The organism is Hyphomicrobium sp., from assembly GCF_047600905.1.
In the GTDB taxonomy this organism is placed as follows: Bacteria; Pseudomonadota; Alphaproteobacteria; order Rhizobiales; family Hyphomicrobiaceae; genus Hyphomicrobium_B.
Map to the genome: position 1 here is coordinate 1,356,677 of NZ_JASGKD010000001.1, position 57,671 is coordinate 1,414,347.

Below are 57,671 nucleotides of genomic sequence, written 5' to 3' on the forward strand. Positions count from 1 at the left end.
CAGAGCCGCAGATTATGGCGCCGCTCCTCGGCGACAGCCTCTAATGCATCGACGATATTCGCAAGCAGACTCTTCAGCTCCACCTCGACGAATTTCGTCCTACGCGCTCCTGCCTCGATTTCGGAAATGCGCAGCAGTGCTTCGAACGTATCCGCAATATTATCGATCTCGTCGAGGGACGCATCGACCGCTTCCTTGTAGACGGCGATGCTGTCGGGACCTGACCGAACGATTTCGAGCTTCTGGCGCATCCGGCTGATCGGGGTTCTGAGATCGTGCGCGATGTCGACCGAAACCTGTTTGAGATTGCCGATCAATTTCTGCAACCTGTCGAGCATGGCGTTGATGAGCGCGGCAACATGATCGATGTCGTCGGAGATGGCGTTCCTCGGGACGCGTCGGTGAAAATCCCCAGACGCCACGGCGTCGAGTACGTGTTCCATCTCTTCCACGCGCCTCTGCGCTTTAAGCCCGAGCAGATAGCCGCCGAGAAGCGCGCAGACGATTGATAGACAAATTCCCAATAAGAGACCGCTCAGAAGCAGCCTTTGTGCATCCTTGATGTCGCCGTTTCCATCTCCGACAAAGAGATAGCCGCCTTTCACCGGCGTCCAGGTTCCGATGACGGCATCGCTCGCCCGAGGGGACGCCCAATGCCCGACAAGGTTCAAGTCCTTCCACGGTATCGTTCTGAAGCCATCAAACCTCTCCATGGAGCGAACGTTCCCGGAAATGTACTTTCCGGCTTCATCGGTCAGCAGATAGATGTCCTCATCCGACTCGGCAATGAGCGCGCGACGCGCGACCATCGCCGCGAGCTCCTGAAAGCCATCGCTTTCCTCACCTTGAACATCGACGAGGGTTTTGCGGACTTCGTCGATGTGGGCTTTGAGATGGGAGCTGAGCTGCTGGCTGATGACGAAATAGAGAATCGCAAAGATCAGCACATTGATTGCCGTAATAATCCCGGCAACGAAGTTCCGGCCAGACGAAAGGCCGTCTGTCGCGTTATCCTAGACGGAGGGATCAATGATGTAACCTAAACCTCTGACCGTACGAATGAGAGGCGTATCGCCTGGCCGATCGATTTTCAATCGCAGCCGGCTGACATTGGTCTGAACGATCGACGATTTCGTGTCCGGTTCAAGGCCCCACATTTGTTCGAGGATCATCGATCGTGTGACGACCCGTCCAAGGTTTTGAAGAAGGATCTCCAGCATTCTGAATTCCCTCGGCTGCAGATGGATGAGACGACCTCCGCGCCGGACCTCATGTTTCACAAGGTTTACTTCCATATCGTCAACCCTGTAGAGGAAGTCCTGTTTGGGGCTGGGCGGTCGGCGGCCGAGCGCAGCCACTCTGGCAACGAGTTCGCCGAGTGCGAAGGGCTTCACAAGGTAATCGTCGGCACCACTTTCGAAGCCCTCGATACGATCCTCAATGCCACCGACAGCGGTGAGAAACAGGATGGCTGAGCTAACCTCGGCGCGCCTCAGGCTTCGAACCAGGCTCAATCCGTCAAGTTCGGGAAGCATCCGGTCGATGACCAGCACATCAAAGGCGCCGATAGTGGCTTTCTTCAAGCCATCCATGCCGTTAGCCGCGACCTCGACTTGATGCTTTTGCTTTGTCAGGCTGTCGCCGACCAGCCTCGCGGTCTCAGCATCGTCTTCTATCAGCAAAATACGCATGGCGCTTAGTGTTCAAGGTTGAAGCAAAGGATCGTCCCGAAAAGGGCTCGCCCCCGAAGTTTTAGTTTCGTGTGACAGAATTGCGGCCGGATCGTCACCAATCTGCATAGTTTTGATCAATGCCAACCTTTGGGCCCATAACGTCGAACGAGCGATGTCAGCTTTCGATGGCGTTTCGGGCATCGCACGGACAGCTCTCTTTCGTCGCAAACGGCTATCGCCCCGATGTCTGCGAACTCGGCAAAACTGACTTAGGAGTTGGCTCGCAAGTTTCGTACAAATTTCACACGGGCCGTTTTGCCGTCGGCCTCTAAGTCGAGCCGCTTTGCCGAGAAAGCGGTCATCGCCGCAACCGCCAAGCAATGACGCCAGAAGTGCTGGCGCGCGTCTGTTCCTCTTCCGAGAGCAGACTCCGCGAGTCGGTCTAATCCGAGCAGGAATACTCAATTGCCAAATTTTTTTGAATGGTTGGCGCTTACGCCTGTTGCGATGTTGCTCAACCCACGGCCCAAAGTCCCTCAATATTTTCCGCTCTCAGACAATCCATCTGGCACGAACGACTACGGCACCGAGCGCCTTTGCGCAGTTGACCCGTCGCTCAAATGGTGTAGGCGAGACGTTCTTTCTGATGGACGCACGAGCATGCAGACGGCGCCGAATCCTCTTTCCATCCTGGTTATCGACGAAAACCGCCTGCGCGCTTCTGTGATCGAAGCCGGGCTGCGGGACGCTGGTTACGTTAACCTGACCGTGGTTCATGACGTTGTCGGTATCGCGCGGCGCATTGCCGAGGTCGAGCCTGATGTCATCGTCATCGATCTTGAAAATCCCAATCGCGATATGCTCGAAAACATGTTTCAGCTTTCGCGGGCTGTGAAGCGGCCAATTGCGATGTTCGTAGACCACTCCGACAGCGCGTCGATCGAAGCAGCTGTCGAGGCCGGGGTCTCGGCCTATGTCGTTGATGGCTTGAAGAAAGAACGGGTCAGGCCGCTCCTCGATATGGCGGTTTGCCGTTTCAACGCGTTTTCGCGAATGATCCGAGAACTCGAAGAAGCGCGCTCCGAACTCGAAAACCGCAAGCTTGTTGATCGGGCTAAAGGTATCCTCATGACAACGCGAGGCCTTTCGGAGCCGGAAGCCTACGCGCTTTTGCGCAAAACCGCGATGAACCAGAATCGAAAGATCGGGGAGATTGCCGAAGGTTTAATAACCGCGGCTGGACTTCTTTCGCCGCCCGAGGGAGAGCGATGATGGCAGGCGGCGCAAACCAAATAACGGCCGGCTTCTTGCCGCTTTTAGATAGCGCGGTGCTCATCGTCGCGAAGGAACTGAATTTCGCGGAGGCTGAGGGCATCGATCTCGCATTGGTGCGCGAGACCTCGTGGGCGAACATTCGCGATCGATTGGCCGTTGGACATTTCCAGGTCGCTCACGTTCTCGCGCCCATGCCTATCGCCTGCAATCTCGGGCTGACGCCGCTCGTTGTGCCGACGATTGTGCCAATGGCGCTTGGCCTCGGTGGAAATGCGGTTACGGTCTCGAATTCATTGTGGGCCGACATGGCGGACAAGGGAGCGAGGGCCGACTTCGACCCTGCTATGGCCGGCCGGGCATTGAAAGCTGTCCTGGCAGACCGCGCTTCGAAATCGAAGCCTATGTTGCGGTTCGCAGTTGTCCATCCTTACTCCGGGCACAACTACGAATTTCGATATTGGCTGGCAACTTGCGGGATTGATTCGTCGCGCGATGTCGAAATCGTCATCGTCCCGCCTCCGCTTATGTTAGACGCATTGGCGGGCGGTACGATCGACGGCTATTGCGTAGGTGAACCTTGGAATACGGCAGCGGCTCTCGCCGGAAAGGGTCACATCGCAACGGTCAAGGCGGCGATTTGGCGGTCGAGCCCGGAAAAGGTTCTTGGCGCGCGCGCGCGATGGGCCGAAGAAAATATCGATGTGCTTTCCGCGCTTTTACGCGCGCTTTGCGGAGCTGCGGAGTGGTGCGGCGATGCGCGAAATCGTGACGATCTGGCGCGCATCCTGGCCGAAAAGGCTTATGTCGGGCGTCCTTCCGAGTGGCTGCTCCCGGCGCTTGAGGGAGAATTGCCGGACGGAAGCGGTGGCGCGAAAGCGGTGACCGATTTCTTTGTCCCGTTCGCAAAGGCCGCGACATTTCCGTGGAAGAGCCACGCCCTCTGGTTCTATTCGCAGATGGTACGCTGGGGGCAGATCAAACACACCGCAGAAAATTCGCTCGTCGCACGCGAAACCTATCGGCCGGATATCTATCGCGCGGCGTTGAAACCGCTCGGTATCGCGCTTCCGGTGGCGAACGCAAAGGTCGAGGGTGCGCTCACCTCTGCTACGCCTGTCGGTTCGTCTGGCGCCAGTTTGGTGCTCGGGCCGGACGGCTTCTTCGACGGCGGTTTGTTCGACCCAGACAAGCTCGATGCCTACATTGCCAGCCAGGCTCAATAAACCTGCGCTGCACAAATTTTGCGCCCAGGCAGCGTTAAGTTGCTGAATGTTTGGACTTGCGATGCCTTCGCAAGTGCCGCAACTTTCCCGTTGACTCGGGTTTAGGGTCTTGTGCCCAGCTCGCCTAAGCCATGCGATCTTTGTGCTTAGGGTTACATTCGCGTCCAATGGCGGGCGCTCCTCTGGCAAAGCTGCCGATCAAGCCTTCTCGCCCTTTCACGGGGGCGCGAGCGCTTGGCCGGCGGCTTTTTTGTTTCTGCGCAATGACCGGGAGCATTTCATGCGCACACAAGAAAGTTCCGTTTTAACAGTATCGACTCCAGAAGGGCGTGCCCTTTGGATTTCGACGATCGCTTTCACTGCCTGCTTTGCAGTCTGGACGATCTTCGCGATCATCGGAATCCGCATCAAAGATCAGCTTGGCCTCAGTGAAGCCGAGTTCGGGTTGCTTGCGGGGACGCCGATTTTGACAGGCTCGCTCGCCCGCATTTTCCTTGGTGTCTGGACGGATCGTTACGGCGGGCGGCTGATCTTCACGTTGAACATGCTCGCGGCCGCAATTGCGACCGTCCTCCTCACTTTTGCTCAAACCTATCCGCAGATGCTCGTGGCTGCACTCGGAGTGGGCTTGGCGGGAGGCTCATTCGCGGTCGGAATCGCCTACGTCTCGCGCTTTTACAATTCCGCGCAGCAGGGGACCGTACTCGGCATTTTCGGGGCGGGAAACGTCGGTGCCGCGGTGACGAAATTTCTCGCTCCTTTCGTGCTTGTCGCCTGGGGCTGGCACGCGGTTGCGCTGATCTGGGCTGCAGTTCTCGCCGTGATGGCCGTCGTCTTTTGGTTCTCGACTACGGACGATCCCGTCATCATTGAGCGACGGCAGACTGGAGTGACGCCTCAGTCGTACGGGATGGAATTTGCGCCTTTAAAGGATATTCGCGTCTGGCGTTTCGCGCTCTACTACTTCTTCGCGTTCGGAGCGTTTGTAGCACTTGCTCTATGGCTGCCTCGATATCTGATCGGAGTTTACGGCTTCGATATCGAAACGGCCGGCATGATTGCGGCGGCGTATTCCATCCCGGCGAGCATCTTCCGCGCTTACGGTGGCGTCCTTTCGGACCGCATCGGCGCGCGTGCCGTCATGTACTGGTGCTTCGGCGTTTCCGCGTTGGCGACTTTAGCATTGTCGGTGCCTTCCGCAGACTACGTGGTGCATGGCACGCACGGACCGATTACCGCTCATTTCGAACTCAGTCCCGTGATGTTCGTTGGCATAGCATTCGTGCTCGGCTTCTTTATGAGCATCGGAAAAGCGGCGGTCTACAAGCACGTCGCTTCGTATTACCCCGATAACGTCGGCTCTGTCGGCGGACTTGTCGGGATGATCGGCGGCCTCGGAGGCTTCGTCCTGCCGATTGCCTTCGGCTACCTCAATCAGCTCACGGGTCTTTGGACGAGCTGCTTCATGTTGCTCTTCGTCATCGTCGTGGCTCTTCTCATCTGGATGCATCTTTCGATCCGCAGCACGGAGAAGCGTTCGCGGCAGCCGTCCGTCTCTAGCAAAACCCTTGCGCAGGCGGGAGGGCAGGTATGACACCTCGGGATAGAGCGCCGATTGACGAAGGAAGCCACGCAACCATGAACGAAAAACTCGTCGTCGTCGGCAATGGCATGGCGCCGGGGCGGATGCTCGAGCATCTCCTCGAGGCCGCCCCCGGCCGTTACGACGTGACAATCTTCAACGCTGAGCCTCGCGTGAATTACGATCGCATCATGCTTTCGCCGGTTCTCTCTGGCGAGAAGAGCTACGATCAGATCATCATTCACGGCGACGGCTGGTACATTAAGAACGGCATAACTCTCTACAAGGGTCACAAGATCGTTGCCATCGATCGCGACGCCAAGACCGTGACGTCCGATCATGGCGTCGTCGAGCCTTACGACAAGCTTGTCATCGCAACAGGATCGGTGCCGTTCATTCTCCCGGTGCCAGGAAATAATCTCGCGGGTGTCCTAAGCTACCGAGATCTCGATGATGTCAACGCCATGTTGCTCGCGGCGCAATCTCGGGCAAAAGCGGTGGTCATCGGCGGAGGTCTCCTTGGTCTCGAAGCCGCAGCCGGTCTAGAAGCGCAAGGCATGGACGTCACTGTTCTGCACCTCATGCCGACGCTGATGGAGCGTCAGCTCGATCCTGCGGCAGGATACCTTCTGCAACGTGCCATCGAAGACAGGGGCATCAAGGTCATCTGCAAGGCCAATACGAAGGCAATCCTCGGGGACAAAAAAGTCGAGGGCGTCGAACTTGCCGACGGCCGCATCATCCCCGCGACGCTCGTTGTCATGGCGGCGGGTATCAAACCGAGCATCGGATTGGCTAAAGATGCGGGCCTCGCAACCAATCGCGGCATCATGGTCGATGCCGGAATGCAGACGTCCGACCCGAGCATTTTCGCCGTTGGAGAATGTGCCGAAGTTGGCGGTCACGTTTATGGTCTTGTTGCCCCGCTCTATGAAATGGCGCGCGTTGCTGCCGCCCATCTTACTGACGAAGCGAGCACCGCCGGATTCGTTCACAACGATACGCCGACGAAGTTGAAAGTCACGGGCATCGAGCTTTTCTCTCTTGGAGATTTTGCCGACGGCGAAGATCGCCACGAGATCGTGCTGCGCGACGCCTCGGCCGGCGTCTACAAGCGGCTTGTTTTGAAGGACAATCGCATCATCGGCACGGTGCTTTACGGCGAAACGGCCGATGGCGCCTGGTTCAACGACCTGAAGAAAAAGCAGGTCGACATCTCCGACATGCGCGACACCTTGATCTTTGGCCAATCCTATCAGGGAGGATCGCCCCTCGACCCTATGGCGGCCGTTGCAGCCTTGCCCGATGACGCGGAGATCTGCGGCTGCAACGGCGTTTGCAAGGGCAAGATCGTCGGGGTCATTCGAGACAAGGGCCTAACGACCCTCGATGATGTACGTGCGCACACCAAGGCCTCAGCGTCGTGCGGATCGTGCACCGGCCTCGTCGAGCAGCTAATGCATCTGACGCTCGGCGATTCCTATAATCCGGCAGCGGTCCAGCCCATGTGCGGGTGCACGACGCTCGGCCATGACGACGTGCGCCGCCTGATCAAAGCCAAAAGCCTCAAGAGCGTCTACGCCGTCATGCAGGAGCTTGAGTGGACGACGTCATGCGGCTGCGCCAAATGCCGCCCGGCCTTGAATTATTATCTCGTCTGCGACTGGCCTGGCGAATACGCCGACGATTATCAATCCCGCTTCATAAACGAACGCGTTCACGCCAACATTCAAAAAGACGGAACATACTCCGTAGTGCCGCGCATGTGGGGTGGCGTGACAAGTTCGAAAGAGCTGCGCGCCATCGCCGATGTGGTGGACAAATTCGACATTCCGACAGTGAAGGTCACCGGCGGACAGCGCATCGACATGTTGGGCGTTAAGAAGGAAGACCTCCCCGCCGTTTGGGCAGATCTCGGCAAGGCGGGGTTCGTCTCTGGCCACGCCTATGCCAAGGGATTGCGTACCGTAAAGACCTGCGTGGGCACCGACTGGTGCCGCTTTGGAACGCAAGACTCCACTGGGTTCGGCATCCGGATTGAGAAATTCATGTGGGGCTCGTGGACACCGGCCAAGGTCAAGATGGCTGTTTCCGGATGCCCGCGAAACTGCGCCGAGGCGACGTGCAAGGATGTCGGCGTCATCTGCGTCGATTCCGGCTACGAGATTCATTTCGCCGGCGCGGCGGGCCTCGATATCAAGGGCACCGAAGTTCTTGGTACGGTGAAATCCGAAGACGAAGCGCTCGAAGTCATCGTCGCCCTCGTCCAGATGTATCGCGAGCAGGCTCGCTATCTCGAACGCATCTACAAATGGGCAAAGCGTGTCACAGTTGCTGAAGTTCGTCGTCAGGTTCTCGATGATGTCGAGAAGCGCAAGGCCTACTTCGAGCACTTCGTCTATTCGCAGAAATTCGCGCAGGTCGATCCCTGGTCGGAGCGTGTTTCCGGCCTGCACAAGCACGAGTTCAAGCCGATGGCGACAATCGGCATGGCGCAAGCGGCGGAGTGACATCATGAGCTGGGCCCTGATCGGCAGCATTACTGACATTCCGCGGCGTGGCGCACGCTGTGTCGAGACCCCTAAAGGCAAGATTGCGGTATTCCGGACGATGGAGGATCGCATTTTCGCGATTGAGGATCACTGTCCACATAGGGGCGGACCGCTGAGCCAGGGCATCGTTCACGGCGCCGCCGTCACGTGTCCGCTTCACAACTGGGTCATCTCGCTTGAAACCGGCAAAGCGGTTGGCGCCGATGAAGGGAGCGTGCGGACGATTGGCGTCAAAGTCGAAGGCCAGCAGATTTTTATAGCTCTTCCCACCGAAACCGAGCGCGCGGCCTGAGGCACAGATTAAGATGACCGCTCCGCAAGCCACCAAAACAACCTGCCCGTACTGTGGTGTTGGCTGCGGTGTTCTTGCCGACGTATCGCCGGATGGAAAAGTCGGCATTCGCGGGGACACCGAACACCCCGCCAATTTTGGACGGCTCTGTTCCAAAGGCTCTGCCCTCGGTGAAACGGTCGATCTCGACGACCGGCTTCTCCATCCCGAAGCCAACGGCCAAAGAACAAGTTGGGAAGCGGCGCTCGATCTCGTCGCCGCGCGGTTCTCCGATACGATGAAAGAGCACGGGCCCGACTCCGTCGCGTTTTATGTCTCCGGGCAACTGCTGACTGAAGACTATTATGTCGCCAACAAACTGATGAAAGGCTTCATCGGCTCGGCAAATATCGACACCAATTCGCGACTTTGCATGGCGTCCTCAGTTGCGGGCCATAAGCGCGCGTTTGGCTCGGATACCGTGCCGGGCTGTTATGAGGATCTCGAACTTGCCGACCTCATTGTCCTTGTCGGCTCGAACCTCGCTTGGTGTCATCCGGTCATCTATCAGCGCATCGCCGCGGCGAAAGAAAAGCGGCCGCGGACGAAAATCGTGCTGATCGATCCGCGACGGACCATGACGGCCGACATAGCCGATCTGCACCTTCCGATCAGGCCCGACGGCGACGTCGCACTTTTTATCGGATTGCTGAAGCATTTGTTCGAAAGTGGATCGATCGACAGGGATTTCATCGCTGCCCATACGTCGGGGTTTTCCGATGCGCTTCGCGCGGCCGATTCGATCTCGATTCTGGAGATCATCGAGAGGACGGGACTAGATCGCACGCAGCTTCGCGCCTTCTTCGACTTGTTTTCAGAGACCGACAAGACCGTCACTGTCTTCAGCCAGGGCGTAAACCAGTCGGAGTGTGGAACCGATAAGGTCAACGCCATTATCAATTGCCATCTGGTAACGGGCCGCATCGGGAAGCCCGGGGCGTCGCCGTTTTCCATCACGGGCCAGCCGAATGCAATGGGCGGCCGCGAGGTTGGCGGCCTTGCGAATACGCTCGCTGCCCACATGGATATCGAGAAGCCCGCGGATCGGGACCGCGTCCAGCGGTTCTGGCGGGCACCTGTTATTGCCTCGAAGCAGGGCCTCAAAGCTGTCGATATGTTTCGAGCGGTCGCGGATGGGCGCATCAAGGCGCTCTGGATCATGGCAACGAACCCTGTCGTATCAATGCCGGATGCCGGCGACGTCGAAGCGGCCATTCGGAACTGCCCGTTCGTCGTCGTATCGGACGTGCTCGCGAAGACGGATACGGTTCGTCACGCGCACGTCCGCCTTCCCGCGGCGGCATGGGGCGAAAAGAGCGGGACCGTCACCAATTCCGAACGGCGTATCTCTCGCCAAAGGCGTTTTCTGCCTCTTCCGGGCGAAGCTCAGGCCGATTGGTGGATCATCTGCGAAGTAGCCAAGCGAATGGGCTTCCACGCCGCCTTCGATTTCAATTCTCCGTCCGAGATTTTTGCTGAGCATGCGGCGCTTTCTGCATTCGAGAACAGCGCCGCCCGCGATTTCGACATCGGCGCCCAAGCGAATATTTCGGCGGAAGAGTTCGATCGAACTCGAACCATTTCAATGGCCGCAGCCTTCAGGCCGAGATCCAAGGGTTCGTCTTTTCGACGACGGCAAGTTCTTCACGCCCGATCACAAGGCCCGCTTCATATCGATAGGAATGCGTGAATTGCGGAGCGGATCCGCAGCCTATCCGATGACGCTCAACACCGGGCGCATTCGCGATCAATGGCATACGATGACGCGAACCGCGAAAAGCTCGCGGCTGTCGCAGCACTATGGCGAACCTTTCGTTGAAATCCATCCCGAGGATGCGAACTCGATACAACATCAAGGATGCCGATATCGTTCGGGTCTCGAACGGCAGCGGCGCCATCTTGGTGCGAGCGCTGATTTCGCAGAGGCAACGACTAGGATCAATCTTCGTTCCGATGCATTGGACGGACCAGTATGCATCGAAGGCGCGTGTCGATACCTTGGTGCCGCCGGTTGTCGATGCGATATCGGGTCAGCCGGCTTCGAAAAATGTCGCAGTCCGTGTCGAACGCTTCGTTGCCTCTGCATACGGGTTCGCGATCCTGGCCCGCAAGCCGGAGAAGGTCGATGCTGCGTACTGGGCTCTCGCAAAATGCGAGGGAGGTTGGCGTCTCGAGCTCGGTTTCGCCGAAGGTAACGCGGATTGGTCGACATTTGCAGACAGCCTTTTTGGCGCGTGCGAGGACGCGGAAACCATTGCCTTCCGCGATCACCACAATTCCCGCTATCGGTTTGCATGCTATTCGGGTGAGCGTCTGCTCGGCGCACTGTTTCTTGCCTCGGAACCGGTGGCTGTTTCGCGCGATTGGGCCGTCACACAACTCGCGGCGCTTCATCCGAAAGCAGCACGCTTCAAAATCATCGCCGGTCGCCCAGGCGCTGGCGGTGCCGACAGGGGAGCGACAGTCTGCTCCTGCTTTGGAGTTGGCGCCAACCAAATCGCAGCCGCAGCTCGCGGCGGATGCGGCACTGTCGCTGCGATCGGCGAAGCGCTTCAGGCTGGAACGAATTGCGGTTCATGCCGTGCGGAAATCAGAAGCATCATCGAAGCGCAAAATCTGCAAGCAGCGGAGTGAAATCTTGAAACAAACTGCCAAACTCATCCGCGTAGCAATCGGGGTTGTCGGTCTCGCGTGTTTGTCCGGCACATCGCAAGCTGCTGACCTCGGCGGCGATTGTTGCGGTGATCTTGAAGAGCGCGTTGCGGAGCTCGAAGCAACAACGGCGCGCAAGGGCAATCGCAAGGTGTCGCTGACAATCTCGGGCTATGTCGCCCAGGAATTAACGTGGTGGGATGACGGCGGCGAGAGCAACGTCTATTTGCACGGCCTTGGCCCGACGCAAGCGACGCATGTGAAGTTCACAGGCGAAGCGCAGTTCAGTCCCGGCTGGAAAGCCGGCTATACGCTGCGCATACAAAATCTTGCCGACAATCCTTTCGGGCGCAACGCCACAACCGGAGCCGCAATCAACCAGTCATCGCCCGATTTTGATCAGGGACTTAATGTCCAGATGTCCTACTGGTATCTGCAGAGCAAGGACCTCGGCAAGGTGAGCGTCGGGCGGCAAGCGGATGCTTCCAAGAGCGTCGCTATGTTCACCGATCAATCCGGCACGCAGATCATTGACAACTATACATTCCTGGCTGGTTTTCCGCAGTTCGGAATTCGCAGAAACGGAGTGCTTGTACCGGGTCTCACGTGGGGGCAGCTCGGTTATTGCTACTCGCAGAATGTGCCGCTCGGTGGCGATTGTGATGGTCTCGTCATGAACTCGGTGCGTTACGATTCTCCGGTCTTCGGCGGGTTCTCGGTATCGGCAAGCTGGGGAGAAGACGACGATTGGGAGATTGCGGCCCGCTACGCCGGTCAATGGAATGACTTCAAAGTTCAACTCGGTGCCGGATACTCCGAGAACAGCGACGAACGCATTAGCGGCACGGCCGTCATGATCTCGAAGGACTCACAGTTCTTCCAGGCTGGGGGTTACGTCGAGCACTTGCCGACTGGCCTCTTCGTGCATGCTGCCTACGGCCATGAAGACAACAATGATGCTCTTCTCACGAATGGCCACGTCGCTCCGGACAGTCATCATTGGTACGTCAAATCCGGTATTCGGCAGAGATGGCTGCCGCTCGGAGCGACCGTCGTCTACGGCGATTACGCCGAATACGACGACCAGCTAGGCCCGAACGCGCTGGCATTGGGCGCGACGGGAAGCACATTCTCGCGGTATGGCGGCGGCATTGCGCAGGAGATCGATGCTGCTGCGATGACCGTCTACCTGAAAGTTCAACATTATGATGCCGACGTTTCTGGCGCTGCGGATTTGACCAATCTCGAGGCGCTCGATCTCGTGAGCGCCGGCGGATTGATCAACTTCTGAAGAACGCATCAGGGACCGGCGATGGCTGAGGATCTCCAAATGCAGGCAGACGTAACGTCGTGGCATCGTGCTCTGGGTGCGGTTTATCCGGTGTTCAAGATCTTCGAGATTGTCTTGCGAACCGCATCGGCACCGTTAGTCCGCTTGATCGAGATGGCCTCGGGATTAGCCTCGCAATGGGACCACGAAGCCGATCGTAGAGCACCACACGGCCGCGTGGTGCTCGTCGGTGCCGGTCCGGGGGATCCGGAGCTGTTGACGATCAAAGCCATGCGCGCAATCGAAAGTGCCGATGTCATTCTCTTCGACGCGCTTGTTTCGGAGGAAATTCTCGATCTGGCACCGTCGCATGCCGAACTCATTTGTGTCGGCAAGAGGGGCGGACGACCGAGCTGTCGCCAAGACGACATCAATGAGTTGATGGTCAGATATGCGCGCGCCGGCAAGCACGTCGTTCGGCTGAAGGCTGGAGATCCTGCGATCTTCGGCCGGGCCGGCGAAGAAATATCGCACCTTGAGTTGGAGGGTCTCGAAGCAGAAATCATACCGGGGATCACCGCGGCATCAGCGATGGCTGCGGCGTTCGGAATTTCTCTTACCCATCGCAGTCACGCGAAGTCCGTGCGATTTGTCACCGGCCATTCGAAAAATGGCGGCCTTCCCGAGGATCTCGACTGGCAGGCAATAGCGGACCCGTCGGCTACAACGATCTTCTATATGGGTGCCCCCTTCGCCGGAGAAATAGCGGCGCGGCTGATCGCACTCGGGATGCCTGACAATACGCCGGTCGGAATCGCGTCGTCCCTTTCCCGCGACAACCAGAAGGTGGTCCACTGCGTGCTCGGGCAGTTGGAAAAACTTGTTGCTTCCTTCGATCGCACCGAACCGCTTATACTTGGAATTGGCTCGGTATACGCTCGCGCCAATGCTCTCGCCACGCCGGTCCAGCCTCACGGAAAATGTGCCGTCACTTGATAGGAGAATAGTTATCTCCTCAGGGTTGAGGCAACGCCGGAAATCCACAATCCGGTTCGAAGTCAGCTTATGCAATGACAGCGGACGATGATCTTTGCTCGAGAGCCAAACGTTACGAATGTTGGGCGAAGTCCACAAATGGGACTAAAGGGACTTCGTAGGCCCTCGTGAATCGATGATTGGGCAAAGTGACGGTTGAGTTCCGAGCACAGAGGTCATCGTTGCTGGTAATTCTCCAGTTTCCGTCGAATGCCGATGACGAAATCGTGACCTCGCAACAGCTACGCCTATCGACGTCCTTCAGCGCTCATCACTCTCGGTTGGATTTCAGGATTTGCGCCGTCCTAACTTCTCAAGCACAGCATGTCCAGTCAATTGTTGCTCGCCGCGCGGAAACTCCGGGCGCCGCTAATGATCTCCTCAAGAAGCTCAGGATATTGCTCCACTTCGCTATCGATAATGGCTGGCGTAAGGATGACCCAACCATCCGCATCAAAAAGTTTGCCGGTGGCGAGTTCCACACTTGGACGGACGACGAGATCGCCGTCTATGAAAAGAGGTGGGCGGTGGGCACCCGGGAGCGAACTGCGTTTGGGCTCCTGCTGTTCACAGGTCAGCGGGCCTCCGATGTTGCCAAGATGATGTGGTCTGAAATCGGCGCCGCTGGCATCTGGGTGGTACAGAGAAAGACGAAAGCCAAATTGCTGGTTCCGATCCATCCGCAGCTTCGCGAAATCCTGTCGGCCTGCGAGATAGGCACTGGAGCCATTCTTCAGACGTCCTTCGGCGCTCCCTTCACTGCGAAAGGCTTCAGCAATTTCATGGCCGAGCGTATTAGCCAAGCGGGGCTTGCCGAGCGCTGCGTTACCCATGGATTACGCAAGGCAGCCGCGCGCCGTCTCGCTGAGGCCGGATGTTCCGCGAACGAAATCGCGTCTGTTACTGGCCACGCGACGCTCGAAGAGGTCGCACGCTACACGAAAGCTGCCGAGCAAAAGAAGCTGGCCCACGCAGCAATGAACCGTCTGACGAACAGTTCAACCGGTAAATTCCCAAACCTTCGGGAGGGTTTGGGAAATTCCGAAAAAGATACTAATGAAATCAGGATGATAGTCCGAAGATGGCGCTCCCTACGGGAGTCGAACCCGTCTTTTCAGATTGAAAATCGGTTCATCCAGTAAGCCGATCAAGACAAGTTCTGACACTTCTCCGTTCGTTCACGGGTCCAAGATTCAAGGGCTTAAGTCGTCTGTCAGAAGGAGTTGCATAGGCGCTCGCGGTGTCGTTGCGTTGGCCAACCGGTTGGCGCGCTTGTTGTGAAGGGAAGAAAGCCCCCCGTAGCGAAACCTATTTCGCCGGCCGCGACGTATGATAGCTGCGCCGAGGTATTGGCCCATCTCGAGGCCGAATGCCGCCGGACAGGTCACAGATTATCCCCCGGCCAGACCACAATTTTCCACGATCTTCACAACTCGCCCAATGAATGGGCAATCTCACGTCTGCATGCTTGGTGGTGTTACGATGTCGAGAAGCTCCTGGCGCAGATTCCGGGCGTACGACATCCAAAACCTCGCATCTATTTGACTATAGAGATGAACCAAAGGGGTGCTCTGGTTGTGTCGTGGGGACCGACGCCCGCCCCCGGTGACAGTTTTGCCAACTCAGACTTTCGTTCCAATCCCTGCCTTTCCTACACCAAGGAAGATCGGCTTATCGTTATCCGAGATTTCCGGTACGCAACGTTGTTTCACGAGCCGGCAAATCACCATGTTCAGACCGCGCGGGCTGTGGTTTGGCCCGACAACCACGACAATCGAGTGTCCTCGAATGCCTTGCTTCTGCACGCCGCCACGGCCCTTATCGGAGAACTCAAGAAGCGCTTATCCTATTGCTTCACGGTCACGATGGTTGAAGATGTCTACCTCACGTGGGGGCCCGTCGGGGAGAGCAAATGGGACTTTCGCGCGCCCGTAGCATCGTGGGAGATCAAGAATGTCGCAGAGCAGCAGAAACTGAAGGCATTGAAGCTCCTAGACGGATTTGAACAGACCTACGGCTGTTCGCTTGCCAGTTTCGTCGAAGTCGCCTTCAGTCCCGACAAAAAACGCCGAACCGGCCCACTCCCCTCGCCTCATACCAAGGTCGAGCGGACCGCCCGCCAATTCAAGGCACTCGGATACCCAAAACTGACGCCGGCGGTCATAAGGCAGTACCTAAGCCTCCTGACAGACTACCGAGCCGATCTTCTGCCGCCGACCGATCCGGGAGAAGACAACATTGTGCCGTTCAAGCCCAAGACATGATCGGTGGGAAAAGCTATCGATGCCCTCAGGCTATGAACAATCGCCAGACTATGGAGGCCGGCCGCCGACCAGTCCGCGCCGGATTCTTCTCCTTCTCGCTTGCTTGGCTGTGGGCGCCCTCGCGGCTTTGATCTCGCATTACGTGATCAGTTGAGCTGTTGCTTCCCGAAGTATGAGACGGGGTGATCACGATGCCTGAGAACTTGGCATGATGAGTTGACCAGGATTCTGTGTTTCGTCCTTGTCGGCGCCGAGCGCCTCTTGAATCGCCTTTTGAAACGCAACTGGGTCATTGATGGCCGGTAGTTTCAGGTCGGCGACCCCTGTTCCATAAAACTCGACGTGCCCGAAGTTAAGGAGACGGCCCCACAGGTCCTGTTTCAGGCGAACTTCTTCGATAGCGCGGAGTTGAAGATCATTCGTCCGCCGCTGGAGAAACCCGCGTTTGTAGATTAAGCGAAGGTTGGTCACCGCAATTTCGCTGGTCCAGGGCCGATACAAGATCCAGGCGAAGCAAATCAACCCTGCCAACGCACTCAGACCGGCGAACACCGTATGGCCAAAGCCAGCGAACAGCACGGCGCCCATAACTCCTGCGATAAGCAAGATCCATGCAGCGACATAACGGCCGGTCGGATAGCGCGCGTTGTAGTGCACTGCCTCGTTGGCACCCAGACTTTGCTCGACGTAACTCACGGGGATGACTCCGAAGAACCGTTACGATTCCCGCGCTTTGGAGTCTGAAATCGCGACTAGGCAGTAAAGGTTCCCTAGCTCGTGCCGGAATTCCTGACCGCGGATCAGTCGGTGATCTGGTTCGCAATCATCGCCGCTCGCGTGCGATTGGGGAGCTTCAGTTTCTGCAAAACAGCGGTCACATGGCGCTTGACCGTATTGAGTGCGCAGGAAAGATCTTCGGCGATTTCAACGTTGGTCTTGCCTTCTCCGATGAGCTTTAGGACTTCCAGCTGCCGCTTGGTCAGACTTGCCAGCCCATCAGATGATACTCGCCGCATCTCCCCGTTGGCCTCGGCGGACTTCGTTCCAACAAAGGTTGAGGCCATCGCCCTTTGGAGGAGACCGATGCTAATCTCCGTCGGAATATCCGAGGGAGCGCCGTGGTTCGCAACCCAGGGCGAAATATCCATGTGCACGAAGAGCGCTCCGCTCTCGGGCGACGCGCCTAAGGGAACGCCGACTACAGCGAACCAGGCATCGATGCCAAGCGTCGGTGGCGGCATGACACCGGACAGCAACGGCTGTTCGTGGCTCAGTAACCCCTTTATGGCAGCTCGGTAACGGCTATGACACTGTTCGATATAGGGCCGGCCCTTGAGTTTGCCGGTTGCCGCTCCACCATTGAGGTAATGCGTGCGGATATCGAGAATTTCTCCCGATCCGCTGACAAGCACCGCGTAGGTCGGCAATTCGATTGATCTTGGACGGGAGTGCTTCATCAGCCGGGAAACTCGAATCTGAGGTACTAATGGGTTAGTACCTGCCCCCCGGGATGCCGTCTAGTGCGCACACTCGACGGCCTGTTTTTCGTTATTTCCGACCGACCGCTTCGCCTTCAACTCCAACGCCGCCGCATTTGAGCGGCCACATCGAGCCGCGGTGTATTCTCCTTGTGCGCCCTAGAGGCCTCGTTTTTGTCCTGAGGCCACGCAGCGCTCTCAAACCTGTCGATGATGGAATTCGGGATGACGCGAGACCGAGACGCATAGACGTGGCGATCGCCCTTTGCGCTTTGACCGTGGGTGAAAAACCGCTGGGGCACAATAAGATGCAGTTCGTCTTTGGCCCTCGTCATGGCGACATAGAGGAGCCGACGTTCTTCCTCAAGCTCGGCGGTCGGGCCGGCGCCGAGGTCTGAGGGAATGCACCCGTCAACGACGTTCATGACGAACACCGACTTTCATTCCTTCCGAGATCTCGGTCGGCCCGAGTAGACCTTTCAGTCTTCTTGCCGAGTGGACCTGAACGACAGTAAACGCTTTTCACGCAAACAGGCGGACCGATCGAAGGTCACAGCGAGCCGGTCTACATAATGCTGAGAAAGCTCCTTTCGGTCGGCGGATTCACCCTGTTGTCGCGCATGACGGGGTTCGTGCGCGATGTGCTCATGGCCTGGATCTTGGGCAAGGGAATCCTATCGGATGCCTTCCTATTCGCGTTTCTCTTTCCGAACTACTTTCGCGCCATTTTTGGAGAAGGAACGCTAAATCCGGCATTTCTTCCACGCTATGCATCGCTGCACGCAAAAGGCGAACTGGCAGCAGCTGCGCGCTTCGCCAATCAAGTATTCACGTGGCAGATTGTTGCACAGGCAGTCCTGCTCGTTGGGACGTTTGTCGCAATGCCTCTGCTCGTGCATGTCTTTGTCCCCGGCTACACAACCGAGCAGCTCGCACTGACTGCAAGCCTCGCGCGCATCACGTTTCCTTACCTAATTCTCACGGTCGTCGCAATTCAGCTCTCCGCGATGCTCAACGCCATCGGAAAGTTTTGGGCGGCGGCCGCTTGGTCGAACTTTCTGAACCTTGCAATGATCGCAACGCTGCTCGCATCGAGCTGGTTTTTCAACGCTGCGTATGCGGCGGCCTGGGGCGTTCTGATCGGCGGCTTTTGTCAGCTCGCGTTTATCTCGTGGGCTGCGAAGCGTGACGGACTGTCGGTCGGATTATCAATACCGCGATGGACGCCGGACATAGCCGAGTTCTTCAAAGCTCTGGGCATCGTCACAATCGGCGCCGCCAGCGTCGTCGTCGCACCACTGATCGACTTCTTCATAGCCAGCTATCTGGCAACAGGAAGCCGGACCGCCCTCTACTACGCCGATCGCATCAATCAGCTGCCGCTCGGCGTTCTCGGGATTGCTCTGGGGACTGTTCTATTGCCCGAAATGTCGGTGCGATTGGCTCGAGACGATCGCGCCGGCTCGGACAACGCACAGAATCGCTCGGCGGCTCTCACGTTACTCCTGACCCTACCGTTTGCCTTCGTCTTCATCGCAATCCCCGACACGATCATGCGAGCCGTGTTCGCACACGGGGCATTCGACACGCGCTCGGCAGAACTTGCAGGATCTGCGCTTGCCGCCTATGGCGCCGGACTTCCCGCGATGGCCCTCGTACGTATTGTAGCGTCGACGTTCTATGCACGACACGACACCAGTACCCCTGCGCGCGCGACGGTGACATCGATCGTGCTCAATATCATTCTGAAGGTCATCTTCGTATGGGGCTGCAATCTCGAAGTTGAAGGCGTCGCGCTCGGAACGGCGATGGGCGCGTGGATGAACGTCGCGATACTCACATGGCTCGGCCGAAGCCGCGCGCTCTTAGCCATCGAAGAGATCTTCATCAGAGCGCTAGGACCAGCCCTTTTGGCGGCTGCCGCGGCCGGAGGGGGTGCGTGGTTCGGCGCCAAAATGGGCGAGACCCTCGTGCCCGGACATTTTGCAGACATCGCCGCATTGGCAACCGCCATTGGGTCTTCAGGCGCCGCGTATGTCGTCGCGGTGATGATGTTTCGAACGCGTCTTCCGCTTGGGAAATTTGCCAGATAGTTCTTCCCTCGCTCCCAAAACGTCTTGCACGTTAACTAAACAAAATCTGCAACCCACACCTCCCCGCCGATGTTTAGCCGGTAGCGAAGGTGAGCGCTATGCGAGCGATTTGGATTGCGGTCTTAGGAGTTGTGATTTTTCCTGGAGCTCTCTCCGCCGGCCAAGTCGGCATTGCATCGCGCTACTGCGATCTTCAGCAGACAGCCAGCGGCCGCAAGGTGACATGCCAAGATCTCGTGGCGGCGCACCGCTCGTTGCCATTCGGCAAACGAGTTGTCGTCCGAAATCTTGCCAATGGAAAATCGGTCACTGTGACGATCGTCGACCGCGGACCATTCGTCAAAGGGCGGATCATCGACCTGTCGGAAGGCGCGGCGAACGTCATTGGTTCTGCTGATCTAATGCGGGTTGAACTTTTTCCGGAGTAGATCGATCAACGCCGATCGCCCGTTCGGACGCTACGCTTGGACATCTCGAAGGGCTAGTCCGGATAGAATTGAACTGGGGGCGTCGCGCCAGATCGTTTGGGAACTTTGCGTGACCACGCCTTCAGAAAATCATCGATTTGATCTTCGGCCAAGGGCCGACTGATGAGGTATCCCTGTATGGACGTACACCCCGCGGACGTGACGCGATGAAGCTGGTCGAGCGTTTCTACACCCTCGGCAATTGTAGACATTCGAAGCGCGTGTCCTAACGAGGCAATGGCTCTGAGGATCGCAGCGGCTTCTTCATCGTCAGGGTCGCATCGGACAAAGGCCTGATCGATTTTGATCTTCTCGAATGGGAAGCTGCGCAGATAAGACAGGGAAGAATAGCCGGTTCCAAAATCATCCATCGAGACGTGCACCCCGCGTCGCCGGAGGCTATGCAGGACGGTCAACACTTCCTGGTGGTCCCCCAAGAGCGCACTTTCGGTGATCTCCAACTCGAGGCGCTCAGGATCGAGCCCGCTCGCCTTCAATGCGGAATTGACTGAGTTCAGAAGCGTGTCTCCGCGGAATTGAACAGCCGAGACATTGACCGCAACGTGCACGTTATTCGGCCAATTTGTTGCTTCGCGGCAGGCTCGATGCATGACCCAATCACCGATCGGCAAGATCAGCCCCAATTCTTCTGCCAGCGGAATAAAGGAGGCCGGCGAAATGTAGCCGCACAGTGGACTGTTCCAACGCAACAGCGCTTCGAAGCCGGTGATCTGATTTGTGGCGAGTTTCAATTGAGGTTGATAGACAAGCGCAAACTCCTGCATTGCGAGTGCGCGTCGCAATGCGAGCTCGAGAAAGCGCCTTTTTTCCTTTTCCTCTTCCTGTTCAAACTTGAAAATGCGATGCGTGGCCCGGCCTTCGCATTTGGCTCGATAGAGCGCGATATCGGCTCGACGCATGATCTCAGGATATTGCGTTCCGTGGTCCGGAATGAGCGCAATTCCTATGCTGGCACCGAGATGCAGCAACTGCCCTTGGACTGCAAAAGGTTTGCTTAGCGACGCGACGAGGCGTTGTGCAAGCTCTTCCGCTCCGCGAGGTTGAGGGAGGTCGAGTTGAAGGACTACGAACTCATCGCCGCCCAATCGCGCGGCAATCGAGTTGCCGTCCAACGCCGACTTTATTCGGTCGGCGACCAAGCGGAGAACGTCATCCCCTAGAGCGTGCCCAAAGCTATCGTTTATATTTTTGAACCCGTCGATGTCGATCATCAATACAGCGCCGTGCCCGCCGTTCGACTCGATTTTGGAGAAAAACTCGGCGACCTGCTCTTGAAAAAACAAACGATTTCCAAGCAGCGTCAGGGGGTCAGTCCGCGCCTCGTGCTCGGCCCGCAGCTGGTCTCGCACCGCTTTGGTGACGTCGTCTGCGGTAACGAGAACGTTTCGCCCAAGCCACGCCCGGCGGACCCGAAGCACGCGATCGTCCAGCCTGATATCGCGAAAGGAGCTTCCTAGGGTCTCGCCCGGCTCTTGGGCGTCAATCTCGGTGCCGAGACGATCGTGCCACTTCTCGCCGAAAAGCTCCTCGAAGCGAGAATTGCTGTAAAGAAGCCGTCGATCCGGACCAATGACAGCGACGGCCTTGATCAGGTTGTCCAGGACGACGAGCGCCAGCTCTGAGACATCCTCCGAGCAGCGCTGATTCGTAAATACCTTTACGCGTTCATCGATCGACATAACTGGTGTAGCCGCGGTGATAACCGCTCGTAGAATGTCGAAGAGGTGTTGTTCGTTCGTTTTCGCGACACGCTCTCAAAGAAATTGGTGAAGAAATTCCCTCGAACGGCTCCGTTGTGGGACATGTCGCGACGGTAGATCGTGCCCTCGCCAGCGAGCCTCTCGCACATCTGAGGAGCGCCGAAACAGCCGAGCCGAGGTTATTTTTTCCTGGTTTACTTTCTCGCCTTGTTGCAGCGCGCTTTCATACATCGTCGGGTTGAGCTTCGGCGACGCGAATGGCAAGCTGTTGTCGTTCAAGTCGACGATGACCGCCGCAGGTCTCTCGCCGTCGATGATAAATCGGCGGGCGCGGGTCTATTACCGAATCTCGGAAGTCGGCGATGACGTCGGCATCCAGACGCGCCCACATGGTGTGCGGCACGCGAGTATTACGGCCGCGCTCGACAGCACTAACGGCGATGTGAGAGCGGTGCAGAAACACGCCCGGCACTCGAAGCCGGAAACGACAATCCGGTACGACGATAACCGCCGCGACCTCGCCGGAAAGATTGCGAACGAGCTAGCCGAAGTGCTTTAGCTCGTCGGCTTTCTTGAGCTCGCGATCACTTGCTCTTTCGCTTGTGAGAACCGCTGAAGGCAACCCCAGGGCCGTGCATATCGGTTTCCTCTAGGAAGACAACACCGGCTTTAGCCAACGCTCCCCGAAGTGCGATCAGGGTCGAGCGTTTGGGGTCCGATGCACCGCCTTCGAATTCCTTGATAGCGATAGCCGAAATCCCGGAAGCATCTGCGAGTTGATCGCGAGACCATTTCAAAAGTGCGCGCGCCGCGCGGAGCTGTTCGCCGGTGAACATGCGCCACTGGCTAACGCCGTCTTCTGGAATGGCCAACGCGGACCGCCTTTTCTAATTGCGTGACATCCAAAAGAGATGCTACACCATTAATGTGGTGAAACGGTAGTCAGTGTTCAGGAGTAATCATCATGTCGCGTCCCGATTCGAACTCTCCTTCCCCCGCTCTGCCCCGACGCTCCGTGCTCAAAGGCCTCGCCGCCGCCCCCGCAGCGCTTGCCGCAACGTCGGGGGAGGCTTTTTCTTCGACTCCGCCAGTCCTCAAGAATGACGCCCGCTTTGTAAAAGCCGACGGGCTCATTACCTCAATCAATGCTGCCTACAGTGCGTTTATCGAAGCCGGTGATAACTACGAGTTTGGGGACGACGCAGGAGAGACTATCTACGAAGCGGCAGCAGAGCGGTATGAGCAAGCAAGAGACGTGCTTGAATCTTACGCCGCAGAACTTGCCGAAAAAACCCCGAAGGACATAGGCGACGCTCTGGTGTTGGCAAAGCTTGCCGACTTTCACCTCTTGGACGAGAGGGTAAACCTGTACAATCTGAAAGATATCGCGCCAAACGCGCTCCGTGCCATTCTTGAAGCGCACGGTCTCGCTGCGACAGAAGAAACAGTGAAGTCGATCGAATGTAAGATGTTGGCTGAGAAGGCCGCGCGCGATGCAACTTCCAACCTACCGACGAACTTCAAGCCAGATAGCGTCACCGCTGGTGAGGACATCGCCGAGCTGAGGCGGCTATCTGAGCGTAATGTACACACGTTGCTGCACTCGGCCAAACTTGGGGGAGTTTGGGGCACGTCGCCGGAGTGCAAGGCGGCCAATGACGAGAGCGATCGCGCCATCAAAGAGCTGTTCGATTTCGGCGAAGTCGTAAACCGCAAAATCGGAAATAGTTACACGCAGCGCGATGATTTCGTTGTGCTCGGCAATCTCATCCTCGCGATCGACGATATTTATCTCGAGGAGCTTGAGGATGAGATCGAGTTCTTCGGCTCGGAAGCGACGGTTGACGGTCATCGCAACAGAGCACTGTCCAAGATGATTGAGCTCGCACGAACAGCCGGCGACAGCCTGGTTCGAGAGGCAGCTCGTTGGAACGCCGAGAACGGAGGCGCAAATGTCTAAGTGCTTTCGTGTACGCATAGAAGACGAGACGATGATGCCCGACCTGATCCCTTTCGACATATGCGTTATAGATCCGGACTTGCGCCCCAATAAGGGCGACTTTGTATTTGTGCAAAACAAGCGGGGTGGTTCCTGCATCCGCCAGTACAGGCCTGTTAGAGGTCCGGAGCTAAGGTTCGAGCTTATCCCGTCGAACAAGGATTACCCGGCTTACGAGAAGCGAAAGAGAGACGGAGTGCGGATTGCCGGCGTCGTTGTCGAATTCAGGCGAACGGTCAGAGAGCGTGACGTCGGGACGACATCAAGGACAAGGAGCGACATCCAATGACGCCTCGGGTTTTTGTTCCAGAAAGTCGACAATGATCTCGTGATTCAATCGTCACTTTCAGCAATAAAATATAAGTTTTTGGCGCTCCGCGCATTCGTTCGGAGCGCTTCTTCATGGTAGTTTTTGAGGATCTGATTTGTGCTGCGTTCCGTGCTCTGTGAAGGACGCTGCAGATGTCTTACTACGTTCCGTTGCCCGCCTATAATCCTGGTCCCGGCATCAATTTTGATCCCCTGAACCAAGCTCTGGACGGTGTCCTTCGGCAGAACAACGCCAATCGCCAGTTCGGACTGGATCAACGCACGGCCGACCGCGCAGATCAGCAACTTGCTATCGAAAAGCGAAATTCGGATATCGCTTCTCACGACGCAATGGTTCGCCAATCAGCTGGTATCGCGCAGGCGGCATTGAATGAACGAGATCCTGCGAAGAAGGCGGCGATGATGACGCAGCTCTACGGGCTGCATCCGGAATACAAGGACCGGCTCGTGTCCGCCGGGATCGATCCGGCCAACTATGATGGCACCGCGAATTTCATCGTGTCGGAAGCGCGCGGCTATCTCGATCCGCAAGCGGTCCAACTGCGCAACCTGCAGATGGACGAAGCGAAAGCCAATATCGCGAAGACCAACACCGAGATCGCGGCAGCGCGGCGACAAGCTGATATGTTCAACGCGCTGTTCACGTCCGAGTTAAGCGGGGGCGGTGGGCCGACGGCGCCATCTTCGAATGCACTTGCCCCAGCACCTACTGCCGCTCAGGAACCAGTCAATAACGCCCTGATGATGCTACCCGGCGGTCGCTCACAAGCACTTGCTGCCGCCAGCGGGCCGCAGAATTCCCTGGCGCCTCGCTTTCCTTCGGCGCCCATGTCAACTGATGTCCCGGCCTCAGTACCCCAAGCTCCACTCCCCACACCGATCGGCAACGGAACGCAGGGTATCGCCGCGAACTCGGGAAGTTCCGTGAACAATTCCCCGTCGGCGGCTTTGCCTCAACCGGGAGATCCGACTTCGTTCACCGGCGACAGCGCATCGGGTTTGAGTACCCCATCGCGGATCTCAGCTGATACCCGGCGCGCAATGGCCTACGATCTCGCGCTCAACGGCGGCAAAGGGATGCCGACCATCCTCAATAACGATCCGGGCTCGAAGTATGCCACGGCCTATGCGGTGAAGACTGCCGAGGATAACGCGGGCCTCAATCTGAAGCAGAAGATGACAAAGCCGCTGCTCGCGCAGATCGCACATATGCGACAGATCGCGACAGATGCCGGCTCGGACGTTCTGTCGAAGGCAACGGGTCCCGACTATAGCGAAGGCATGGAAGGCAGTTGGTTACCGGGCTTCATGCATCCAGACACGTCCGGCCAGAACTATCAAAACACGCGCGCTCTGCTGCAGCATGCGAACCCGTTCAGTAATCAGGCGAGCTACACCGAGGCGGCAAACGTCAATCTCCAGATGCAGCACATCAAGAAGATGCTCGGGGCCGCGGTTAAAGCACTTCCCGGCACCAAGGGTGGTGGCGCTTCCACCGATCAAGACCAAGCCCTCGTGCTCGATGCCGTCGGTGAAGCGTTGCACGCACAGGATCCTGAAACATTCTTCAAGATCCTGCACGATGCCGAGAATGGATTGCGCGCACGCGCCGGCATGCCTCCGATTGCCGAGCCGAAATCTTATCTTCCGGAAAGTTGGCCCGACTCCAAAGCAGCGTCCAACGCTGGCAAGCAGGGATCGTCCGCACCGCAAGCTATCTCTGATGCTCTCGCTGGTGCTCGCGACGCAATCTCCAAAGGTGCAAACCCTGCCGCTGTTAGACAGCGTCTCATCCAAAACGGCATTAACCCGGACGGTCTTTGATGGCTGGCATCTCGTTCGATGATCTTATTCCCGGCTCAGACACGATCTCGGCGCCGGGGATATCGGTAAGCCCACCAACGATGGCGGCCGATCCACACCCGATGTTCGCCGACCTCATCCCGAGTTCAGTCAGCAACGGCAATCCACATCTCCCGTCGTCGCAGACTGCCGGCATCCCACCCCCCGATGCCACGCCCGCTCTGGGCGACGACGGGAGATCGTTTGAATTGCGCCGCTCGTCCAACGCAACGCCCGATGCCCCCACATGGCTCGGGCGTCGCGTTCAGGACATCGAAGGCAAGCACGATACCCTCTACGCCGACGTACCGTCGGTCTTTTCCCAAAACCGCGATCTCTTGCAGGCGCCTATGGGAACCGCCTCGATGCTTGGCGCCGACGATGATCAAATGGCCGACGTCGTCAAAAAGCAGCTTGGCAGTCGCTTCGTGTCGACGTTCAGGGACGCCAACGGCTACCCGATCGTTCGTTTTAAAGACGATCAAGGTCAAGAGCGCCTTGGCTACGTCAACAAGCCGGGCCTCGACAGCGAGGATGTGGTCCGCGGTGTGAAAAGCGCGCTCCCGTATGCTGCCGCTGCGGAGATCTTAGGTCCGGTTATCGGAGGCTATTCTCTGCTAGCTCGAGCATTGTTTGCAGGTGGCTCTGCGGCCGGCGTTTCGGCCGGCGGTGATGTCGCTATGAAGCCACTCGGCAGCGAACAGGGCGTGCAGGGTGCTAAAGCCGGCACGATGGCCATCCTCGGTCCCGTGGGGGAACTTGCCGGAACCGGAGCAAGCGCTCTCTGGCAGCGGTTTGTTCAAATTCCGAAATATTTCGACGCATCGACAAACCAGCTGACGCCTCTTGGCAAGCAGGCTGCCCGGGCCATGGGCCTTGATCCCGATCAGATGGCCTCCGACGCCATGTCGGTATTCGGCAAGACATATGCGATGAACCCCGCCGATGCGAAGGCGGCAGTCGATGCCGGCACTTTTGATTTCAACATTCCGGCGACGCGAGGACAGATCGCAAAAGATCCGCAGCAGTTGCTGCAGGAAAAGGCGATGCGTTCTGGCCTCTACGGCCTAGATGCAAAAAACCAGATTGAGGATCTCGATCGGCGCCAGGCTGAAGCGATCGCGACCGCTGTCGCGGATACCATTCCGAGTCGCCTCGCGGGACAGAAATGGCAGGGTGGCCAAGCTCCTGAGGTCTACGGAAGCAACATCGGCCTCAACTTCGCTGATGCCCGAAAGAATGCGAAGTCGCTCGAGCGCGCAGCTTGGGATAGCACCGGACCGATTACGCCGAAAACAACCACCACGACTGCAGCCGATGCAATGACGCCAATGACCGGGGTACAGCGGTCGATGAGCGCGATGCAGGGCACCCAACTTCTGAAAGATACGTTGAGTGCTAATCTGAGCGACTTCTCCAGCGTTTTGAGCCCAGAGAATACGCCCACGACTTTCAAGATGTGGTCCTATCTCAACGACTTCATGTCGGGCCGTAAGCCGACCTCGGCGTTACATCACTCGCTCGGGCTCGAGGGCGCCGGCGACATCGATTCAGTCCGGCGCGCGCTTGGCATGATGCAAAAAGATGCTCAAACGCCAACAGACCAAGAGACGGCCAAAGCCATCTATCGTGGATTCAATGATTGGATTGACAAAGCCGCAGCGCAAAACATGCTCGCCGGCGATCCGGTCGGGGCCGCCAATCTTAAGGCAGCACGAGACGTCTCAGCCGAGATGAACGCGGTCTTCAAGCCCAGAGGCTCCGACGGCAATCTTACGCCGGGTGGCAAGTTGCTGGAACGCATTGCAACCAGCGCTGACACGCCGGAACGGATCGTCCATGCGCTCATCCCCTCGCCAAACGCTCAGATCCCGGCCGGCACCATCGAAGCTTTGAACCTCATTCGCAAGGGCATGCACAAATACGGTGCGCCGGGCGCGGATGGTCAGGTCTGGAACAGCATCAAGATGGCCTATCTCTCGAAGCTTACGCAGGGCAAGAACGGACAGTTCCTCTCGCCGCAAGTGATGTCGCAGAACTTGCGAAAGGCAATCAGCAGTCAAGCCACTCTTTTCAACACCATCTATTCACCCGCCGACAAAGCCGTCATCAGCCGCTTTCTCACCCAACTCGATCGCGTGAATTGGAAAGATCCGAACCCATCCGGCACGGCGACGAGCCTCGCCGGTCTTGCCAGTCAGCTGTTTGGAAAATTGCTGGATGCCTTTGGTCCACTTGGACGAGCGACATGGGAATATTCCGGTATCCAGCACGCATGGGGTTCGTCCATCGCGCGGCAAGCTGTCAAACAGGCGCCCCAGGGCTACCCGCTTGTCAAACCGAATGCGGTGTTTCGGCATTTGAATGCACTGGCAGCGCCGGCCGTCACGCAGAGCGACGTGCAGCTCAACGCGCTCGCACCACCGGCACGATAGATACAGTGAGGATGTCAATGGAGATGGTGATATGGTCGGGGTATCATTTCAGGCGCTGATGTCTGTGGCACCTAGTGCCGTTCCTGCCTTCGTCGGCAGCGGTGATGTCAAATCCGGCGCCTATGCGTATTGGAGCGTGTCTCGTGCCTATTCTGCTGCTTACGCTGCTGCGGGCAGTCCAGCGATGGACCTCGTTGACCAAGCTGGCAGCAACCAGATCACGATCAATGTTCTCTCCAACGGCAACGTTGATAGCTCTGCGATCAGCGCGTGGGTTTCGGCGCACTCGGTCACCACGATCAAAGTCAAAAAACTTTACGATCAGAGCGGCAATGGACGGGACGTTTCGCAGGCCACGCTTGCCAACATGCCGCTCCTCCGGTTGACGCATCAGGGCCTCGGAAACGCCGCTATTCCTGTCATGGATTTCAGTGGCGTCGAGTTGCTTGTGAGCGGTGCAACTACGCTCTCGCAGCTGACCGGCACATTCTCATATGTCGGACGAACAGTGTCCCCGATTGCCGATCACAGCGGGGTGATACAGGCGGGAACGAAGTCAGGTGTTTCATTCAATGTAGGCAACACAGTCTCGCTATATCTTGGCGGGTCTACTCCCAACACGCCTTGCCTCGCCGACAACTTTCATAGCGTCCAGACGGTCATCAATGGCTCATCGACGTTCACCGTCGTTGACGGCCTCGTTGGCGCAAACGTATCTCCAACGGGATCAACGAACTTCGGGAGCCCCTTTACGATCGGCAAGCTGAATGGCGCCCTTCCGATGATCGGGTCGATCGCGGAAATTAGGTTTGACACTTCCGTTTGGACATCGACGGACTGCACAAACGAATGGAACAGTCATAAAGCATTCTTCTTCTCCACGTCAGCTTATGAGGGGCTGGTGGCGACGCGTTGCCGTTTTCGCGAAACGAGCGACACTACGAACAAATATGCGAACTCAAGGTCCGCGCATTTTGCCAATGAAAATCTTACGCAGATCAAAGTCGGGTTCAGGAACGACGGTATATCCGGATCCGCGGCCACAATATCAGCCAGCGTTGAATATCCAGCGGGCACCTTTACCCAGCTCACGTTCAGGGGCTCAACCACGATAGCGCTGACGAACGGCCAAGAGACATTTTCCGATTACATCACCCTGTCGATCCCGAAAGGTGACTTGTTCTGGGTGCGGGAATTTTGGAACGGCCCATCCGCCGGCCGCATCTACTACAACACCTGGCAGAATTCGTTCTTGGGTGAAGCGACAGAAATGTCAGCTTCTTCGCTCACCGACAAAACCATGTCGGGGACGATATCGAACTCTGGATCGCCTTCCGGCGTGTCCCGGCCGCCAGTTTGCATTGTCGGCGTGACGACAAACAAGAGCATAGTTCTGTATGGCGACAGCATAGCCAACGGTGTTGCCGAAACAGAAGACACTTCGGCGAGCGCGACCGGTTACAACAATGTTTATGGCTTCCTCAAACGGGCGTTCGATGCCCAGGGGTTTGCATTCTACACCAAGACGATATCAGGTTCTCAGGCGACAGGCCTTGTTGCAAGCTTGGTTGCTGGAAAATGCTCTCATTTGATAACGCAATACGGAATTAATGACTTCGATACTGGCGGCAAATCGCCCGCTACGCTGGTTTCAGATTTATCGGGACTGACCAAGTACGCGCACGGCCGAACGAAAGTGCTTCACGTCACGGTTCTTCCGCATACGACATCGACGGACAGTTGGGCGACGGTCGGAAATCAGTCCACTAACAATGCGACGACGGACACGAGCCGTGACACGTTCAATGACAGTTTGCGTAATGGAACGAGCGGCATCACCCGTATCACCGGCTATATTGACAGTGTCTCCATTATTGAGAGTGGCTTGAACAGCAACAAATGGATCGCTTCGCCGTCGCCACCTTATACGGGTGATGGTCTGCACCCGAACTCAGCGGGGCACACGTTGCTCTTGAATTCTGGGATAGTCCCGACCGCCGTTTCCTAGCGCTACGGCGGATAGCGCTCACCAGATGGAGCGTTCGTATTTTCAATAACGTCGAGTACCCAATACTCTCCACGCAATCTATTGGCGACACAGACCTACGTGGCCGGCTAATAGCGCTGCATGTTCTGGCGCGACAATGTTCAGGTTTAAGGTTAGCTGGACGAAGCGAAACGCCTTTTAGTGATGAGATTTATCCGGAGTGGCTGCGCTTGCGAGAACGGCAAACATTTCCTTCCAAACCTCGCTCGGCGCGCTGAACTGCATCGGCACGTCGCCAATCGAAATCTCGAGTACCGCGTGGCCAACAGGTGCGTTAGCGCCTTCGGGTGGAAGAACCCGCAAGCCATCGGCTGGAATAGTCCTCGATATGATCGTGGGAAGCGCCTCAGAAGTATGATTTATGGGTTTTTGAGAAAGGCCGATGGCGCCAAAGGCGGCGGTCGCGAATTCGCTAAGAAATTCCTTTCTAAGCCGGACAAGGGCCGTTTTTCCGTCTTGCGATGTTAGGCCAAGAGCCGCGCGACATTCGCTGTCCTTCACGCCCGTCAGGATTGCTGCCTGCGGCTCAATTACGAAAAGCGGTGGCGGCTTGTAGCGTGCTTGTTTGAGCTTCTTGGATTTTGACATTTGGAACTCCGACATTTGGTGTCAAAGAATAGACACGACCAAACAGCGTGCCACCGTCAGTGTGGTGTCTTTCTGCTAGTCGCCCCACATATTGCCGGGCGGTCGTTTGATGAAAATCTTATTTGAGATGACAGACGCTGTGATGGCGCTTCGATGAGCTTGTGCATCAAATACCCGCCCGCGAGGGTGCCACTTGCGGCAAGAAACAATCCTATCTCTTCGCGTCCAACACCGGGACCGAGCACTCTTTGCGGTACGTAAAGCAGGAAGAGAAACGGCACGTGGACGAGATAAACAGGGTATGAAATTCGCGAAAGCGGCAAGAACAGCGCACTACGTAAGCGAGCGAACAAGGTGCAAAGTACCGCGCCGCTCACCGATATGAACGCTAGTGGTTCGAATTGATAGAGCAGCGCGGCAAGATTCACCAAAATTAGAGCCCAGAAGGTCGGCCAAGACACCATATTGTTGCGCAGCCAAAAGACCAGGATGCCCGCACTAAATAGGGGCAAGAAGGGGATCACGAAGTGCGCGCTCGTGGCGGGACTAGGGACCGGGGAAGAAATTGAAAGCAGCAGGATCGCAGAAATTACTGCGACCCGAATAATGAGATTCGGCGAGACCACGAGCGGGAATACCAGTCCCAGCAGAACATAGAATTGGAATTCAAGAGCGAGGGTCCAAAAGACGATATTCGCCCAAGGCAATCCAAGTATCCCATTCATATAAACGAGGTGGCTCGTGATTGCTTCAGCTGACGGTATCCTTTCGTGATGGCCGAGCGCGAACGGAACGGCGATCGCCAACGCAACGGCGGCCACGTACGGCGGATGTAGCCGAATGAGCCGCTTCAAAATGAAATCGATGGAAATTGCCGAGCGAGTAGTCGGCCGCAAGAAGCGACTGCGGCAGCACATAGCCGGAGATAAAAAAGAACACATAAATTCCAAGCGAGCCGTAGTGAAAGAAAGCTTCTCCTAACTCTGGCTTGCCGATTGTGAAGTGGAACATCATCACTGAGAGCGCAGCAAACGCTCTCATCGCATCTATCGTATAGTCACGTTGTTCCCCCATCCAAAACTGCGTGCACGTATCCCATGACCGGTCAACTGGCAGAGGAGTTTGATCAACAGACAATTGGTGACTGGGACGCTTTCCCGCGAAAGAAGTCGGGGTTCGATAACCTCTCTCGGACTGTTTAACGAAATCGACCGGCCGACTTTAGTAGGTCATCGTTCAGGAGAAGCCCGAACTCATTGAACGCTTTTCACGAAAGCTATTGATCTCCTATTCGTCCGCACAAAGACTCTTTTAAACAGTTTCCGCGATGATCCCCCTATTGGGATTTCACACATGCGTACTTTTTGGCTCTTGCCGGCCGTTTTCTCCGGCATCATTTTCGGTGCAATCGTTACGATCATCGCTTTGCCGACCACGCAGAGCGGTGCCATTTCTGCTGCGGGCGCCGATCCTAAACTTCTCTTTTTGCTCTCTGCAGTCATCATCATTCCATCGACGCTCTACGCGTTGATGCGCTTTGAGGACGGCAAATCGAGGTCAAAATCTTCGGATGCGCTGCCCCAAAACGTCATGGCGGCCCGCGGCGAACTCGAAAAGCAATTCGCCCAATTCCTAGCTTTGGTCGGCGAGCAAATTAAATCTTCCGAACGACACACGAACGATCTAGACGCGCTGAGTGGTCGTCTGAAAGCTGTCAATTCGGAGCCGGAACTTCGCTCCGCCATTCAGGCGCTTATTGTCTCAAACGAAGCTTATAGGCGCGAAACCGCGGAACTTGAGCGTCGGCTGGAACGCGCGCAAACGCAGGCGAAAGAGCTGCGTCGAAGAGCGAAGAATGCTGAAAAGCTGGCATCCGTTGATCCTCTCACGAACATCGCTAATCGGCGCAAATTCGACGAAGAACTTGAAAAGCAAGTCGCGCTTTCTCACCAGGAAGAAACGCCACTTTGCCTGATGATGGTCGACATCGATCACTTCAAACTGATCAATGACGAATTCGGGCATCGCGCCGGCGATGCGGTGCTTCGCCAATTCGCCGAGCTGCTTAGCGGAATGGTACGCGCCACGGATCTCATCGCGAGATACGGCGGAGAGGAGTTTGCGATCATATTGCCGAGAGCTCCGTTGGGGAATGCCTATGAGATCGCAGAGCGAATCCAACTCGCAATCCAATCTCACCCCTGGAACGATTCGAGCACGGTCGTAATGAAGCTGACGTCTTCGTTTGGCATTGCCGATATCCGGGACGGCGAAAACGCTGTCGATCTCGTCAATCGCGCCGACAGCATGCTCTACGAAGCCAAAAAGCACGGTCGCAACCGGACGATGATCTGGCATTCCGCTGCCTGACGCTTAGCTGGTCATGCTGCAGCCTGCGAGACTCTTAAACTCCGCGCGGGTGGGAACACCTTTGATCAGTCCTGTAACGTCTATTTAACTATGGCGGTTCGGCTTTTTATTAAGGAAGCCCCTTTAATCTTTACGTAATTTGAGCGGGCTGAAAGCGAAGCGGCGTGAAAATCATTCGAGAATCATTGTCAGCGCAGGGCGATGGCGATGCCGCCGTTCTGAAGCGCATGCATCGATTGACGCTCGCCGCCGCCCTCACGACCTTGGCTGCCGCCGCACTTCTTATGACGTCGGTCGAATGGTCGGCGCACCGAAGCGATGACATCTCCAAATCGCGACAGATGCGAATGGCCGCGAGTGCACTTGATCGTGAAATTCAGAAGATCCCTTACGATCAAGAAAGCGTGGCAATCTGGGATGACTCCGTCAACAATGTGCGCAACGTCTTCAACGCCAACTGGGTGGACGTCAATCTTGGCGTCTGGATGTCGACATACTTCAAACACGACCGCGCATATGTTTTAGATTCTGGCGATCGTCTACTCTACGAAATGTCAGATGGTAAATCGGCCAAGGCCAATGCGAAGGATCTCACTCCGGAGATTATGAAGCTCGTTCGCGATCTTCGACAGCAGATCAGTGATGGAGCGCTCGATCGCTTTCAAAAGGGTGACACACGAATTCCACGCTCGGTGGACATCGCATATGTTGACACCCATCCTTCAATAGTCAGCGTCATGCCGCTCGTGCCGCATTCAGATGCCGTTTCGCAAGCTCGAGGGAGCGAAGCACTCCTCATTAGCGTTCGCTATCTCGATACGAGTTTTCCCACTAATCTTGAAGCAAAATACCTCCTCTCCGGTGCGCGGTTCTCGAATGCAAACGAATTAAAACCGGGTGAGACCGCTTATCCGGTTGTTTCACGCGACAAAATTCGAATCGGCAATCTGGTTTGGAAGTCCGAATTGCCCGGACGATCGATTCTCCACGAGATCATGCCCTTTCTTGCCCTAGGTCTCGGCGCGATTTCAGTCGCGATGTTTTTTGTTATACGTCGGCTACGTAATACCTGCGCCGATCTTGTCGCCGGCGAGGAGCATGCGCGCCATCTCGCCCTGCACGATGCATTGACGGGATTGCCCAATCGCGCCTTTTTCATCGAGAAGCTCAACGCCGCGCTTTCTGACCAGTCAGCCAATAATGGCACTCTGGCTGTGTTATTCCTTGATCTCGATCGCTTCAAACAAGTGAACGACACACTCGGACATGCCGTCGGAGACGAACTGATCGTGTACTTTGCCGAGAAATTTGGCGAAGCCATATCGAACAACGGCTTCATCGCACGCATGGGCGGCGACGAATTCGCAATATTGAAGACGAACCTCTCGTCAGCCGACGATCTTGTCGATATCTGCGAGCGTCTTTTGCGTTCCGCCTCCGAGTCCTTCGAAACTCTCGATAAGAGAGCTATGGTCGGCTTGAGTATCGGCGTCACAATGGCCCCTCAAGATGGCCGCGATCCGAGCGAACTTCTTCGAAAAGCAGATATTGCGCTTTATCAGGCCAAGCTAAGAGGCGGTCAGAAATATCAGATCTTTTCCGAAGATATGAGCAAACAACTTGTCGAGCGGCAGAAGTTGGAAGCCGAACTTCGCTGCGCGCTCGACAAGGGAAATGAGCTCGAGCTCTACTTCCAACCGGTCTACGCATCGAGCGATCTTCGCATAGCGAGCGTTGAATCTCTGATACGATGGAACCACCCGTCTCGTGGTCTGGTGTCTCCCTTCGACTTTATAGCAATCGCGGAAGAAGCCGGACTGATTGGAAGATTGGGCGAATGGGTTTTGCGGGAGGCCTGCCGAGCTGCAAAAGACTGGCGCTTGGATACTGTCGCAGTGAACGTCTCTCCACTTCAACTTTCTCAGCCCGGTTTTCCGGAGATGGTCTTCGACATTCTCCTCGAAGTCGGCATGTCGCCGCGGAAGCTCGAACTTGAAATCACGGAGACTGCTCTTCTCGACAGCTCCAACGCGACGAGCAAGAAGGCGCTCAATGTTCTCCGCAAGGCCGGAGTTCGGATCGCTCTCGATGATTTCGGCACGGGCTATTCTTCATTGAATAATCTGATCGCTTTGCAAGTGGATTGTGTGAAAATTGACCGCTCATTCTTGCAGCCGTCGTCATCGCGATCGGTTATTTGGGCGATCATCAATATGGCTCATGCGATCGGACTGACTGTGACCGCCGAGGGCGTCGAGACAGAAGACCAAAAGGAATTTCTCATTGCCGTCGGTTGTGATCACATGCAGGGTTACTTTCTATCGAAGCCGATAACCGAAGCGAGTTTCGGCGCGCTACTCGGAGATCAATGCTCCAAAGCCGGCGATGCAGCCGCAGCGTAGCAGCGCGCGTACTAGGCGACTACGCAAAGTCCGTCATTCGGCGACTCTGTCGTAAGAAGCGTCCTATCAAGAGAACCGCGGCAAACAGGACACCTGCGCCGAACCCACTCCAAGCCCCGATTGGCCCCATGTTAAAAGCGAACCCGAGTAGGACGCTCATCGGGATTGCTATGATCCAATGGGCCGTGAGGGCGATCGTAGTCGGCCATCGATTGTCTAACAACCCTCTGAGAGCACCTAGGGCGACCGACTGCAGTCCATCAAATATTTGAACTGCCCCGATCGTGGCCAGCAGACCGACCAGAAGCGTTTTGACCGCCATTTCATGAACGAAGAACTCGGCGATCGCCGCGCCACCGAAGATCATCATGGCACTCAACGGGACGGTCACCAGTAGGACAAGAACAAAGCTCGCGATTCCAATGGCGCGAACCCTAGCATCAGCTTTTTCGCCTAGTGCTTGCGCAATTACTATTCCGACCGCACCGGCGAGGCCGAGGGGAACCATGTAAATCAACTCACCCAGAGAAAGGGCGACTTGATTTGCAGCCAACGCCGCCGAGCCGAAAAGCCCGACAAGTATTCCGATCACACCGACTGCACTGCTCTCGGCGAGATATTGAAGTGACATAGGCAGACCGTGCCGAGCGAATTCTACCACGCCGGCTCGGTTGCCTAAGTCTAAGATGCGAATATCGAGTCTTTGGCGCCAAATGATATAGAGGCGCATCGCGAGAAATCCCACTGACTGTGCGACGAGGGTTGCAGCGCCCGCACCGGCGAGTCCTAAAGCCGGAAATCCCCAGTGGCCGTAAATGAGAAGCCAGTTGAGCGGGATGACGACCGCAACTGGTACAAACGAAAGAAGGGCCGCGATCCATGGCCGGCCGATCGCGTCGAGCAAAAGCTTTATCACCATCGATAGAGAAAACGGAATCAGCGACAGAGCCATCAATATCCAATATGTGGGAAGAGCCGCGATCACCTCTGGCGGCTGACCGGCTAGCGCCATCGCTGGCAATAACGCGAGCATGATGACCGCCCCCAATATCCCACCAATCAGAGCTACGCGGAGCCCATCGCTGCACGCGATCGCGATGAGTTCGTCGGCACGGGCGCCAAATGCCTTTCCCGCTAAAATGCTGACCGGACTTGCAAGTCCGAACAGTGCTGAAAAAAAAATGATGAGCACGCTGTTGGTAAGGGACGCACAGGCGAGCGCGAGTTCGCCAATCGGACTCAGCATGTAGGAATCGATCACGCTGAAAGCGGTTCCACCAATGAGGCCGAGGATAATCGGAGCCGCCAAGGCCGCCAATATTACTATTTCACTAACGATCGAATTGAAGGAGCGATGAAGCCGCCTACTTCTGTCCAATCCCATGCGGCGCCAATATTCTCTCAGAATTCTCTATGAGCGACGCTTATTAGCAAGGACACCGACGTTAGTCTCGTCCCGGACGCAACGAATTCTTAAGCATGATGCACGGCACCGCCGGTGTTTCTGCTTCACAACAACTTTTGTTCACCATGAGAAAACGCTTTTTCATCACGATACCCTCCGACCAGATCCGGAGAGTAACGTGCGCATCGCCTCCAAATTGAACGCCGCACTCGTGGCCGTGCTTGCGTGTGGAACGCTGGCCGCGTTTATCGTGCTGGAAACGACGATCAAACCCCGCTTTGATGAGATCGAACAATCCAACGCCCGTCTCAATCATGCCCGCGTGCTCGACGCGCTCGATGCGGCGACCGAAAAACTTCAGACCGCGACCCAAGATTACGCTTTCTGGGACGAGAGTTATGGCTTCGTTCAAGGCCAGAACACCGACGAGTTCATCAAATCGAATCTCGAACCAGAATTCAAAGCGGTCGAAAACCTCGGAGTAAACGTTCTTATCTTCCTTGACGCTGCAGACAAGGTGCGATGGGGCGCGGCTTATAACCTGGAAACACAAGAAGCTCTGCCTGGCGTATTGGACGAACTTGCGAACTTCAGCAAGGCCCATCCAAATATCAATGGCCAAGCCCCCTTCGCGAAGAAAGGCCTTGTCAGATCTTCGCAAGGCTTGCTGCTGGTCGCGATCTCTCCGGTTCTCAAAAGCGATCGCTCGGGCATTCCGATGGGACGCGTCATTTCGGCCAAGAAATTGGACGTCGACGCTCTGAAGCAGCTGACCGGCGTCAATTTTACGATCGAGAATTTGGCCTCTAGTACAGATAAGGCAGACACCACAGTCAGTCTCGACGTGCTTCCTAATAAGCTTCAGACGTCCTCGGTGATCGAAGATGCCGGCGGAAATCCGCTGGTAAAACTGAATGTCTCCTCACCTAGGGATGTCAGCCACGCGGGCGCTTCGGCAATCCGATCGGCACTCGTTTTGATGGCGATTGCGTTTCTATTGGGCAATGTCGTGCTGTGGGCTTTCCTACGTCACAGCGTCGTCAGCCGGATCGAAGCGCTGAAACAGCATATGGCAGTCGCCGGCGCGAGCGGAACCATCCAAAGAACGTCGCTAACGGACAACAATGACGAAATCGCCGAGCTCGCCACCTCATTCAACTTGATGGCGGAGCAGGTCAATCATCTGCGAGACGCGTTGGCAGATAGCGCATATCTGGCGGGTCTTTCCGAGTGGGCGACCGGGACATTGCACAACGTCAGAAACGGACTGACCCCCATTACCGCGGCGGCATGGAAGATCGAGAAGATCTATTCGACCTCCTGGCTCGATAAGATCGCGACGGCGACATCGGAGTATGGAAATCCCACGACATCGCCAGAACGCCGCGCAAAACTCGAGACTTATTTGGTTGGAAACGCAAGCAAGCTCGAGCATTCAGCGAGGGAAACGCGCTCGTTGCTGTCGGAGTTGAATGCGGCCAGCCGCAATGTGATCGATATGGTCTCGGAGTTCGAGCGCTACGCGACGAGAAGTGTCAACGTTGAGCCGACAGATCTTCTGCCCTTGATAAAGTCGAGCGTCTCGGCAACGACTTTGCTTGCGGAGCGCGACGTCGAGGTTGTCGTTCCGTCCTCCTCAACTTCGGTATTGGCAAACGGCATCGTCCTTCGCCAGATTCTGACGAATGTTCTCCTCAATGCCGCTGAGGCGGTTCAAAATCAATCGCAACGCGGGCGTGTGGAGATAGCCGTCGATGATGCAACGAGCGATGGCGTCCGCATCGCAATTTCCGACAATGGCGAAGGCATATCCGGCGATCGGTTGGCTACGATCTTTCAGAAGGGGGATAGCACCAGATCAGCACGATCCGGTGGTCTTGGTCTTCACTGGTGTGCCAACGCCACCAAATTGCTTGGTGGTACGATTTCTGCCGCCAGCGATGGAATCGGACATGGAACAACGATCATAATCGAACTTCGCAAGCCTTCGGAAATCGAACGGAAGGCAGCGTGATGCGCAAGACCGACACGCCCAGACTGTTGGTCGTCGACGACGATCCGTCTGTAGCGGCCGCCTATAGACTTGTCCTGGAACCGCCCCCATCAGAAGGCGATGGCGATCAGGGTCTCGACGATCTTGAAGCCGAATTGTTCGGTGAAAGCGGCGCGAAAGACCCAGAGCACGGGTGGCGGATTCAGTTTCTCGATCAGGGTCTCGACGCTGTGTCGGAAGTACGGCGTTCCCTTGAAGCCAACGATCCCGTCACTGCGATTTTTCTCGATGTTCGTATGCCGCCTGGCATTGACGGCTATGAAACGGCGCGAAGAATTCGGCAGCTCGACAAGAACGTTCATATCGTCATCGTGACGGCGTTCTCGGACTATAGCTATGAGGATTTCCTACTCGTGGCCGGTCCAGCCGATCGATTGAATTATCTTCCCAAGCCAATCTGGCCGCATGAACTGCGCCAAGTTGCTCAGGTGCTGACCGAAACCAAAACAGATTCTGCACCGGAGAAGCACGAACACGCGGCATGATGCAAGCGATCTTGGCGGTGCAATAGATCTCTTCTCAGACGGCGTGCCACACCCAGACGTTGGGCTCGATGTACGATCCGATCCCTTTGCCGGGATCGACAAAAAGAGGTGCCAAGCCACCTTTCAGTGTGATCATTCCCCGCCGATCAAGGCTTTCGCCAGCCGCCCAGTCTTTCCAAAATTCGATCGGCTGCTCGACAACCATCGAGCGGTCGCAAACACTTCTCAAGACGCCGCCGGCGGCCACGTGGCTTCGCAGCCACGGATCGAAGATCCGGCCACGATCATCGCGCCACGAGACATACTGTTTCATGTCGACGAAGGGATGGTTCTTTTTTTCACTTGGTCTAACTGGCGCGACTACTCCCGTACAGCCATGCAGCCCGGCAACGACACGCATGGCCTTGACGAGATCTCGCGCGAGCCCGCGATGTCGATGAGCCTCGGGCACCGAAATTGAAAGAGCTCCGATGAAGTTTGCAAAATGCCCTTTCTGAACGCTTGCGGTATCGACGATCCAATCCCAGCCTTCGCGGGGAAGCGCGATGTCGTTCGCCAAATTGATCGGAACGCACATTCCCGTTGCGACGAGTTCACCGGTCTCTGCGTCGGTCATGCAGAGGTGGCATTCAGGATGACGCTCCAGAAGTTCCTCGTAATGATCGTGATGGGCCGCCGTATAGTCGAGAAATTCCAATTCGCCCCAGACTTCATTTTCCATCGCGACGCAAGCCTCGGACAATTCCGGGCGGCTTTCGCAGGTATCAACGATGAAACGCTCGATGACCTCTGCGCCAAGTTTTGTCGGACGGATTTCCGCGGAGCGTCTTTCAACCAATTGCAGCACAACACCACCCGTTCTGTCCCAATGTAGGACAGTGTTAAACGAAGTGGTCAGGAGCGGCAACGACGGGAACATGCCGGATGGCTAATTTGGATCACCGCAACGCAATATTGAGCAGCTGCGACGGCGTAAGCCTCGAAATGATCTGAAGCTAAGCAAACGTTTGGATCGTAGGAATTCCGTCCGCCGGCGATCTATCCCTCGCTCTGACGTGGCCCGCGCTGACGTTTTTCGACTGCCCACGCCGGCAGACAGGTCGCTAACGGAAATTTTTGGAGAAGCTCGTCGAGGCGTGCCGCCTCCCGCATCATGTCCTCGACTTCCGTCGCACTTTCAGATTGCGCTGGATGATGCATCAGATCCCACCCTTAAACCTGTCGATCACTTGTCCATACCACTTGGCGGCATTGCTCCGTATACATTATTTTGGAGAGGTATAGCGGAGAGCGTACTGCTTTATAATTGCGGGTTCGGATCGACCTCTGGCCCACACCAGAGGCCGATCCGCTCCACGCTTAGATTGCTATTGTGGCCTTGCAACGTCCCCCGACCGTCGCCTTGAACCGCCCGGTGCGGATCGGCGGCGGAATAATTCCAATCCGGCGCCATTCCTTGAGCCAGTCCGAGACCGTCTGCTTTGGGCGTCCCCAGTCCGAGGCGAGCGTATCCTGGCTCGGGATTGTCAGGCCTTGCCCCAGCCGATCGAGCAGATCGGCGAGAGCCTGCTCCTTGCTCAGTCCGGTCGGTCCGATGGGTCCGGGCTTCGGACTCGGACTGAAACCGGATCCGCCGTTCCCGTTGTCCTGGTCCGGACGAAAGAACCGGATCAAGTGATGCAGGTTTTCCGGATTGAAGTCGGTTTGCGCTCGATCTGTGCTCCCCTTCTCCTCGTCCGATGCGGCCCCGAAGGCGATGAGGACACCGGCGAGACCGTTCGATCCGAAGGACAGCAGCGCCGCCATGAACAAATCGAGCGCCCATGGTGCCCATCCGATCCGGTCGGCGAGCGGTGTTGCTGAGGCCGGCAGTGGATTGGCCTCGACGGCGTCCCTTGCTGCCTCGACGCCGGCTTGGTGCATTTGCTCTGCTTCGGCGACAGCCGCCACGAGCTCGGCCTGCGCCTTGTCGGCGAGACCCTGCTTACGGCGACATTCCGATTTGCAGCCGTCGGATGCTTCCTTCGTCACCGCGTCATCCGCGTCGGCTTTCGCCTGGCGGGCGATGTTCAAACGGGCCGAGGTCGGCTCGGCCTGTTCGAGCGCGGCAAGTTTAACGACCGCCGCGGTGTGCTTGGCCAGAGCATCCCGCAGTGGGGCTGCTCCCGCCTCGCGTTCGACGACCGTCCGCTCCCCGGTCGCGAAGAAGTTGTAGGTCTCACCCGCAGCCAGCGCGGCAATGATCACAAGCGCCATTTGACCGGCGCCCTGACCAATGACGCGCGCCCCGGCGAAAACGCCGAGACTGAGCGAAGCCACGAGTATCGCATGCGACGTTTGCCAGCCACCCGTTTGCAGGATGTTGGCGTTTGTGGCAGCGAAGAGGATGCCGGCACCGGTCAAGGTAGCCAGGCCTTTCGCCGACGTGATATGGAAGGTCATGTTGAAATCCTTGATCTAGCAAGGGTTGAGACAAAGGCCCGGCGCGGTGTTCAAGCACCGTGTCGGGCCACTTCATTTTCCTGCATGGCGCAGGGCGCGAACCTACCGGGTAGAGGGCCCGATAGGTCCGAACGCAACACCATGAGAAACGTGGATTATTGGTCTCCGAACCAGATCGCGAAGGTCGCGAACACGCCGAGCACGAGGCACGGCGCGATGATTGTGAGAAGTCCGAGCACCGGGTAGTCTGTCATCGTCTTTGATCCTTCCTGTGAGGATTGAGACAAAGGCCTCGGTCGACGTGTCCGCGCCGATCGGGGCCGCTAAATTCTGACGGTCATCATCAGGTGGCGCCTGACGCCACGAGACCGAGGCAAAGCTTCGCCATCCGGCCTTTCGACCTGTGATCCGGCTGCCGGAAATCCCCTTTTTGTCGTCTTTGAACCCTGCCGCTTCGCGGTGCCCGTTTTGGCATCTCTTGCGTGGCGTCTCGGCTCGGGAGGGGGCCTGTTCAGCTTGTAACTGAGTCTATTATAATTTAATCGGCTACATAAATCGATGAGCCAATATTCGGAATCCACACATGTCGAATCAATTTTTTGTGATTTGAGAGACTTTATCCGGCTACTACGCTAAGGTGAAAGTCATGGAAATGGATCTGATGCCCAAAAAGCCTGCTCGTGGCCGGCCTCCGCTCGAAAACGAAGCTTTGATGACCGCGCGCACTGTGCGATTTTCTCAAGCCATCATGCGTGAGATCGACGCCATCCGCGCGGAACGCGAATACGAGCAGCCCGACTTCGGTCAGATCGTGCGTGAGCTCGTCGCGGAAGGCCTAAAGAGCCGCAAAAAGCGTTCCTAAGCGCTGCACTCAGGCCCTCGCCAGAGACGGGCAAACAAGTCATAGTTGTATGAGTAGCGTTGCGTTGATTCCGAACCCCCTCCGAGATCGGACAAGCGATGACGCTCAAAGAGCCCGATACTGCCGACAACAGCGCGATCGCTGAATTCATCCGCGAGTGCGGAGAAACCGCCGCGAAAGGCGCTCCCACAAAGCGCTATCCCAAACGCCGCGCGGCGCTGAAAGAGATCCAGACCGAATTCGATCTCTTCCCCTCACCCCACGAAAGCGCGGCCGCGCAGCGCTACCTCGAGCGCCGCGCTGATCCCGACGCGAAAAGCCAGATGACATTCCGTCAAGACGAGGAGTCCGGCGCGGTTCGGATGATTAGCGCCGATCATGACAAGGATCACGTGGCGGCCCGTCTTGTCGCGATGGATAGCTTCTCGACCGGTTACTACGAATTTTCGAACGCCATGCTCGACCAGCTGAGATCAATCGCAACCGACCGCTTCGGCATCTTCGACGCCGGAAAGCTGAGTCAAGCCATGGCCATGATCCAGGGCATCAGCCCGCAGAATGAACTCGAAGCCATGCTGGCAGTTCAGATGGTCGCCGTGCAGCTGGGAACGATGAAGGCCGGCGAAGCCGCTGCCACTGCTCAAATGCGGGAGCACCAGCATTGGGCCAACAGCAGCCTTGCCAAGTTAGCCCGGACCTTTGCGGCGCAGGTTGACAGCCTCAGAAACCTCCGGCTCAACGGCGCTCAGCATCATCATGTGTATCATCATCGAGTGAACGAAGTTGCCCCGGAGGCAGACCCAGAGAGACGATCTCATGAATCAAGCTCCGCAAAGCAAAGAAATCAGACTCGCCAATCTCCGCAGAGCGCCGCGCTGCAGCGCGAAATCAAAAAGATCTCAAAAGGCCTGCCTCGCCCCCGCGATGCGCGGTCGTAAGGTCTGCTATTACCATGGCGGCAAGGCGGGTGCTCCGAAAGGCGAGCGCAACGGAAATTACAAATCGGGGCTGCATACAAACGAGGTCGTCGGATTGAAACGTGAAATTGCTGCAATCCTCCGAGTCGCACGGCGTCAACTCGATGAACTTTAGCGCTCTGGGCGGGTCTCAGAAATTTCGGAGACGATCGGTGAAAACCGCAATTCTGTGGACTTTTACCCCGACGTTTGCCGCGCTCGCGACAAACGATGCCAGCGGCACAGAGCTGTACGTGCTTTCGCGCTGCGCTCCAATATCGGTCCTAACCGGCTTCATGACAGATTGGACGAACTCGTCGAGTCCGATCTTCGTAAACGGAAAGAAGATCGGAGACTTAAAGATCTGCGACGCAGTGCATACATCGGTTGCGCCAGGCAAGCAGAACGTTCGGGTAAAACTTTCTGGTCGAAGCGACTACGGCATTTCGAGCGACGCGGGTATAGACGTGAACGTCGGGACTGCTACAGCGTATGTCGTGATGTACGACAATAGCTTCACAGGAGCCGATCTCGTCGATGCGAGCGAAGGTCAGCAGTTGCTCGCCAACGTGCGAACCGCTCACAGCAAGTGATCGGTAGCTGGAATTTACATTCAACGCGCCAGCACGATGTGGGTAGCAAGCTCTGTGGGAACGACCTCGCTCACCCGATAACCGAGGCCTGGCAGGTCCACGCCCGTGAACAGGTTTTCGCCTCGGCCCAGGATGACGGGCGACATCGCGAGGTGAAATTCGTCGATAGCTCTTGCCATCAGATACTGACGGACCGTCGAAACCCCGCCGCCGATCTTCACATTCAGATCGCCAGCTGCAGCCTTGGCCTGAGCGAGCGCGGACTCGATCCCCTCGGTGACGAAATAAAACGTCGTGCCACCCTCCATCTCAATGGGCGGCCTGGCATGGTGGGTGAGGATGAATGTCGGCGCGTGGTACGGTGGATTTTCGCCCCACCAGCCTCTCCAGTTGGGGCCGCCCCAATCGTCTCCTGCCGGCCCAAACATATTGCGACCCAGGATGAAAGCGCCGAAACCTTCCATCGCAGCACTGGCGAAGCGATCATCCGTCCCGCCGTCTTTTCCGACCATCGATCGAAACGCCCGCGTCGGATAGAACCATTGATGCAGTTCCCCGCCGCCCTTGCCCATCGGGTGCTCCAGGCTTTGGTCGGGACCTGCTCCGAAGCCATCGATGGAGACTGCAAAACCCGCTACCCGCACCCTGCCCATGAGGCCTCCCTAAAGACGATGGCCTTCGCCGTCTTGGCCACCTCAATATCAAGACGAACGGACAATCGGGAAGCCGACAACCAGGCAAAAAACTTTTGGACCTCGGGAGTGTCTTGTTCTCTGATCGTTAGTCTGCGTTAGGCGGCTGCCTTCTTTGCCGCCTTTGCCATCTGCTCGGGATACATCTCGATGGCCTGCAATAAGGTTCGGCGGACTCCGTCGAGCTTTGGGTTTCGTTGCTCCCAATCGCGTAAAGTGCCCAATGGAATACCGAAGCGCTCCGCGAACTCGACCTGCGATAGACCAAGCTTCCACCGCACCTGTTTGAACGGCGACACCTTTTTGAGTTTTCCCAGTTCCGCTTTGGTCATGGGCGCGTCGTCGTCATCGTCTTCGATAGGTCGCTTTTTCATCCTTCGTGGCCCTTCTAGCCGATATGATCCGAATTTTCTTCCCGCGCTCGGTATAAACGACGACCAGCAGATTGTTCGGGCTTGCACCGATCATCACATACCGATCCTCGCCGCCGCGCGGTCGATAGAATTCGAGACGATTGGGGTCGCCGAACGCTTCCTGCGCCTCCTCGAACGAGATGCCGTGCTTCACGACATTGCTCGCCGCCTTGGCCGGATCGCTCTCGAATTCCATCAAGCCACCATATACTGAAATCCAGTACCACACAAACCTCCCTTGATGGTGTGGGGCAGCGGATTTCCACAGATCCGGGGAAAACGGGGAAAGCGGGCGGTCCAGCGCACTCTCCATGCTGACAGGACTCCGCAAAGCAGTCAGGATTCGACCGCGCGGCTAGGACGGCCATCCGAAAGGAGCAGCACTCCACTGCTCTGAAGCCGCGCTTCCACCTTTGGAGGCGCGAGGAGAGCGCTAGTGCAGCTTGTCAAAAAAGCCAGCCGTTCGGCAATTGAGCAGCGCCTTCGGGATTGCCGTCACGAAAAACGCAGATCTCGGTCAAAAGTCGTCTTCGCTAGCGAGGACTCGACTAATCCTTCGATAACTTTGGCTGCGTATCGGGAATTGCCGCCAGTGGACATGGCGGCAACTGCGCTCGAGGGAGCTGCCTCGCCGTTTCTGGATGACCAACGCGCTGCAATCAGCCTCGCTTTGCAATCACTCATCGCAAGAGCGACCGATGCGGGCTTTCCCGAACTTCATCTTTGTCTTCAGGGAGTTTCGTTGCTCGACCAGGTTTTCGAAGGCAATCAATCCAGTCCCCTGATTCCACCGAAAAGCGCCGGTTACCCCTATGCGTCCCAGTGGTACGAAGCGCGGGCAAGAGCGATGTTCTGTGCAATATGGCGCCAGAAAATGACGGGCGACGATATTTCTGTCTGTTGCTTGCAAGTCGCTAGAGATGTGGACAGGGGAATGCAGCCCTACTCGCGCATATGGGATGTTTTTAAACTTCAGGCTCCGCCCCTACCCGCCGATGAAAAGTCCGTAGAAGAAGCTCTGCAAGCTGAAGCTAGTAAGATCCAGCGCTGGATCAAAGCTGAGGACCGCAAGCAACCGGACAGCGACGCAATCCCTCTTGATCGGACGGCAAAGCGGCAATTTCTAGCAGCGCGCGATTGGGTGAAGGGGTTGGAAAAGCCTCTTCCGAACTGGAGGGAGCTATACAAGCGCGACGTTGAACACTGTGTTTTGATCTCGCTGCAGCTCTCCAAGGAAGCGCAGACGAAACTCGAAGAACAAAAATAATCGGTAGACCCCGGGGGGTCTACCGAACATCCTAGCGTGTACCGTCGTGGACTAGGGCAATCACCCGAGGACTTCACGATGGAACTGACTACTATTTCACCCACGAATGCCTATTCCGCACCAACCCTCGATCGTTTGCTAACACTGCGGGAGCTCACCCGCGCGACATCGTTGAGTCGCACCACCATCTACAGGATGGTTGAGGCAGGAACTCTTCCACGACCAATCAAAATTGGAAAATCGCGCATCGCCTGGCGGGCGTCCAGTATCGCGTTCTGGCTCGCCGAAAGGCAGGTCGCAGCATGATCTCGGGCTCATATCCCAAAAGAAAAACAGCCGCCCCGACTAGCATTCGGTAGCGGCTGCCAAATCAAATTTGTCTGGAACGTCTTTCTTTTAATTGTGCGGCGTGACGAAAGCAAGGCGTTCCTTCTGGAATTCAGAAGGAACTCAGATGCACAGCTACCGAAGTCAAATCAATACGAGGGCCGCAGCTCAGTTAGTACTGTGCCATTCCCTCGGTCGTTTTCTCCATCAATCCGTTCGTAGCCGTCTTGCCAATCTGGCGTCGGGCGATTGGCCCCCCTGCACTGTCGACGTACAGATGGTTCGTCGTGCCCTGAATTTTGTTCTATGTGGGAGGCCGGCATGAGCATTGCCGCGCTTGAATACATTCAGCCAATTTCGGCGCCGCCGACCGAAAAGCTTCTGTTGTGGGCGATCGCGAACCGAGTCGACAAAACCGGCCGCTGCTGGCCTTCACGCAAAAAGCTCATCGAAGACACCGGTCTCTCACTGGCGTCTGTGAAGCGCGGCTTGGCTCAACTCGAGCGCAAAGGGCTCATTCGACGATCCGAACAGGACCTCGATGCCGGCCAAAAGCGGGTGGTCGTGATCGAGCTTTTGTTTGTCTCTGGACAACCCAGAGTGACTCCTACCAGCGGCTCACACTGCGCCCCCACTGAGGCTCACCCTGAGCCGCCCCCGGCTCACTGTGAACTGGCCCCGGCTCACTGTGATACCGCCCCCCGGCTCACTGTGAGCCTTCTATATAAAGAAGAACCGAAAGAAGAACCGAAAGAAGAACCGAAAGAGGAACCTGAAAGAGAAATTCGCCTCGCTGACGCTCGCGATCAAACCTTCGAACTCATCCCATCGAAAACCACTTCGACAGACCCTCTCGGCGCATTCGTTTCCTACAATCAGGCTGCACAGGAAATCGGACTGCCCGTCGCGACCTCGCTTACGCCCGGTCGACGCAAGTCGATTAACGCCCGGCGTCGCGAACACGGCGCCGGCAGCTGGGTAACCATCCTCGCCAACCTTCGCGCCAGCGATTTTCTTCGGGGCAAGAACGATCGCGGTTGGCGACCAAACCTCGACTGGATCGTCAAACCCGAAAACTACGCCAAGATCCTTGAGGGCAACTACGCGCCGTCCTCGCCGTCGCCAAAGGTCGATCGGTCGAACATGACCTTCGTTCCGTCGCGTTGGGGTCCGGGCAAATGGGTGCCGAAAGCGGCGGAGGCGGTGCAATGAACCAGCACTTCCGCCAGCCCGAACCTATGATCCTGACATTGGGCGAGGCGCTCGCCGAAGAGTGCCGCGTACAAGGCTTGCGCCATGTCAGCGACGTGTCCGCTCCCCAACTTCTCCTCGACAAGGACGGCAAGCTCCGCACGGAATTTTCCTTCTTCGACTCGTACGTGATCCTCATCCCACCTGGTGGAGAAGCGCTCAGAGATGATATCGCCATCAACGTCGGCGACGACCGTTGCAAATGGGCTTACGTGCCCGATCATGCGAGAAACATTCCCGCCGCCGTGCTCGCGGCCAAGCCGATGTGGATCGACGAAGTCGCTCGTCTCGACGACATCCCAGATCCTGGCCCGGTCAAGCTTTTCGAAACGGGCTTTCCCGAACTCGATCGATACGGCCTCCGTCTCACGACGCCGGCATTCATCCCGATCATCGGACCGTATGGATCCGGTAAATCAATCTTTCTCCGGCAGCTGCTGATCAATCTCTGGCGGCTGCACGGCTGGCGATTTCTGCTGACGTCCTTCGAAGAGAAGGTCAAACCGCGATTCCAGCGCGACCTGCGCCGTCACCTCATCGGGACCGTTGAAGAGACCTGGAACGAACAGGACATCAGTCTGGCCGATGCCGAGCTCAATCGCGCCGCTGTGTTTCTTCGACGCAAGCGCAACACTGTCCTCGATGCCGATCGCATCGTCGACCGCATCGAATTCGCCGCACGCGTTTACGGTATTCGTGTCGCGGCGATCGATCCCGTCAACGAGATCGACCATCAGGTTCCGCGCGGCATGGCAAAGACCGACTACATCGGCAACTTCATCATGCGGCTGAAGCAGCTCGCGGATGATTACAATCTGCTGATGATTTGTGCGCTTCATCCGCCGAAAGACGGCGTCGAAAAGCGGCTGCAGAAGAACGGGCTGCTGACGCTCAACGACGGTGCCGACAGCGCCAACTGGGGCAACAAGGCCGACATCGGTTTCTGCATGTGGCGCAATCTCCATGGCCCCACGTTGCTCCACATCGACAAGGTCAAAGACCACGAGACGATGGGGCGCCCCACCCTTTGCGAGATGATCCACGATTCCGCCCTCAATCGATTCCGCATTGGGCGCATCGGCTACGAAATCCTGCAAGACGAGGATAACGATCAATGACCGAGAAAACTTCTCACGTGTTTCCACAGAGTATCGCGAATATCCCGGGCCTGCATCGCATGCTGTCCATCAAGGAAGTTCGCGAGGTCGTTCCGCTCTCGACCCGCCAGATCGACCGCCTCATCAGGCAAGGATTATTCCCTGAGCCAATCTTCATCTCGCCAAATCGCAGGGCATGGGCCGAGCCAAAGATCCGCCAGTTCCTGAGGGAGCGCGAGTTGTCGGGCCAGAGCCGGCGCGCCTACAGCACGCGCTATTGCGGTCCGGCACTGGAGGCATTTGCGGCGCCGACGATCAGCGAAATTTCATCCACAGAGGAGGCCGATCATGTCCGAGCAATCTAACGACAAGTTCCCGCCGAGCATCAGCGTGACGCGGCTCTACGAGCGGACTTCCGCGAAGGGCAATCCGTACATGACCGGCCGAATGGGCGGCGTCAAAATCGCGGTGCTCAAGACCAACGACACGGACGACGAGGGCCATCCGATCTGGGAGTTGAAGTTTTCTCCTGCGCCGGCGAAGCCGCGGCAGACGGAAGCCTTTGCATCACCTCGCTCGGCCTCGAATGAATCGGCACGAGGTTTCGGCACCGCTGGCGACGACATCATTCCGTTCTGAGGAAATCCCCATGCCCTTTTTTCAAAATCTGATGAACGCCACTCCGCGGCCAGATCAGGACGCGTCACGCGTCATTCTCGTGATGACCGAAACCGACATGGAGGCACTCGAAAGCCTTCTCGCCAAAGTTCCCTACGAGCACGCCGCTCCAATCGTTCGTGCCTTCCGGGACGCTTCTGAACTTCAGCGCAGAGGGCAAATTCTCGACGTTGTGGAGCAAGTGCTCGACCTTCACCGTTCTGCAGTGGCGTATCGCGACCGGAATTCAATCGAGGACGCATTCAATTGATCGATTTGGCAGGCCTGGACGGGAGCCGCTGCCGGCATACAGGAACCAGCATATGACGCGTATACCGCAGATTCCCGGTGAAACTTGGCCTCGCTTCATGCGTGCCACGACGGCCGCAGCCTACCTCGACGAAGTTTCGGTCGAATCGTTTCGACGTCGTGTCGGCTCGGTCTACCCGAAACCTGTGAACGTTCGTGGACGCGGCGAGCTTTGGCTCAGGGAAGATCTCGACAAATCAATCGATCGGTTGTCCGCTCGGATCGATCGAATCGCCGATGCTTCGGAGGTGCTCTGACGCGCATGCGAAAACCAGCCAACTGGCCGAGGTATATGCTCGGCAAACGGCTCAGGGATCATCGTACCGCGTATTACTGGAGCCCTCACAAGAGAGATCTGCTATCGGGCTGCACCCTCCATCGTGAGGCACTCGGAACCGACTATGGGGTGGCGATCGCGCGCGCCGAGCTCCTCAACAAGCATCTGGATTCCTGGCGCCAGGGCCGAGGCGACTTCAAGTCGCTGGATGCCGGGCCTCGGTTTGGCACCCTCGGGTGGCTGTTCGAGCGCTATCGTCGCTCTCCGGCTTTTGAGCGCGTTTCGGAGCGCAGCCGCCCGGAATACAAGCGCGCCCTCAAGCGCATCGAGGATCTGAAGACGAAGACGGGGGATCTCGTCGCAAACCTTCCGGCGGGATCGATCACGCCGGCGGCCGTCGATAAGCTTTATGCGATGCTTCAGAACGGCCCCCGCGGCAAACGCATCCGTCAGGCCAACCTTTCGATCGATATTGCGCGCCGTGCTTGGGATGTCGTTCATCGGACGCATCCCGCCTCGGTGCCGGCAGAGAATCCTTGGCGTGGCGTACTCAGGATTCTGACGAAGAAGTCCAAGCCTGCCGCCACGCGCGCCGAGGCGTATAGCCTTGCTCATAAGCTCAAGGAACTCGGCGAACCGCATCTGGGCGCCGCGGCGCTCATTTGCTTCGAGTGGCTGCAGCGGCCTGAAAACGTTCTCGGCGGCAAAATTACTTGGGCAGATTATCGGCCCGCGGATCGGCCAAAGCATGTCCGCGTCTTTCATCACAAGACCGGCGAAGTCCTGTGGATGCCGCTCGAAGATGAGACAGGCCTGCTCTACCCTGAGCTTGAGTCCTACATCGGCGACTTGCCACGCCGCGGATTGCCCATCGCTTTGACCTCAGGTGAACGAGGGCCGGCACGTCCCTATTCCATGGCTTACGCTCAACGCCGGGTGCGCGAGGCCAGAGCAGCGGCGAAACTCGCTTCGCATGTCACGCTTGACGCCTGCCGGCATGGCGGCATGACGGAACTCGGCGATGCCGATTTGACCGAACAAGGCGTCATGACATTGTCAGGCCACAAGACCCCGCAAGCGGCTCGTCTCTACGTGAAGCGAACCGAACGTCAACGCGTATCAGCCGCTCGAAAACGTCGTCAATGGGTCGACGCGAACGAAGCCGGTGCGACAGTCAGAATAGGCCGCCCGACGGGTAGTCAGAATGAAAAAAAAAGAAAGGCTAAGCCCTTGAAAAACCTTGGCGCTCCCTACGGGAGTCGAACCCGTCTTTTCAGATTGAAAATCTGACGTCCTAACCGATAGACGAAGGGAGCGTCCGTCGGCAGCAAGGGGGACCGTATAAGCGGCTTTGGGCGCCTTTGGCAAGCCGCCGCGGTCGGGCGCTCCTGCGACAGGATGGGACAGCGGGGAAAGGGCCGGTTTTTCCTACTGGCGGCGCGGATCGGCCGCATCCTCGATCTGCATTTCGATGCGCTCGCGGCCGCCCCAGGTATCGCGGCGCAGGTGACCGGCGACATGGATTGGAAGCCCGCTGGCCGACATCAAAAGGTCGCCGAGCGGTTGGCCGACCGCACGGAATGCAACGCCGTCGACACGCGAGCCGTCACTGCCTTCCAGGATGACGCGGACGTGGGCGTCGGCGATGATCTTGCCGAACTTGACGCGATGGGCGGGCAGCACGAAGCGGGCTTCCGGATTTCCCTGACCGAACGGGCTGACACGTTCGATAAGGTCGATCAGCTCGGCGGTGGCGCCCGAAGCGACGAGCGGCGCGTCGATATCGAGATGAGCGACATCGCCGACGGCTTGGGCTGTGGCGCCGAGCTGGTCCTGCAGAAACGTTTCGAGCAGCGCCAGGTTGTTGCGGCCGACGGTCAGGCCAGCCGCCATGGCGTGGCCGCCGCCTTTGGTCAAAAGGCCCGCGGTCACGGCCGCGCGCACAGCGGCGCCGAGGTCGATGCCGGGCACCGAGCGGAGCGAGCCCGTGCCGATCGCCGTTGCCTCCCATGCGATAACGCAGGCGGGCCGGCGGAAGCGTTCGACCAGACGGCTGGCGACGAGGCCGACGACGCCTTTGTGCCAGGCATCCGAACCGACGATCAGAATGGCCCGCGCGGGATCATCCGACAACTGGCGATCGGCGATCGCCATTGCCTCTTCGAGCACCGCCGTCTCGATGTCCTTGCGTTCCTTATTGAGGCGATTGAGCAGCTCGGCGATGCGCTGCGCTTCAACCGGATCGTCGGTGGACAGCAGAGTCGCGCCCAGCGCGGCGTTGCCGATGCGGCCACCGGCATTGATGCGCGGCCCGAGGATGAAGCCGAGGTGGTAAGGCGTGGGCGCAACCGACAATCCGGCGGCGTCGGCAAGAGCGGTAAGACCGACGTTGTCACGCGCGCGCATGACGGCGAGGCCTTTTTTGACATAGGCCCGGTTCAACCCGACGAGCGGCACGACGTCGGCGACGGTTGCGAGCGCGACCAGATCGAGAAGCGCCAAAAGGTCGGGCTCGCGCGCGCCTTGGTAAAATCCGCGGCGGCGCAGTTCGCGCGTCGCGGCGACGAGAACAAGGAACACGACGCCGGCGGCGCATAGCATCCCCTGCCCCGAAATGTCGTCCTGCCGATTTGGATTGACGACGGCGTTGACGTCCGGGAGGCGCTCGTCGGCCTGATGGTGATCGATGACGATGACGTCGGCACCGAGAGTGCGGGCCGCGGAGAGAGGCTCGAAGCTCGTCGTGCCGCAATCGACCGTCACGATCAGCTTGGCGCCTTCGTTGACCAGCGTTTCGATGGCGGCGACGTTCGGGCCGTAACCCTCGAACAGGCGATCGGGAATATAAATACGCGCCGGCGCGCCGTGGACTTCGAGGAAGCGCTTCATCAGCGCTGAAGAACATGCGCCGTCGACGTCGTAGTCGCCGAAGATCGCGACCTGCTGCTTCGCCTCAATCGCGTCGGCCAGGCGCGCGGCCGCCTTGTCCATGTCACGCAGCGTGCTTGGATCAGGCATCAGGGCTTTGAGCGAGGGATCGAGAAATGTCGGTACGGCATCGAGCCCGATGCCGCGCGCGGCCAATACCCGGCCGATCAGGTCGGGCAGGCCATGACGCTGGCTGATGGCGGTCGCCGTCTGCTTCAGGTGCGCAGGCAGGCGCTCGCGCCATGCGAAGCCGCGCGCGCTCTTGGTTACGCCGAGGAACGATCGATCGTCGGTGTCGATTTCAACTGCCGCAAGATTTGGGCGCAATCGGTCCCCCGCGCTGTTCGTGGCCGAACACACTCGGTTCAAGTTGTAGGTCGATTCGGACCTTCAGGCGGCACAGACCGGCGATATCTCCACAGCGGAGACGCGGCGGTCAGACGAAACGAGAGCCGACGTTGCGGACGGTCGACTTTATGCGCCGGACAGTTCCCGTCTTCGAGCGCATCACGACGGTTTCGGTTTCAGCGAAATCGCCTTTGATGCGAACGCCCTTCAAAAGCGAACCGTCGGTGACGCCGGTCGCAGAGAAGACCACGTCGGCGGAGGCCATATCCTCAAGCTTGAAGATTTTCTTGATGTCGGAAATGCCCATCTTTTCGGCGCGCACGCGCTCCTCGTCCTTCATCGGCATCAGCCGACCCTGGATCTGGCCACCGATGCAGCGGAGAGCGGCCGCCGCGAGAACGCCTTCCGGCGCGCCGCCGGAGCCCATGTAGATATCGATGCCGGTTTCCTTCGGGTCCGTCGTCCAGATGACACCGGCGATATCGCCATCGGGAATGAGCTGCACGCCGGCACCGGCCTCACGCACGGCACGGATCAAATCGGCATGGCGCGGACGATCCAAGATGCAGGCCATGATTTCCTGGATCGGAACGCCTTTGGCCTTGGCGAGCGCGTTGAGGTTGTCGGCAGGTGAGGCATCGAGATGGACGACGCCTTCCGGGTAGCCCGGACCGACCGCGATCTTGTTCATGTACATATCGGGCGCGTGCAGCAGGCCGCCCTTTTCCGAGATGGCGAGAACGGCGAGCGCGTTCGGCATCGCCTTGGCGCAGATGGTGGTGCCTTCGAGCGGATCGACGGCGATGTCGACTTCAGGCCCCTCGCCCGTGCCGACTTTCTCGCCGATGTAGAGCATCGGAGCTTCGTCCATCTCGCCTTCGCCGATGACGACCGTGCCCCGGATCTCGACGCGTCCCAGCTCGCGGCGCATGGCATCGACGGCGGCCTTGTCGGCGGCTTTCTCGTTACCGCGGCCACGCAGGTGAGCGGCGGCAATGGCGGCGGCTTCGGTCACGCGCGCCAGTTCGAGCACGAGAATTCGGTCGAGGCCCGGCCCGTGCGTGCCATTCGATTGTTCAGCCCTGCTCATGATCCATGTCCTTCCGCGGTGCCCGAGGTTTTGTTCAGAGTTCTTCGATCCGTATCATTTGCGGGCGCTCGGTGACGTTACCGTCTTTCTCGATGGTTTCGAGCGCTTTGCGCATAGCCTGTTCGGTCGTCTCATGCGTAATGATGATGACAGGCTGATCCTTGTTCGTCGGCAGGCGCGATCCGATGCGCGACGCATGCAGCGTCTGCGGACGATGCTGGACGATGCTTTCGAGCGAGATGCCCTGATCGCCCATGCTCTTGGCGACGTTCGCCATCGCGCCCGGTTTGTCGAACAGGGCGAGGCGGACGTAGTAGGAGCCATAATGCTTGTCGAGCTGCGCGCGGCGATGGGCTTTGAGCTTGGCAGCCGGAGTGACGAACGGCGGAACGATCAGGCCGCGCGCGATATCGAGAATATCGCCGGCGACGGCCGATGCCGTCGGTTTGGCGCCGGCGCCCGGTCCGACGAGCAGGATGTTGCCAGAGAAATCGCCATCAATGGCGACGGCGTTGGTGACGCCGGAGACCTCGGCGATGGCAGAGTCCTTGTAGACGAGCGCGGGCGAGACGCGGGCTTCGATGCCCGTATCTGTTTCCATGGCAACGCCCAGCAGCTTGATGCGATAGCCGAGGCTGTCGCTCGCCTCGATATCGGCCTGGGTGATCGACTGGATGCCCTCGACGTGGATCTGCTCGAAGGCGACGCGAGTGCCGAATGCGAGACTCGTCAGTAGCGCAAGCTTATGGGCGGCATCGAAACCGCCGATGTCGAACGTCGGATCGGCTTCCGCGTAGCCCAGCGCCTGCGCTTCCTTCAAAACGTCATCGAAGGCGCGCTTCTCGCTCTGCATTTGCGAGAGGATGTAATTGCAGGTGCCGTTCAGGATGCCGTAGACACGCCTGACGCGGTTGGCGCCCAAGGCTTCGCGCAGCGTCTTGATGACGGGAATGCCGCCCGCGACTGCCGCCTCGAAGTTCAGAGCGACGCCGTTCTTCTCGGCCAGGCGGGCAAGCTCGACGCCGTGCTTCGCGAGCAACGCCTTGTTGGCGGTCACGACATGCTTTTTGGCGCCAAGCGCGGCTTCGACGGCGGCTTTCGCGATGCCATCCTCGCCGCCGATCAACTCGACGAAGACTTCGTTCGAGGAATCGAGCGCGAGCGCCACGGGATCATCGAACCACGTGACCTGATCGACGGCGATGCCGCGTTCTTTCTTGCGATTGCGCGCGGAAATTCCGGTGACGCGAATTTCGCGGCCGACGATGTTTGCGAAATGCGGCCCATTCGCCTGGAGCAGGCCGAGCAAGCCGCCGCCAACCGTGCCAAGTCCGGCAATGCCGAGTGTGAGAGTTTTCATGTCTTTGATTATCGGATGGCGGATTTCGGTGGGCGGGAAACGAGCGCGGGCGTTTCCGCCGTCTCGGAGAAAAGCTTTTTGATCGAGCGGGCGGCCTGGCGGATGCGCTGCTCATTCTCGACGAGCGCAATGCGGATGAAGCCTTCACCGTATTCGCCGAAGCCGACGCCGGGCGAGACTGCGACGTCGGCCTTCTCGATCAGCATTTTGGCGAATTCGACCGAGCCCAGCTCGCGATAGCGTTCCGGTACAGGCGCCCAGGCGAACATCGTTGCGGGCGGCGGCGGCACGGGAAAACCGGCCTTGCCGAAACTTTCGACGAGAACATCGCGGCGGCTCTTATACATCGCGCGGATTTCATCGACGCAATCCTGCGGACCGTTGAGGGCAGCAGCAGCCGCGACCTGGATCGGCGTGAAGGCGCCATAGTCGAGATAGGATTTGACGCGTGCGAGCGCGCCGATCAGCCGTTCGTTGCCGACGGCGAAGCCCATGCGCCAGCCGGGCATGTTGTAGGTCTTCGACAACGACGTGAATTCGACCGTGATGTCCTTCGCGCCCGGCACCTGCAGGATCGAGGGTGGCGGATTGTCGTCGTAATACAGCTCGGCGTAGGCGATGTCGGACAGGATTATGATGTCGAGCTTCTTGGCGAGCGCAACGGCTTCCTTGTAGAAGTCGAGGCCGACCGTCATGGCGGTCGGGTTCGACGGATAGGACATCACGACTGCGAGCGGCTTCGGGATCGAATGCTTTACGGCGTGCTCCATCGCGCGCAGGAAATCATCGCCGTTGGACGCCGGCAGATGGCGGATCGCGGCGCCCGCAATGATGAAGCCGAAGGAATGGATCGGATAGGTCGGGTTCGGCACCAGCACGATGTCGCCCGGCGCGGCAATCGCCTGGGCGATGTTGGCGAAGCCCTCCTTCGAGCCGAGCGTCGCGACGATCTCGGTCTCGGGGTCGAGCTTCACGCCGAAGCGGCGCTCGTAATAGGCGGCCTGAGCCTTGCGCAGCCCGGGAATGCCTTTCGATGCCGAGTAGCGATGCGTGCGCGGCTTGTTGATCGTCTCGATGAGCTTGTCGACGATGTGCTTCGGCGTCGGCATATCGGGATTGCCCATGCCGAGGTCGATGATGTCGGCTCCGCGCGCGCGGGCGGCCGCCTTCAAGCGGTTCACTTCCGCGAAAACGTAGGGTGGCAGGCGCTTAATGCGGTGGAACTCTTCG

General features: G+C 57.7%; 52 protein-coding genes, 1 tRNA gene and 2 pseudogenes (2 of these 55 running past the window's edge). 33 read left to right on the forward strand and 22 right to left on the reverse strand.

Features of this window, described 5'->3' with window-relative positions; all coding sequences use genetic code 11:
• Both QM780_RS06720 and QM780_RS06725 read right to left on the reverse strand, forming a co-directional pair.
• Positions 1 to 947: the 5' portion of a sensor histidine kinase gene (locus QM780_RS06720; RefSeq protein ID WP_415069706.1), read on the reverse strand. 373 nt of this gene lie to the left of the window's left edge; the window shows 947 of its 1,320 coding nt (coding positions 1–947); it begins with the start codon at positions 945 to 947; the stop codon falls past the left edge of the window.
• A 66-nt stretch (positions 948 to 1,013) separates the two neighbouring features.
• Entirely contained in the window at positions 1,014 to 1,691 is a 678-nt protein-coding gene (locus tag QM780_RS06725; RefSeq protein WP_415069707.1) for a response regulator transcription factor, read from the reverse strand.
• A 642-nt stretch (positions 1,692 to 2,333) separates the two neighbouring features.
• On the opposite strand from QM780_RS06725, the gene QM780_RS06730 reads away from it, so the two are divergent.
• The 10 genes and pseudogenes from QM780_RS06730 to QM780_RS06775 all read left to right on the forward strand — a co-directional run bounded on the left by QM780_RS06730 (position 2,334) and on the right by QM780_RS06775 (position 15,857).
• A complete protein-coding gene (locus QM780_RS06730) occupies positions 2,334 to 2,945 on the forward strand; it encodes an ANTAR domain-containing response regulator (protein WP_415069708.1) in 612 nt (203 codons plus the stop codon).
• Positions 2,945 to 4,171: a CmpA/NrtA family ABC transporter substrate-binding protein gene (locus QM780_RS06735; protein WP_415069709.1), complete on the forward strand. Its 1,227-nt coding sequence runs from the start codon at positions 2,945 to 2,947 to the stop codon at positions 4,169 to 4,171. The genes QM780_RS06730 and QM780_RS06735 overlap by 1 nt, the downstream gene beginning before the upstream one ends.
• Positions 4,172 to 4,451: 280 nt before the next feature.
• Positions 4,452 to 5,765 (forward strand): MFS transporter, encoded by a 1,314-nt coding sequence (locus QM780_RS06740; protein ID WP_415069710.1) that lies wholly within the window; start codon positions 4,452 to 4,454, stop codon positions 5,763 to 5,765.
• 44 nt (positions 5,766 to 5,809) lie between these two features.
• A complete protein-coding gene (gene nirB, locus QM780_RS06745; RefSeq protein WP_415069711.1) occupies positions 5,810 to 8,263 on the forward strand; it encodes a nitrite reductase large subunit NirB in 2,454 nt (817 codons plus the stop codon).
• A gap of 4 nt (positions 8,264 to 8,267) precedes the next feature.
• The gene (gene nirD, locus QM780_RS06750) at positions 8,268 to 8,597 is read left to right on the forward strand and encodes a nitrite reductase small subunit NirD (protein WP_415069712.1); all 330 of its coding nucleotides are present in this window, start codon (positions 8,268 to 8,270) and stop codon (positions 8,595 to 8,597) included.
• A 13-nt stretch (positions 8,598 to 8,610) separates the two neighbouring features.
• Positions 8,611 to 11,270, forward strand: a pseudogene (locus QM780_RS06755) (molybdopterin-dependent oxidoreductase).
• 25 nt (positions 11,271 to 11,295) lie between these two features.
• Positions 11,296 to 12,579 (forward strand): porin, encoded by a 1,284-nt coding sequence (locus QM780_RS06760; RefSeq protein ID WP_415071981.1) that lies wholly within the window; start codon positions 11,296 to 11,298, stop codon positions 12,577 to 12,579.
• Between the two features lie 39 nt (positions 12,580 to 12,618).
• Complete coding sequence (gene cobA, locus QM780_RS06765) at positions 12,619 to 13,554, forward strand: uroporphyrinogen-III C-methyltransferase (protein ID WP_415069713.1); 936 nt, start codon at positions 12,619 to 12,621, stop codon at positions 13,552 to 13,554.
• Between the two features lie 221 nt (positions 13,555 to 13,775).
• Positions 13,776 to 14,735: a tyrosine-type recombinase/integrase gene (locus QM780_RS06770; RefSeq protein WP_415069714.1), complete on the forward strand. Its 960-nt coding sequence runs from the start codon at positions 13,776 to 13,778 to the stop codon at positions 14,733 to 14,735.
• A gap of 636 nt (positions 14,736 to 15,371) precedes the next feature.
• On the forward strand, positions 15,372 to 15,857 hold the full coding sequence (locus QM780_RS06775) for a hypothetical protein (RefSeq protein WP_415069716.1): 486 nt from the start codon (positions 15,372 to 15,374) through the stop codon (positions 15,855 to 15,857).
• 186 nt (positions 15,858 to 16,043) lie between these two features.
• Here QM780_RS06775 and QM780_RS06780 read toward each other — a convergent pair whose 3' ends face one another.
• The 3 genes and pseudogenes from QM780_RS06780 to QM780_RS06790 form a co-directional block, all read right to left on the reverse strand.
• Positions 16,044 to 16,553 (reverse strand): PH domain-containing protein, encoded by a 510-nt coding sequence (locus QM780_RS06780; RefSeq protein ID WP_415069717.1) that lies wholly within the window; start codon positions 16,551 to 16,553, stop codon positions 16,044 to 16,046.
• Positions 16,554 to 16,657: 104 nt separating this feature from the next.
• Positions 16,658 to 17,284, reverse strand: a complete 627-nt coding sequence (locus tag QM780_RS06785) for a helix-turn-helix transcriptional regulator (RefSeq protein ID WP_415069718.1) — start codon at positions 17,282 to 17,284, stop codon at positions 16,658 to 16,660.
• A gap of 146 nt (positions 17,285 to 17,430) precedes the next feature.
• A pseudogene (locus QM780_RS06790) lies at positions 17,431 to 17,775 on the reverse strand (3'-5' exonuclease); the annotation flags it as partial.
• Positions 17,776 to 17,907: 132 nt separating this feature from the next.
• Between QM780_RS06790 and murJ the strand changes: the two are divergent.
• Both murJ and QM780_RS06800 read left to right on the forward strand, forming a co-directional pair.
• Positions 17,908 to 19,428 (forward strand): murein biosynthesis integral membrane protein MurJ, encoded by a 1,521-nt coding sequence (murJ, locus tag QM780_RS06795; RefSeq protein WP_415069719.1) that lies wholly within the window; start codon positions 17,908 to 17,910, stop codon positions 19,426 to 19,428.
• Between the two features lie 98 nt (positions 19,429 to 19,526).
• Complete coding sequence (locus QM780_RS06800) at positions 19,527 to 19,856, forward strand: septal ring lytic transglycosylase RlpA family protein (protein WP_415069720.1); 330 nt, start codon at positions 19,527 to 19,529, stop codon at positions 19,854 to 19,856.
• Between the two features lie 53 nt (positions 19,857 to 19,909).
• Here the strand turns inward: QM780_RS06800 and QM780_RS06805 are convergent, their stop codons facing one another.
• Complete coding sequence (locus QM780_RS06805) at positions 19,910 to 21,595, reverse strand: putative bifunctional diguanylate cyclase/phosphodiesterase (protein ID WP_415069721.1); 1,686 nt, start codon at positions 21,593 to 21,595, stop codon at positions 19,910 to 19,912.
• Between the two features lie 307 nt (positions 21,596 to 21,902).
• On the opposite strand from QM780_RS06805, the gene QM780_RS06810 reads away from it, so the two are divergent.
• On the forward strand, positions 21,903 to 22,175 hold the full coding sequence (locus tag QM780_RS06810) for a hypothetical protein (protein ID WP_415069722.1): 273 nt from the start codon (positions 21,903 to 21,905) through the stop codon (positions 22,173 to 22,175).
• A 25-nt stretch (positions 22,176 to 22,200) separates the two neighbouring features.
• Here QM780_RS06810 and QM780_RS06815 read toward each other — a convergent pair whose 3' ends face one another.
• A complete protein-coding gene (locus QM780_RS06815) occupies positions 22,201 to 22,488 on the reverse strand; it encodes a helix-turn-helix domain-containing protein (RefSeq protein WP_415069723.1) in 288 nt (95 codons plus the stop codon).
• A gap of 92 nt (positions 22,489 to 22,580) precedes the next feature.
• On the opposite strand from QM780_RS06815, the gene QM780_RS06820 reads away from it, so the two are divergent.
• The 5 genes from QM780_RS06820 (at position 22,581) to QM780_RS06840 (ending at position 30,230) form a co-directional block, all read left to right on the forward strand.
• A complete protein-coding gene (locus tag QM780_RS06820) occupies positions 22,581 to 23,576 on the forward strand; it encodes a hypothetical protein (RefSeq protein ID WP_415069724.1) in 996 nt (331 codons plus the stop codon).
• Between the two features lie 34 nt (positions 23,577 to 23,610).
• Complete coding sequence (locus QM780_RS06825) at positions 23,611 to 23,904, forward strand: S24 family peptidase (protein WP_415071982.1); 294 nt, start codon at positions 23,611 to 23,613, stop codon at positions 23,902 to 23,904.
• A gap of 173 nt (positions 23,905 to 24,077) precedes the next feature.
• Positions 24,078 to 25,769, forward strand: a complete 1,692-nt coding sequence (locus QM780_RS06830) for a hypothetical protein (protein WP_415069725.1) — start codon at positions 24,078 to 24,080, stop codon at positions 25,767 to 25,769.
• Entirely contained in the window at positions 25,769 to 28,222 is a 2,454-nt protein-coding gene (locus QM780_RS06835) for a hypothetical protein (protein ID WP_415069726.1), read from the forward strand. The genes QM780_RS06830 and QM780_RS06835 overlap by 1 nt, the downstream gene beginning before the upstream one ends.
• 31 nt (positions 28,223 to 28,253) lie before the next feature.
• The gene (locus QM780_RS06840; RefSeq protein ID WP_415069727.1) at positions 28,254 to 30,230 is read left to right on the forward strand and encodes an SGNH/GDSL hydrolase family protein; all 1,977 of its coding nucleotides are present in this window, start codon (positions 28,254 to 28,256) and stop codon (positions 30,228 to 30,230) included.
• A gap of 177 nt (positions 30,231 to 30,407) precedes the next feature.
• On the opposite strand, the gene QM780_RS06845 is transcribed toward QM780_RS06840, so the two are convergent.
• Genes QM780_RS06845 through QM780_RS06855 form a run of 3 tightly spaced genes read right to left on the reverse strand, consistent with a single transcriptional unit; the run spans position 30,408 to position 31,931 of the window.
• Positions 30,408 to 30,857, reverse strand: a complete 450-nt coding sequence (locus QM780_RS06845; protein WP_415069728.1) for a hypothetical protein — start codon at positions 30,855 to 30,857, stop codon at positions 30,408 to 30,410.
• A 56-nt stretch (positions 30,858 to 30,913) separates the two neighbouring features.
• On the reverse strand, positions 30,914 to 31,711 hold the full coding sequence (locus tag QM780_RS06850; protein WP_415069729.1) for an acyltransferase family protein: 798 nt from the start codon (positions 31,709 to 31,711) through the stop codon (positions 30,914 to 30,916).
• Complete coding sequence (locus QM780_RS06855) at positions 31,608 to 31,931, reverse strand: acyltransferase family protein (protein ID WP_415072082.1); 324 nt, start codon at positions 31,929 to 31,931, stop codon at positions 31,608 to 31,610. The genes QM780_RS06850 and QM780_RS06855 overlap by 104 nt, the downstream gene beginning before the upstream one ends.
• Positions 31,932 to 32,210: 279 nt before the next feature.
• On the opposite strand from QM780_RS06855, the gene QM780_RS06860 reads away from it, so the two are divergent.
• Both QM780_RS06860 and QM780_RS06865 read left to right on the forward strand, forming a co-directional pair.
• Positions 32,211 to 33,227 (forward strand): diguanylate cyclase, encoded by a 1,017-nt coding sequence (locus QM780_RS06860; RefSeq protein ID WP_415069730.1) that lies wholly within the window; start codon positions 32,211 to 32,213, stop codon positions 33,225 to 33,227.
• A 185-nt stretch (positions 33,228 to 33,412) separates the two neighbouring features.
• The gene (locus QM780_RS06865; protein ID WP_415069731.1) at positions 33,413 to 35,629 is read left to right on the forward strand and encodes an EAL domain-containing protein; all 2,217 of its coding nucleotides are present in this window, start codon (positions 33,413 to 33,415) and stop codon (positions 35,627 to 35,629) included.
• A 19-nt stretch (positions 35,630 to 35,648) separates the two neighbouring features.
• Here QM780_RS06865 and QM780_RS06870 read toward each other — a convergent pair whose 3' ends face one another.
• Positions 35,649 to 37,013: an MATE family efflux transporter gene (locus QM780_RS06870; RefSeq protein ID WP_415069732.1), complete on the reverse strand. Its 1,365-nt coding sequence runs from the start codon at positions 37,011 to 37,013 to the stop codon at positions 35,649 to 35,651.
• A 199-nt stretch (positions 37,014 to 37,212) separates the two neighbouring features.
• Here QM780_RS06870 and QM780_RS06875 point away from each other — a divergent pair, with 199 nt between their 5' ends.
• Positions 37,213 to 39,048: a CHASE4 domain-containing protein gene (locus QM780_RS06875; RefSeq protein WP_415069733.1), complete on the forward strand. Its 1,836-nt coding sequence runs from the start codon at positions 37,213 to 37,215 to the stop codon at positions 39,046 to 39,048.
• Positions 39,048 to 39,572, forward strand: a complete 525-nt coding sequence (locus QM780_RS06880; RefSeq protein WP_415069734.1) for a response regulator — start codon at positions 39,048 to 39,050, stop codon at positions 39,570 to 39,572. The genes QM780_RS06875 and QM780_RS06880 overlap by 1 nt, the downstream gene beginning before the upstream one ends.
• Before the next feature lie 34 nt (positions 39,573 to 39,606).
• On the opposite strand, the gene QM780_RS06885 is transcribed toward QM780_RS06880, so the two are convergent.
• Positions 39,607 to 40,419 (reverse strand): GNAT family N-acetyltransferase, encoded by an 813-nt coding sequence (locus QM780_RS06885; protein WP_415069735.1) that lies wholly within the window; start codon positions 40,417 to 40,419, stop codon positions 39,607 to 39,609.
• Positions 40,420 to 40,931: 512 nt separating this feature from the next.
• On the reverse strand, positions 40,932 to 42,014 hold the full coding sequence (locus QM780_RS06890; RefSeq protein WP_415069736.1) for a hypothetical protein: 1,083 nt from the start codon (positions 42,012 to 42,014) through the stop codon (positions 40,932 to 40,934).
• A gap of 652 nt (positions 42,015 to 42,666) precedes the next feature.
• Here QM780_RS06890 and QM780_RS06895 point away from each other — a divergent pair.
• The 3 genes from QM780_RS06895 to QM780_RS06905 all read left to right on the forward strand — a co-directional run bounded on the left by QM780_RS06895 (position 42,667) and on the right by QM780_RS06905 (position 44,425).
• Positions 42,667 to 42,876, forward strand: coding sequence for a hypothetical protein (locus QM780_RS06895; RefSeq protein WP_415069737.1), 210 nt, complete (start codon positions 42,667 to 42,669; stop codon positions 42,874 to 42,876).
• Between the two features lie 98 nt (positions 42,877 to 42,974).
• Positions 42,975 to 43,814, forward strand: coding sequence for a hypothetical protein (locus tag QM780_RS06900; RefSeq protein ID WP_415069738.1), 840 nt, complete (start codon positions 42,975 to 42,977; stop codon positions 43,812 to 43,814).
• Between the two features lie 191 nt (positions 43,815 to 44,005).
• The gene (locus QM780_RS06905; protein WP_415069739.1) at positions 44,006 to 44,425 is read left to right on the forward strand and encodes a hypothetical protein; all 420 of its coding nucleotides are present in this window, start codon (positions 44,006 to 44,008) and stop codon (positions 44,423 to 44,425) included.
• 20 nt (positions 44,426 to 44,445) lie between these two features.
• On the opposite strand, the gene QM780_RS06910 is transcribed toward QM780_RS06905, so the two are convergent.
• The 3 genes from QM780_RS06910 to QM780_RS06920 all read right to left on the reverse strand — a co-directional run bounded on the left by QM780_RS06910 (position 44,446) and on the right by QM780_RS06920 (position 45,726).
• On the reverse strand, positions 44,446 to 45,078 hold the full coding sequence (locus QM780_RS06910) for a dihydrofolate reductase family protein (protein ID WP_415069740.1): 633 nt from the start codon (positions 45,076 to 45,078) through the stop codon (positions 44,446 to 44,448).
• A gap of 137 nt (positions 45,079 to 45,215) precedes the next feature.
• On the reverse strand, positions 45,216 to 45,491 hold the full coding sequence (locus QM780_RS06915; protein ID WP_415069741.1) for a helix-turn-helix domain-containing protein: 276 nt from the start codon (positions 45,489 to 45,491) through the stop codon (positions 45,216 to 45,218).
• Positions 45,463 to 45,726 (reverse strand): BrnT family toxin, encoded by a 264-nt coding sequence (locus QM780_RS06920; protein ID WP_415069742.1) that lies wholly within the window; start codon positions 45,724 to 45,726, stop codon positions 45,463 to 45,465. Before QM780_RS06920 ends, QM780_RS06915 begins: the two co-directional genes overlap by 29 nt.
• 240 nt (positions 45,727 to 45,966) lie before the next feature.
• Between QM780_RS06920 and QM780_RS06925 the strand changes: the two genes are divergently transcribed.
• The 8 genes from QM780_RS06925 (at position 45,967) to QM780_RS06960 (ending at position 50,695) form a co-directional block, all read left to right on the forward strand.
• The gene (locus tag QM780_RS06925; protein WP_415069743.1) at positions 45,967 to 46,797 is read left to right on the forward strand and encodes a hypothetical protein; all 831 of its coding nucleotides are present in this window, start codon (positions 45,967 to 45,969) and stop codon (positions 46,795 to 46,797) included.
• Between the two features lie 78 nt (positions 46,798 to 46,875).
• Complete coding sequence (locus QM780_RS06930) at positions 46,876 to 47,103, forward strand: helix-turn-helix transcriptional regulator (protein ID WP_415069744.1); 228 nt, start codon at positions 46,876 to 46,878, stop codon at positions 47,101 to 47,103.
• A gap of 342 nt (positions 47,104 to 47,445) precedes the next feature.
• Positions 47,446 to 48,336, forward strand: a complete 891-nt coding sequence (locus QM780_RS06935; protein WP_415069745.1) for a helix-turn-helix domain-containing protein — start codon at positions 47,446 to 47,448, stop codon at positions 48,334 to 48,336.
• Positions 48,333 to 49,493 (forward strand): ATPase domain-containing protein, encoded by a 1,161-nt coding sequence (locus QM780_RS06940; RefSeq protein WP_415069747.1) that lies wholly within the window; start codon positions 48,333 to 48,335, stop codon positions 49,491 to 49,493. Before QM780_RS06935 ends, QM780_RS06940 begins: the two co-directional genes overlap by 4 nt.
• A complete protein-coding gene (locus tag QM780_RS06945; protein ID WP_415069748.1) occupies positions 49,490 to 49,837 on the forward strand; it encodes a helix-turn-helix transcriptional regulator in 348 nt (115 codons plus the stop codon). Before QM780_RS06940 ends, QM780_RS06945 begins: the two co-directional genes overlap by 4 nt.
• A complete protein-coding gene (locus tag QM780_RS06950) occupies positions 49,821 to 50,111 on the forward strand; it encodes a hypothetical protein (protein WP_415069749.1) in 291 nt (96 codons plus the stop codon). Before QM780_RS06945 ends, QM780_RS06950 begins: the two co-directional genes overlap by 17 nt.
• A 10-nt stretch (positions 50,112 to 50,121) precedes the next feature.
• Positions 50,122 to 50,400 carry a hypothetical protein gene (locus QM780_RS06955; protein WP_415069750.1) on the forward strand — a complete coding sequence of 93 codons (279 nt, stop codon included), beginning with the start codon at positions 50,122 to 50,124 and terminating at the stop codon, positions 50,398 to 50,400.
• 52 nt (positions 50,401 to 50,452) lie between these two features.
• On the forward strand, positions 50,453 to 50,695 hold the full coding sequence (locus tag QM780_RS06960) for a hypothetical protein (protein ID WP_415069751.1): 243 nt from the start codon (positions 50,453 to 50,455) through the stop codon (positions 50,693 to 50,695).
• Between the two features lie 101 nt (positions 50,696 to 50,796).
• Here QM780_RS06960 and QM780_RS06965 read toward each other — a convergent pair whose 3' ends face one another.
• From QM780_RS06965 to QM780_RS06990, 6 genes are all read right to left on the reverse strand, one after another.
• Positions 50,797 to 51,216 (reverse strand): hypothetical protein, encoded by a 420-nt coding sequence (locus tag QM780_RS06965; RefSeq protein ID WP_415069752.1) that lies wholly within the window; start codon positions 51,214 to 51,216, stop codon positions 50,797 to 50,799.
• 740 nt (positions 51,217 to 51,956) lie between these two features.
• Positions 51,957 to 52,031 (reverse strand) — tRNA-Glu (locus tag QM780_RS06970).
• Between the two features lie 112 nt (positions 52,032 to 52,143).
• Entirely contained in the window at positions 52,144 to 53,970 is a 1,827-nt protein-coding gene (recJ, locus tag QM780_RS06975; protein ID WP_415069753.1) for a single-stranded-DNA-specific exonuclease RecJ, read from the reverse strand.
• A 109-nt stretch (positions 53,971 to 54,079) separates the two neighbouring features.
• On the reverse strand, positions 54,080 to 55,081 hold the full coding sequence (gene glpX, locus QM780_RS06980) for a class II fructose-bisphosphatase (RefSeq protein ID WP_415069754.1): 1,002 nt from the start codon (positions 55,079 to 55,081) through the stop codon (positions 54,080 to 54,082).
• A 34-nt stretch (positions 55,082 to 55,115) separates the two neighbouring features.
• Entirely contained in the window at positions 55,116 to 56,441 is a 1,326-nt protein-coding gene (locus QM780_RS06985) for a homoserine dehydrogenase (RefSeq protein ID WP_415069755.1), read from the reverse strand.
• A gap of 8 nt (positions 56,442 to 56,449) precedes the next feature.
• On the reverse strand, positions 56,450 to 57,671 hold the 3' portion of the coding sequence (locus QM780_RS06990) for an LL-diaminopimelate aminotransferase (RefSeq protein ID WP_415069756.1). Its footprint extends 5 nt past the window's final position; the window shows 1,222 of its 1,227 coding nt (coding positions 6–1,227); its start codon lies off the right edge, out of view; its stop codon occupies positions 56,450 to 56,452.

What these genes read in the sequence shown, in the direction of transcription:
- QM780_RS06725 (WP_415069707.1), bottom strand. Translation starts at nt 1,691, where the DNA reads ATGCGTATTTTGCTGATAGAAGACGATGCTGAGACCGCGAGGCTGGTC.
- QM780_RS06730 (WP_415069708.1), top strand. Translation starts at nt 2,334, where the DNA reads ATGCAGACGGCGCCGAATCCTCTTTCCATCCTGGTTATCGACGAAAAC.
- QM780_RS06735 (WP_415069709.1), top strand. Translation starts at nt 2,945, where the DNA reads ATGGCAGGCGGCGCAAACCAAATAACGGCCGGCTTCTTGCCGCTTTTA.
- QM780_RS06740 (WP_415069710.1), top strand. Translation starts at nt 4,452, where the DNA reads ATGCGCACACAAGAAAGTTCCGTTTTAACAGTATCGACTCCAGAAGGG.
- nirB (WP_415069711.1), top strand. Translation starts at nt 5,810, where the DNA reads ATGAACGAAAAACTCGTCGTCGTCGGCAATGGCATGGCGCCGGGGCGG.
- nirD (WP_415069712.1), top strand. Translation starts at nt 8,268, where the DNA reads ATGAGCTGGGCCCTGATCGGCAGCATTACTGACATTCCGCGGCGTGGC.
- cobA (WP_415069713.1), top strand. Translation starts at nt 12,619, where the DNA reads ATGCAGGCAGACGTAACGTCGTGGCATCGTGCTCTGGGTGCGGTTTAT.
- murJ (WP_415069719.1), top strand. Translation starts at nt 17,908, where the DNA reads ATGCTGAGAAAGCTCCTTTCGGTCGGCGGATTCACCCTGTTGTCGCGC.
- QM780_RS06800 (WP_415069720.1), top strand. Translation starts at nt 19,527, where the DNA reads ATGCGAGCGATTTGGATTGCGGTCTTAGGAGTTGTGATTTTTCCTGGA.
- QM780_RS06805 (WP_415069721.1), bottom strand. Translation starts at nt 21,595, where the DNA reads ATGTCGATCGATGAACGCGTAAAGGTATTTACGAATCAGCGCTGCTCG.
- QM780_RS06810 (WP_415069722.1), top strand. Translation starts at nt 21,903, where the DNA reads ATGACCGCCGCAGGTCTCTCGCCGTCGATGATAAATCGGCGGGCGCGG.
- QM780_RS06820 (WP_415069724.1), top strand. Translation starts at nt 22,581, where the DNA reads ATGTCGCGTCCCGATTCGAACTCTCCTTCCCCCGCTCTGCCCCGACGC.
- QM780_RS06825 (WP_415071982.1), top strand. Translation starts at nt 23,611, where the DNA reads ATGCCCGACCTGATCCCTTTCGACATATGCGTTATAGATCCGGACTTG.
- QM780_RS06830 (WP_415069725.1), top strand. Translation starts at nt 24,078, where the DNA reads ATGTCTTACTACGTTCCGTTGCCCGCCTATAATCCTGGTCCCGGCATC.
- QM780_RS06835 (WP_415069726.1), top strand. Translation starts at nt 25,769, where the DNA reads ATGGCTGGCATCTCGTTCGATGATCTTATTCCCGGCTCAGACACGATC.
- QM780_RS06840 (WP_415069727.1), top strand. Translation starts at nt 28,254, where the DNA reads ATGGTCGGGGTATCATTTCAGGCGCTGATGTCTGTGGCACCTAGTGCC.
- QM780_RS06845 (WP_415069728.1), bottom strand. Translation starts at nt 30,857, where the DNA reads ATGTCAAAATCCAAGAAGCTCAAACAAGCACGCTACAAGCCGCCACCG.
- QM780_RS06855 (WP_415072082.1), bottom strand. Translation starts at nt 31,931, where the DNA reads ATGGGGGAACAACGTGACTATACGATAGATGCGATGAGAGCGTTTGCT.
- QM780_RS06860 (WP_415069730.1), top strand. Translation starts at nt 32,211, where the DNA reads ATGCGTACTTTTTGGCTCTTGCCGGCCGTTTTCTCCGGCATCATTTTC.
- QM780_RS06870 (WP_415069732.1), bottom strand. Translation starts at nt 37,013, where the DNA reads ATGGGATTGGACAGAAGTAGGCGGCTTCATCGCTCCTTCAATTCGATC.
- QM780_RS06880 (WP_415069734.1), top strand. Translation starts at nt 39,048, where the DNA reads ATGCGCAAGACCGACACGCCCAGACTGTTGGTCGTCGACGACGATCCG.
- QM780_RS06890 (WP_415069736.1), bottom strand. Translation starts at nt 42,014, where the DNA reads ATGACCTTCCATATCACGTCGGCGAAAGGCCTGGCTACCTTGACCGGT.
- QM780_RS06895 (WP_415069737.1), top strand. Translation starts at nt 42,667, where the DNA reads ATGGATCTGATGCCCAAAAAGCCTGCTCGTGGCCGGCCTCCGCTCGAA.
- QM780_RS06900 (WP_415069738.1), top strand. Translation starts at nt 42,975, where the DNA reads ATGACGCTCAAAGAGCCCGATACTGCCGACAACAGCGCGATCGCTGAA.
- QM780_RS06910 (WP_415069740.1), bottom strand. Translation starts at nt 45,078, where the DNA reads ATGGGCAGGGTGCGGGTAGCGGGTTTTGCAGTCTCCATCGATGGCTTC.
- QM780_RS06915 (WP_415069741.1), bottom strand. Translation starts at nt 45,491, where the DNA reads ATGAAAAAGCGACCTATCGAAGACGATGACGACGACGCGCCCATGACC.
- QM780_RS06920 (WP_415069742.1), bottom strand. Translation starts at nt 45,726, where the DNA reads ATGGAATTCGAGAGCGATCCGGCCAAGGCGGCGAGCAATGTCGTGAAG.
- QM780_RS06930 (WP_415069744.1), top strand. Translation starts at nt 46,876, where the DNA reads ATGGAACTGACTACTATTTCACCCACGAATGCCTATTCCGCACCAACC.
- QM780_RS06935 (WP_415069745.1), top strand. Translation starts at nt 47,446, where the DNA reads ATGAGCATTGCCGCGCTTGAATACATTCAGCCAATTTCGGCGCCGCCG.
- QM780_RS06940 (WP_415069747.1), top strand. Translation starts at nt 48,333, where the DNA reads ATGAACCAGCACTTCCGCCAGCCCGAACCTATGATCCTGACATTGGGC.
- QM780_RS06945 (WP_415069748.1), top strand. Translation starts at nt 49,490, where the DNA reads ATGACCGAGAAAACTTCTCACGTGTTTCCACAGAGTATCGCGAATATC.
- QM780_RS06950 (WP_415069749.1), top strand. Translation starts at nt 49,821, where the DNA reads ATGTCCGAGCAATCTAACGACAAGTTCCCGCCGAGCATCAGCGTGACG.
- QM780_RS06955 (WP_415069750.1), top strand. Translation starts at nt 50,122, where the DNA reads ATGCCCTTTTTTCAAAATCTGATGAACGCCACTCCGCGGCCAGATCAG.
- QM780_RS06960 (WP_415069751.1), top strand. Translation starts at nt 50,453, where the DNA reads ATGACGCGTATACCGCAGATTCCCGGTGAAACTTGGCCTCGCTTCATG.
- QM780_RS06965 (WP_415069752.1), bottom strand. Translation starts at nt 51,216, where the DNA reads ATGAACGACATCCCAAGCACGGCGCGCAATATCGATCGAAAGGTTGGC.
- glpX (WP_415069754.1), bottom strand. Translation starts at nt 55,081, where the DNA reads ATGAGCAGGGCTGAACAATCGAATGGCACGCACGGGCCGGGCCTCGAC.
- QM780_RS06985 (WP_415069755.1), bottom strand. Translation starts at nt 56,441, where the DNA reads ATGAAAACTCTCACACTCGGCATTGCCGGACTTGGCACGGTTGGCGGC.